The following is a 57671-nucleotide window of genomic DNA, read 5'->3' on the forward strand; positions in this document are numbered from 1 at the left end:
ACATTAGAAGCCCCAAGAACAATTACAGGTATGTGCCTTACCCTCAAGAAAAGAATTGAAGGCTTAGAGGACTTCCATTTTCATCAACTCAGACACACATACACCAGTAAGCTGTTGTCAAATGGAGCTGCACCGAAAGATGTGCAAGAGCTGTTAGGGCATTCGGATATTAACACAACTATGAACATTTATGCCCATGCTACAAGAGAGTCAAAACGAAACTCTGTGATGCTACTGGAAACGGCTACGATTTAATTTGAAAGCATACTTTCCCTTGTAGATTTCTGATAAGGGAAAAAACAAGGGAAATAAGGGATAAAACCCCTAAGAAAACCCCCATAAACGCAGTGTTTTCAAGGGTTAAGGCGAAAGGGGTAAAGAAAATTTATATAAGAATACTTCTTAAAATGAGTACATCATGATATTTCTTTAGGATTCTTGAAACAATGATAACAGACAGGTACGTACTTCTCAAGTCCTCCAATATCAATAGGTTTACCCTCATATACCGGCTTACCATCAACAAGTTTTAAGTTATGGGTAGCCTTATTATTGCAAAACCAACAAACAGTCTTTATCTCTTCTAGTTTATCGGCAAGTTCAAATAGTCTTTTACTTGCATCAAATAACTCTAACGTATAACTAACTCTAAGACCATAGCAAATGACTGGTGTATTATACTCATCAACAATTTCTCTAAGTTGATCGATATGTTTAGGTTTTAACATTTGGCATTCATCCACAAGTATACAATCAATATTATCTTTTTGTTTACGATGGGAAACATACAAATTATAGATATTTGTACCATCATCTATTAGCTCTGCTGGCATTTTGAATCCTGCTCTCGTTGAAACATAGCCGTCACTTCTAGTATCTATTTTAGGGATTAATAGTAATACTTCTTTGCCTTGAGTTTGATAATTATGAGCTGTAGCTATAAGGTTCAAAGATTTTGCAGAAAAAACAGTGCCGTATTTGAAAAACAACTTAGCCATATGTATTCTCCTAACATTAATTATTGAAACTAATTTTTTCATCCATTATATATTATGACATATATTAATTTTTATCTCAAGAATGTTTTTCCTTAGGTCTTTTAGCCTATTTTTAATCATTATATTATAGGACTATATAATCATTTTAAACTTTTTTCAATTTTTTTGTAACCTTTTGGGGTGTTTAACATCTTATATAATAGAGGGAGTATTTTAATACATACTCATTAAATTTGTAAAAACAACTAGAGCAATGCCCTTTGTTCTAAGAAAAGTACCTTTAGGAAGGTACCAGTACACTTATTAAAAAGCAGTATACATATATTGCTGTTCCGGTCAAAACCATGAAGTTGCCCTGCTTCATGGTTTTGGTATATATGTAAAATTTTAATTATTTTTGGAAGTTATCCACATTTTTCCTGTTGATAACACCATTTTCTTGGGGATAACTTTAATAACTATACACAATTTTGTCATGCCTCAAATTAAAATATCGTTATATATCCATAAAAATAATTTTTTAAAAATATATGAAAAGGTTAATTTCTTAACAAAGTTAAGATGCTCCTTTACTTCTATAAATAATTAATCCAAATTATTATGTCGTTTTTTGTCCTTGTGGATAAAAATTTGTGGATAAAATTTGTCTTTTCATTTTTTACCAGTATAATTATTATCATAATTTCCCAAAATATATATGAAAGTATAAAAGAATTTTAACATACATTGTTATTATCCTTTATTTGTATTAAAAATTAATTTTTAGTGTATTTAGGAAGGAGATTTAATCAATGAAATTTGCAACAGGTTTAATAGTAGGAAGTGTAATTGGTGCATCATCATTGGCACTTATGAATATGGACAAACGTGATATGCGTAAAGTGCAAAGAAAAGGCAAAAAAATGATGAATAAAGCCGAAAGATTAATGGATGATTTAAAAGAAATGATGTAATATATGTCTCTATTTTAAAAGGCTCCCACCACATACATAATATATGGTGACAGCCTTTTATTTTTAGTAATTTCAGCTTTTAAAAACTTTTAATAAGAGATTATAGATTGTGTTAATGTTTTCTTCATCATCACCTATAGTGATATCATTTTGTTCTAGGAATACGTCTTCTCCAGAAAACTCATATGATAATATCACCAAAAGGTTTTGCCAGATGACAAAGGTCATTTTATCTTTTGGTTTATCTATAATACCTTCATTGACTCCTAGCTGAATTATTTCTTCTAAGAGATTATATAACTTCATTCTAATTCCAAGCATAATATTTTTGATTTGTTCATGAATATCTACCTTGGATTTGAAGGTCTTATCGCATTCGCTTATCATGAATATGAAATTAGTATTTCCTTGTCTTATAGTTGCTATAATTATTCTTATAAGGCCTTTTATGGTTATTTCGAAACCCTTATTATCAGTAAATAACCTTTGTTGAATTTCTTCTACATATTTTTCTCCCATATAATTGATAGTCTTATATATGAGTTCATCTTTGCTGTTAAAATATTCATATACGGTACTTTTACCAATATTAGCCTCATTAGCAACCTTAGATATAGTAAGTCCGTTAACGCCTTCTCTTATCATAATTGTCATAGCAGCTTCATATAACAGGTTTTTCTTGCTCATCATCTATCTATCCCTCTTTTATAAATATAATACTACGCTTTTTTTGAAATCTTCTTTTTGAATCCATAAAATATTGAGTAGATGACTGGTACAATTATTAGTGTTAAGAATGTAGACATTATCAATCCACCAATAACTGTTACACCTAGTGGAGCAATCATTTCTGCTCCCTCACCAATACCTAGAGATATTGGAATTACAGCCAATATAGTTGTTAGAGCTGTCATTAGAATAGGTCTTATTCTAACACTTCCAGCTTCTATTATAGCATCTTTTGTAGGTTTTCCAACTTTTATTAATTTATTTATATAATCCACTAATACGATACCATTATTAACAACAATACCAGCTAACACAATCATACCTAAGAATGCTACTATACTAAGTGGTGTTCTAGTTATGAATAATGCTATAAATGCTCCTGTAAATGCTAGTGGCACACTGAATAAGATAATGAATGGATATAGGAATGATTCAAATTGTGATGCCATAATCATATATATTAGTACTACACCTAAAAGCAATGCTAATAGCAGACTTACAAAAGCATCCTGGATCTCTTTATTTTCCCCGGCATTTTCAATACTATAACCATCAGGTATATCTATCTCTTTTAATTTCTCGTCTAAAATCTTACCAACATTACCGGCACTTACTCCTTTTTCTAGTTTACTGGTAACACTGATGACTCTCTTTTGATTAGTTCTATTAATTGAAGTATAACCTACTCCTTCTTCAATCTCTGCTATATCTCCTAATTTAACAGTTTTACCTGTCATAGAAGTAAATGGCAGTTCTTCAATATCCTTTGTCTGAAGCTCAGTATCAGATGTCTTATTAACATAAACATCTACTTTTTTACCACCTAAATCAAGTGTTGTAGCTTTAACATCTGTCAATCTTTGTCTTATTGTACCTGCCACAGCAGCTGTAGTAATACCAAGAGGTCCTGCTACTTCTCTGTTTAATGTAATATTAAGCTCTGGTGCCCCTTTTGAAATACCATTATCAACCTCAACTGTTCCATCAATATCTTCAACAATAGCTGCAACTTCCTTAGCCAGTTCTTCTAATTTATCAAAATCAGTACCAGCTATATCAACTTGAACAGGTACAGTGGAGAAAGCCATCATATTAGATACTGCGTTTACTTCTAAATCACACTCTACCTTACCTGATATACTGTTTCTTATATCATCGGAAATTTCCTGAGTACTTTTATCTCTTTCTGACTTAGGAACAAGGATTAAGTTGAGTGTACCACTATCTGCTGATCCGCCTCCCATGAGCTGACCCATTCCTCCGCCACTACCTACAGAAGTACTGATAGTCTCTATTTCATGGAAATCAATAAGTATATCTTCTATTTCTTTTATCTTTGCTACTGTATTATTATACGTAGTACCTTTTGGCATTGAAGCGGTAATTGTTATCTGACCTTCATCAGTAGTAGGCATTAGTTCTGTTCCTATTGTCATAGCTCCAAAGATACTAGCTACAAATAAGATGATTGTTAGTATAACAACTAAAGCTCTATGTTTCAAAGATCCTTTTAATAATCTTACATATAAATTTCTAAATCCGTCCATCGCTTTATGATGAGTGCTTGTATCTGGTTTTTTGATAAGTTTTGATGATAACATTGGTACTAATGTCAAAGCAACTAATAAACTGGCAAGTAATGTAAGTGTAACAGTTATAGCCATTTCTTTGAATATTTGTGCTGTCATACCCTGAACGAATATAACAGGTAAGAATACTGCTATGGTTGTTAGTGTTGAAGCTATGATAGCTCCTGATACCTGTTTACTTCCTTCTATAGCTGCTGAAACTCTGGATTTTCCTTCTTTTCTCATTCTATAGATATTCTCTAGAACAACTACCGCATTATCCACCAGCATACCGGTTCCAAGTGCCAATCCACCTAATGATACAACATTTAGGGAAATACCACTTAACCATATGAATGTAAATGATACAATTATACTAATAGGTATTGCTACACCAATAACAATGGTTGGTCTTAGATCCTTCAAGAATATGAATAAGATCAATATTGCAAGTATAGCTCCTACTATAGCATTAACAGTAACAGAAGAAACCATATCGTTAATATACTTGGCTTGGTCTAATGTAACCAATATATTCATGTCTGGGTATTCTTCTTTTATCTCATCTATAGTATCATTAACTTTTTTAGAAACATCTGTAGTATTGAATTCTGTTTGTCTCTGAATCATAAGTGAAATACTGTCTTCACCATTAACTTTGGAATACATTTTACTGTTCTGGGCTACTTCTTTTATTGTTGCAAGATCACTCAATCTTATAGTAGTAGTTTCCATTTTTATTTCAGGCATAGGCATATTGTCAGAAATAGTATTTGGCATTTCATTTGGATTAGGCATCATGCCAGTATTTGGAGCCCCATTAGAGTCCTGTGGCTTGTTGCCATTTTCTTTTTGTTGTTTTAACATTTCCCATACATCTGCTTTTTCACCTTGTATAACAGGAACAGGTATTTCCAATAAGATAAAATCTTCAATATCTTCTATACTGTCAAACTTACCTATAGTACGGATTGTTACATCCTTGTCTCCTTCGGTAATCTGTCCAGCAGGCATATCAAAATTGGAACCTTGCAATAGTTTAGATATCATATCACTATCAATACCTAACAGTTCGATTTTATCTGAATCCAGTGTAACTTCAACTTGCTTCTTAATATCTCCATTGATAGTTACAGAAGCTACACCTTCTATTCTCTCTAATCTTGGTTTAACGATATTTTCTACAAAATCTCCTACTTCTGACATATCACTGCCTTCTTTGGTAACAGCAAATCCCATGATAGGCATCATACTTGGATTGAATTTTATAATCATAGGAGAACCTACTTCGTCTGGAAAATAACCAGTGACCATATCGAGCTTTTCCCTCATATCCAACATTGCTACATCCATGTTAGTTGATTCATTAAATTCTACTATAACTATAGAATTATGCTCTGATGAAATAGATTGTATTTTCTTCACATTCTGCACAGTTGCCAGCGCACTTTCAATATTTTTTGATACCGTATTTTCAACTTCCCCAGGGCTTGCTCCTATATAAGTAGTTGATACTGCCGCATAAGGAATATTCATACTTGGTAATAAATCCGTATTCAACTGAGTAAATGATACTGCTCCGAATATTATAAAAATAAGTACTATCATTACTATTGTTACGGGTTTTTTTACACTGAATTTTGATAACATATTAGTCTCCTCTCACAATTTCGTTTATTGTCAAATACCGACCGACTGTTCGGTCGGTAACACTATAATACCTATCTTTTATACTTTTGTCAACACTAATTATATTTATTTCATTCTATCCTATAATAATCAATATCCAATCCAGCCAATAATTTTGAATGTTTTAACTCTAAAAATATAGTAAATCCTAAAGAATTATACCTGACCATATATATAATGTTTACCCTAAAAAACAAGTAATTATGCACATGAAACCTACATCTAATAAACTGTAACATTTGTATATGTTGTAATTAATTGGAAATAACTATTATGAATAGAAAAACTAGAATTGATTTGATTTCAGACCTAACATTTCTTGATTTTAGATAAATTAATGAGCATTATTTAGAATTATTAATTTTATATTAATTTTTATTAATATTACTATACATGCTAGTAATATTTGTTATTATGTAGTTATATACGATACTGACTTTAATTTTTATCTGCTCATATGAATAAGTCATTTCATAAATACTTTTCAAGAAATTATAAATAGTATAATTAAACATTTTATTATATATAAGATATATTTAATTTTAATATATATAACGATAAAATATGAAACATACCATTTTCATATTTATACGTTGGATTTATCTGTTGAGGAGGGCAAAATATGAAAATTCAATGGAATAAACGATATACCACTATAAGTATCTATGCAATCTTAGTTGTTTTTGTTAGCTTAATTTTTTATAAATTCATTGGTAACTGGGAAGAAACAAAAGTTTTTTTCAAAAGTACTTTATCAACTTTATCACCTTTTATAATCGGTTTTTTGATAGCGTATTTCATTAATCCGTTAGTAGTCTGGTTTGAAAAATTGATAGGTAAGATAAGAATACGGAAAAAAAGTATTAAAAGTCTAAAAGCCAAAAGATCTCTTGCGATATTATTTTCATATATCACTGTATTAGGTTTCATCGTAATCATTTTAGCTTTTATAATTCCGGAACTTCTAAACAGCTTAGCTGATATAATAAATAAATTACCAGATTTGATAACCGAGTTGATTGATAAGATAAATAATTTCGTTAATAATAGTTCAATAGAATTTATTGATCCCAAGGCTATCAACCAATTCATTGATGATAACCTTAATAATATCCCTGCGGCATTAAACAATGTTTATGATGTATTCAGTAATATTGCACCTTCCCTTTTGAATTTCACAAAAAGCTTTACTTTCGGTCTTCTAAATGTTTTAGTAGGATTCATTATAGCTATATACTTATTAGCCAGTAAAGAGAAATCAATAGCCAGTTTTAACAAAGGTATTATCGCTTTGTTTAGAGAAAGTACAGCCAATAGTTTACTAGCAATATTAAAAGATAGTCATCAGATTTTTTCCAAATTTTTTGTTGGAAAACTGATTGATTCATTAATTATAGGTGTCCTATGCTTTATAATTACCATGTTATTCCATATACCTAATGCTCTATTGATTAGTGTTTTCGTAGGTGTAACTAACATGATTCCTTATTTTGGCCCATTCATAGGTGGTTTTGCAGGAATTATACTAGTATTCATAATCAGCCCTATACAAGCTTTATGGTTTGCCTTGATAATATTAGGTCTTCAACAATTTGATGGTAATATATTAGGACCTAAAATCCTTGGAGATTCAACAGGGCTCAGTCCATTTTGGGTTATCTTTGCAATATTGGTTGGTGGAAAATTATTTGGTTTGATAGGAATGTTTTTAGGTGTACCTTTCTTTGCAGTGATCAAGAATATTATAGATAAACAAATTAATAAGAAATATGAAATGAAGATGCATAAGAAACAAGAAGAAGCCGTGCTTGATAATATGCAAACGGAAATAGACGAAGAGGTTGAATAACCTCTTCGTTTTGTTATATTAATTAAGTGGAATGGGATTATTGAAATATCTTTGAATCATGGTAATCCACCAATAATCATCAGTTGGAGGTGAACCAACTCCATCAGTACTACTATTGACTCCCGCACCAAATAGTATTGAAATGACTCCAGATTCTTTTGCTTTATCCATATGATGTGTCCAAGTTATAGTATCGGTTCCATTATCAGTTATTTTATTATCATTATGTGCATTAAGCTTAAAATAATTAAATCGTTCTGTAGAACCTGGTTTGAATGTATCTCCAAGGAAATACACTGGTGCAGAGTCTTCATATTTAGTAGACGTCCCATTTAAGTCAGGGAAAAGCCCATTATTATATGGGTTAGGTGCTTGACTTGTATTGATATGACCTACTGGTATCTGCCATAATATAACAGGAAGATTAGAACTGGTATTCATAACTTTTACAAACTCAAGATAATTATTCCATATATCACTATTCCAAAACCAAGTAGAACCTGCTGGATCATCAGCGGCTTGAGGTGTCACTCCACCACCATCCAGTCCATATTTATCTATTGAAACAAAATCTGCTCCATATGATTTTACACCTGCACTAACATAATAATCTGTAATAAGCTGAGCTTTACTTCTAATGAAATTCAATCCATCGGTTACTCCCATTGTCTCTGTTTTATGTAAGATACCATTGTTAGGAACATCATGTCCATCATAAGCCCATAGATTGAATTGCCATCCATAATAAGCTTGTGGATAGTATTTGCTTACAATATAGTTCACTGATTTAACTAACCCTTCAACAGTATTAGGAAAATCTGGGTCTACACCACTGGTCAATACACCACTACTATATGCCGCACTTACTAACGCTGTTATCTCATTTGGCTGTTTACCTGATTGCTGCATCATATAACCAAGAAAATCTGGCTCAAATACTATACCTACCGTATCATCTTCTGCATACTCCTTACATATGTCCAAGAAGAACTTTAGATCTTTATAATATGCATCCATATATGTTGAATCTTGAATATGAGCTAAATCCAGACTGTAACTTTCACCACTGTCAGGAATATTATAATATACAAAGAATGGGATTATACCTAATTTTCTACTTTCAATAATAAAGTTCTTGGCACGTCCACCATCAACATTAGTCCAAGTACGCCATCCATTTATTGGACCACCATTAATATAGATATATCTTATGTCCATCCTCTTATTCTTGTCATCAGTGTGGAAATCCCTCCAGAAATCAAGATCTCCCTGCTTATCCTCACTTACAGAGCCTATAGAAAGATAATTAGGCATACCTGGAATACTTCCATCTACATTTTTGATTCTTATTCCAACATATCTTTCTTCTCCTGTATTACTTTCTTTTAGTTTAATAGAAGCTCGTCCAGCTTTTTTACCATTAATCTTAAGAGTATTATTATTTACTATTGAACAATCAACTACTGAACTATTATTAGTAATAACAGTAAAAACAGGATTAGAGGCCCCATTAAAACTTAGAGTATAATCATTCATTCCTTTAGCTTGAGTAAACTGATAGACCACTTTTTGGGTATCTATACCGTTTATTATTATGTTACCAGTTGCATTACCCACTACAACAGAAATCTCGTCACTGGCTGTAGTTCCAAAAGAATTAGTAATCTCAATGTAATATTTATATGTCCCTTCTATTGTTCTTCCTCTTACTTGAAAGGTCTCACTTTGAGGATTAGGTGTATCATCAATTAAAGTACCACTATGTATTTCTTGATAATTGCCTGCCCCAATCTTCTCGAATAGCTTCCAACTTGTCCCATTGTTTCCATACCATATGTTCCAAGTCAAATCATAATCACCGTCAATATCTCCTGACCATTGATTATGGCTTAATGACGGTTTTACAGGAACCCCTGTCCCTGCTGCACTTGAAGGTATAATTGAAACTGCCAAGATTAAAGTAATGCATAATAATATTGAAAAATAAGTCTTGAAATATCTTTTTAAAAACATTTTCCTCCTCCTAATACATAATTATAGATTTATGCTTCACTTCTGAATGTGGTAACCACCTCCATTAATTTTAGTTATTCATTGGGTAATATATAAATGATTAGATATAGATATAAGTAGAAAAATATTAAGTAAGACTTAAGTAGATAAAAAAATATATAAACACTCTTGTCTAATTATACATTTTTTTATTGTATTTTAAATTAGTCTATCTTGCTATTACTTGTACTATTTTGGCTCGTATATTTTACACCATAAAAAATTCACATTTACTATTTTTTATAAAAAAATAAAGCCTATTTATCGTTATATGATAAATAGACTTTCTTATGTTACTCTACATAGCTGATTCAATTTTTGATTCCAATTGTTGTTTTGGAACTGCTCCCACTACGGTATCTACAACTTGCCCATTTTTGATTAACAACATTGTAGGGATACTCATTACTCTGTATTTTTGAGCTGTTTCACCATTTTGATCAACATTTAATTTTCCTATTTTAGCTTTTCCTTCATATTTTTTTGCCAATTCATCTATAACAGGTGCCATCATCTTACATGGTCCACACCAATCTGCGTAAAAGTCAACTAATACTGGTATATCTGAGTTAAGAACCTCTGTTTCAAAATTAAGATCTGTAAATGCTAGTGCCATAAATAAAACCTCCTTATTAAATTATATTTGTATTTATTATAATATCATTATATTCTAATATAGTGATATATGTCAATACATTTTTTAATTTTTTGATATTATTTTATTATTTATTATCCCTGAATAAATCAATCCTATTAAATTACTTTATCATTACTGCTATTTTATATCTTAATGTTCCAAGATACCCTTAGCTAGTCAGTAGTTGATAAATAACAGTATCTCTTGTTCTATCATATGCAAAGACTCCAATATTATTTAATATAATATTATATCTAAGTTAAATCTAGAATACTTTTATAATATTTATTCAGCTATAATATATAATGTGTATATATCAATTTAAATATACCACTTTATACCATTAATTTCAATAATTTGGTTATTATAAAAAAGATGACTCCTGCACAATACAGAAATCATCTAATTTATATATGTTTTATTTAATTAATTATTCTATTATAAATTCTAGTGAATCAGTTGCACCATCTGCGATTTCATATTTCTTGAATACAACAACTACTTGTTTATCACTGTTGATATAGAAACCTTGGTCTTCACTAATACTTGTAAATCCTGCTTCTCCATCAAAGAATCCATAATGACGATCTTCACTAGGATTAGCTTTCAATTCTTCAATCTGTTTCCTAATGCTTTCATTGGCTCTATTAATGTAATCCTCACCAAGAATATCTTCTAATGTAAGTTCTTCATTGGTATTCAAATCAATGTTATAGTAATATATTTCAGCATAAGCTGCCGCTAAAGTTTCATGATGATAAATTATAAATGATAAAATGGAATCATCAGAGTATTTTTTCTCATAATCAAGTTTGAATTCAATTGGATGGTAATTCTCTTTTGTACCGCCTGTTGCAAAATATGCCTCTTTATATTCTTCTGCTCTTATTTCAGCTTCCTTGATTTGTTCATCCATCTTAGCTTGTATTTCTTTATTAATCTTATCTTGTATTTCTTTGTCGTTAAGACCATCTACTTCTGGTATTGTCACATCTTCTGTTATGGTATCAGTTTCACGTTCATAATCTACAAAAGTCAATACCTCTGCAACTTTACCTAAAACAGGTACATTGGCTATTGACTTAGCCAAAGATTCATTTGTATTAATTGCAAGTACAAACATACTACATACTGCAAGAGCGGCAACTGCCACTTTTAATCCTCTGCCGAATCTAATTTTTCTCTTTCTTACCTCTTTATCAGCTTTTTGGATTGTTTTATCAACCATATGATCTAACTCCTCTGGAATAATTATATTCTTATACTCTCGTTTGATATTATTTAATTTATCCTCCATTAGTTGGCACCTCACTTATCTAATATTACCTTGAGTTTATCTATTCCATTATATAATCTTGATTTAACAGTATTAATATTTAAACCTGTTATATCAGCAACCTCCTCAATCTTCATATCCTCAAAAAACCGTAATACAATTATGGTCCTATATTTGATATCAAGTTTTTCAATGGCATGATAGAGATCTATTTTATCGGCAATATCAATATTCTCTCTCTCAATTGATTCGGGGAAATCATTTGTTATAATAAGTCTCTTGTTCTTTCTTAAGTAACTTATGGATGTGTTGACTATTATAGAAAACATCCATGTTTTTAATTTATTAATATTTTTTAATTTATGTACGGATGTAAGGCCCTTGTAAATAGAATCTTGGACAATGTCAAGTGCCGATTCTCTATTATGTACATGGCTGTAAGCTAATCTATAGAAATCTTCTTGATGAATCTTAATAAACTCAACAAGCTTGTTGTAATTATAATTGTTAAATGTCGACATTAGTTTTTTTTACCTCCTTACATTGATAAGACGTTTGAAATATATAAAAAGTTGGTATTATTTGAAAAAAGTTGAATATATTTTTTTCATATGCTATATTAGGTTAAGGTCTATTTTTAACTGAAGTTCAACTCAGCAATTAGTATACTTTATATTTCTAATAATTGAAATGGTAAAAATAAGATATTAAAACAATATTTATATAGAAAGGGTCGATAGCTATGAACTCTGCAAAACGTGGTAATAAATTCATATTGATACTTATACTAATAATGACACTGGTTCCTGAAATCATTGGATATCTAGCATTGCATTTAAATTTTAAGCTGACTTCTGTTAGTGCTATATTAATACCTCAGCTTGGTTTCATTGTAATTCCAGTTATTCTATACTTCATGATTACAAGACAACCTGTTAAAAAAACATTATTGTTCAATAAACTTGATATCATAAATGTTCTATTAGCGATAGGAATTGGATTATTGATACAACCTCTATTAAGTCTTATTAATCTAGTATCACAAATATTTTTTGAAAATAAGATATCAGGCACTATTTTTACATTAGCAGAATTTCCATTATGGCTGCTACTTATATTAGTTGCAGTACTACCTGCAATCAATGAAGAAATAGTTACTAGAGGAATACTTCTAACCAATTATAAAAACGTGAATATTTTTAAAGCAGCTCTAGTAAGTGGTCTATCCTTTGGTATGCTTCATATGAATGCAAATCAATTTTCTTATGCATTTGTCATGGGTACAATATTATTCATACTAGTCAAGATAACAGGCTCTATATTTTCTAGTATGCTCATACACTTTTTGATTAATGGTTTACAAATGGTTATTGCCAAATTAGCATTATTCCTGCAAGAGATATTTGGAAACTCAATTGATTATGACTTGATTGCACAAGAAGCAGTAAGTAAGGATGCAATTATTTCTTTATTGCCTATACCACTTGTACTTACTTTTATTACATTACCACTAGTATTTCTATTGTTTTATGCAGCTGTTAAACATAATAAAAAGGAATACCTGTTTGTTAAAGCCCCTGCTGAAGAAATAGAACCTATAAAAAATAAAGATAAAATATTTGATGTTTATCTAATTTCATCAATAATTATTTTTATTGCTCATGTAATTATAAAAGAGATTCTCGTACTTTAGAAGTTAATGGAATGTATTAATTCACAATGAATTACATACTTATTACAATAAGACGGGGATGTAGGGTAATACATTTTATAATGTTCAAAAATGTATTACCCTACATCCCCAATTGATTTATTTCTTCTTAGTATATTTTCCTAATAATTTTTCCAGATAATTTTCCATATCATCTAGACTTTTCGTAATATTGAACTGCTGCTTTTTCTTGTTCTTCTTCCCATAACTTTGTTGCAGATACCTATATTTGACTTTATCAGAAAACTTCATACATTCTCCTGTATTATTAAAGTACTGATCCTTTAATAATATAAAATATTATTCTATAATATTATATGAGAATTTGGTAGTTAAGGGACTTTTTCCTATTAATTATTCTGTTTACTACTTAATGTTAATTATAAAATTAATCTTTTCATCATCGGTTTTTTCACTATCCAATACATTAAAGGCGATTTCACTTACACCCTTGTCTACTGCTGCAAATGCCCAGTAGTGCTCTATATATTGTTCTTGTTGTTGTTTTGATTCACTGATTAATATTACCGATTCGGTTTCCTTTTCATATTCATAGCTTGCATCTGTTTCTTGCAATATAATAGCAACAATATTTTTTTCCTTAACCGTTGTTTCCCTATTATCTATATCTAGAACTACATCTGGGAATACCCCCAGATATCCACTTAATGTTTCTCTGCTATCTACAGATATAATTTCATCTTTATCATTAGCGATGATCTTTATTACATTATGCTGCAGGGGATAATCAGTAACCCTAAAAGACTTGATTGTTTCAAACATAACTATATTACCTATTAAAAAATCTTTAGACACTCCATCTTCAAACATAACTTCTTCTGTTATATCTACAATAATATAATTTTTCTTATCTAAAGTTTCAACAACAAATTCGTCATCATTTTTTATTTCTATTATTTTACCTATGAACGTTGACCTGCTATTGCCATCCTCTAACATGAGTTCACCCTCTTTTTTAAGGTATTCTTATATTAGTTTTCTCATATTAAAGGTATGTGAAATACTGCAAAATATACATATTTTTTATATTTTCACTAAATTATTAATCTCATCTTCATCTACTTCCAAGTCAGTTATTATCTTATCAAACATAATACCTACAAATATATTGTTCTCTAAATATTCATTATTGAAAAGTGTATCAAAGTAACCTTTTCTAAAATCTTCTAAAGTTTCCTCTTCATCTTTCACTAATCCTACACCAATTTCCATATCATAGATGTTGAATAACTTATCAAACAATTCTCTATCAAAGTTATTTTGGGGCAGTATGAAACCTAGTTTATAAGATGAATTCTTATTCTTGGCACCTAGCATTACTCCAAAAACAGATTTTTTGTTAGTATTTTCTATAGGTACTACAACGTTACTGAACCCCTTATCCTTAATATATTTTTCAATTATTTTTATGTTGTCCATTGGTACACTATTATCTACTGCACAACATAGATTCGTATTAATCGTAACAAATAGCTGTTGATCTTTTATCAACGTATTTAATACATCAAACCTGAAATCTTTCTTATACTTATCTTTTAATTTGAAGAAATCAATAAATGTTCTACCTAATTTTTCATCTTTTTTAATCTTGATTTTACTTTTCATCCTGAATAACATTCCTTTCAAATTTTTAACAAATCTACTTGCTAGCTATATTATACTCTAATATAGCTGTTTACTAAAGCTTTTTGATTTTATATTTAAAATTATTCTTAATTATATATTTTTAATCATCTAGTTATATTATGCTTTTTTATCTTATATCATGCTATATTTTTTATACAACAAATTCAACATTAATGTTAATATTTGATTAACATTGACTAACATACTTTTATGTGCTACTATTTTATTTGTAATATGCATATTATTAATATTTTATTATTATTTACTATTTTCTGTAATTTTAATTTTAGATACAAAAGTACCTATTGTATTAAATTTTACACCAATTTAGTAACACCTGTATAATATAGAAAGGAATGAATTAACAATGAAAAAATTCTTATCAATAATTTTAGTATTAACTCTACTATCTGTACCAACCTATGTTTTTGCTCAACCTTCATCGGGAACAAATTACAATGCAGTAGCAACAATTTGTGATACTAATTCGATACAAAACAACGAAACTACAAATGGTCATGACCGAGTAAAAATATCAATCAATCAGCTCAACTTGTCAAACAAAAAGTTATATTTAATAGGTTCACTACAATCAGGTGAAATTTTTAATATTATTGCTACGCCCAAAAAAGCTTCTAATAAAAATAATATTGTATATTTTACGCCTGACAAAAACCAAGGAGATTTTAATATAATAAATATCTCGTATCAAGATAATCCATCAAATGGAATAATATATCATGATGAGTATAAAAATAAATCTAAAAATATATTAAAGGTTTATTTACAAAATAAACATAATAAAAAAATACTAATATTAGAAATATTTAATTTGCAAATACAAGAATTAAATAAACTTCTATATACTGATTTAAAGCAAGATGATAATTTACAATATTGGTATACTAGAGTTATTAAACCTGAAGTTTCCCAAAAAGAAATTGCTGACAATACATTTACTTTAAAATCATCAGCATACACCAAAGAAAGAAATAATCCAGCAATCCATACGCTAAAATATAATATTGGTGGTGCTACTGTTTACCATAATATGGAAGTACATAGACAAATACGATATCCTTCAAGTTTTAATGGTGATAATGAAAAAGCATTTTATACTAAAATTCTTGTTGCGAGAGAGTGGACAAGATGTTATGATATACCTTCTCTTAACGATGAAAATGGATCTGCAATTGAATTAAGAAGATGTGGAATAGACATAGCGACATCACCTTATCAAGTAATTGAAGCAGTTTGTGTTGATGGTTTAATTTATAGAAATGCTAAAATAAATGCTAAAATTTCATTTAATACATCAATGAATCTAAAAAATATGATTACAATTACTTTTTCATATGAATCAAGTAAAGCTGCTCTAGATATTAACAAACATGATAACTTATTTGACGATACTAGACAAGCTGGCGTAGTCACAGATTGGGATGATATAATTAGAGGCGGTAATCATTTTATTGGTCAACGTTGGATTATATCTAACACAAAACCTTTAAGCGGACAAAATTATTTAAAAGCCAGATTTAAGTATTTAGTTGGTTTTCCTTTAGATGAAACTGAAACTGAAACTATAACAACTAATGAATACACTGTTACATTTGATATGGAATAGTGTATACTTCATACGAGAAATATTTTCTCGTATGAAGCTTAATTATAAGCGAAAGAAGGTATAATATGAAAAAAAATTTCGTTAAATTTTTTACTATATTTTTAATGATTCTCTTATTATTTGTGACCTTTAATCTTAATAAATCATATAGAAAAAATACTGAACTATATAAATTAAACATTGATAGTCTTATATTAAGTTTAGACTACATAAGTTATCAATTTGAAATCCCTATTCGTAATAAAAGAGATATGAATATTGAAGAAAAAGCTAAAATTCAAGCCGCACTTGGTATGTTGGAAAACAGTACAATAAAGCAAATTAAAGCATTGAATGTAAATCCTCAGATATACATCATTGGAAAAATATTTACTGAAGAATATGATTTTGTTGGATATATAGACATTGATTCTGTGGAAGGTAAAAAATTAATGAACCAAGTTGGGGTAGAATTAAATTATGTATTAAATCAACTAACCGAAGTTAAAAAAAATGGTTATAAAGCAAAACAAATGAATGAAACTATAGATAATATCCTTAATTACCCAGAATGGAATGAGCAAGTCGCTAAACAGATAGAATCATATCTAAAATAATTCATATAAAAATTTTTATTTGGATTATTTGTTTTCTACTTGCTCATAAGTTTTGATACATTAAGTACTAATTATCCTTTATGGGAATATAATATAAATTAAATATGCTTTTCCTTAAATGCCTCCAACCTACAAATAGGCAGACCAAGACTAACAAATTTTTCTTCATATTCAGTCATGGTATTACCTTCAACATAATCACTGTTATGCAAATGCCTAGTGACTTTTTCTGTTTTCCAACCATATTTTTCAATCTCTTCTAGAGAGAATTCGAATAGGTTTTTGTTATCTGTCTTGAAACATATTCTGCCATTAGGTGATAAGACTTTTTCATATCTTTCCAAAAAATCATGGTGTGTAAGTCTCCTTTTGGCATGTCTATCTTTCGGCCATGGATCAGAAAAATTAAGATAAATCCTTTCTATTTCTCCCTCTTCAAACACATCAAGTATTTGTTCAACATCCATTCTTATTGCATATACATTATCAAGCTCTTCGTCTTCTAGATTATCAAGAGCTCTTACTAATACTTTCGTAAATTTCTCAAACCCAATATAATTGATATTAGGGTTATTCTTAGCTAAGGTTGTGATAAATTTTCCTTTACCCATACCAATTTCTATATGTATAGGATTGTCATTCCCAAATTTTTCATTCCATTTTCCTTTATAATCCTTTTCATTCTCTATTATTCTTGAATGCTCTGATACTTTTTTATCTGAACCTTTAACATTTCTTAATCTCATAAATATGCTCCTTAAATATTGTTAAAATCTATATTGAATATAATATAAAAAGTAAGAATGACCTGTTAATCATTTTATAATTATTATGGTTTATGTTTTAAGATTTGTCAATTAATCAAATACAAAAAAAACCTATCCCAGCGGATAGGTTAAAAGTTTTTATATATAAATAAAAGGGGGGGTAGTTTCTACATAATTATCCTATCATATAAATATGTCCAAATTGTGAATTTAATATTACTATTATATGTAAAGTTAATATCCTATTATAAACAATTTATTTCATTAAAAAGTTAGTTATATACCTATAAATCAAGCTTTAACAAAATAATTGCAATTTATTATTAAGGTAGTAATATTACAAATTAATGTCATAATAATACATATGTTCCAAATATTACTATAAGAATTTAGTCCTATAAGTTACTTATTTTTCACAAAAAGTAAGAATGGTTAAATTATATACAAGCATAATATCATTTCAAAACAAGAATAGAATTCCATTTATTTGTATAGCCTAACATTAAGATAAATAATAATTTTGTGAAATAATTCAAAATATATCAAGGAGGCAGATTAATGGAAATAACAATTGATAAAAATGAAATAGAAAATTATCAAAAACTTGATGAGATTATTTTAAAATATAAAGCTAAAAATGGTATGTTGATTTATATTTTAAAAAAAGCTCAAGACATCTTTGGATACCTTCCTATCAAGGTCCAATCATATATATCAGAAAAAATGGATATTCCCATATCTACTATTAATGGAGTTGTCAGCTTCTATTCCCTTTTCTCACAAGAACCAACTGGAAAATATACTATAGGTGTCTGCCTAGGTACAGCATGCTATGTAAAAGGTGCCTCTGATATCTTAGAAGCAATCAAAGAAGAATTAGGCTTGGATGTTGGTGAAACAACACACAATAAAATGTTCACATTAAAAGCGACTAGATGTATCGGTGCATGTGGACTAGCTCCAGTAATAACCATCAATGATGATGTATATGGGCGTCTATCTCCCTCAGATATACCTTCAATAATCCATAAATACACAAAAAACTCATAAAGGAGATGAGCTTATGGACTTCAAACCTATTGGTTCAATTTCAGAACTTGAAGAACTTCAAAAAGAACAATATGAAAAACTTTCTATTAGACTAAAAGATACCTCAGTTGAAAAAGAAATTAATAAACATCATATATTAGTATGCTCTGGTACTGGTTGTACATCCTCAGACAGTCAGGTGATATTAAAAAAATTGGAAAGAGAAGTTAAGAAACGTCACTTAGGAGATAAAGTAAAAGTATTTAAAACAGGATGTTTCGGTTTCTGTAAACTTGGTCCAATCATAGTAGTACACCCTGACCGTACTTTCTATTGCCGTGTAAGACCAGAAGACGTAGATAATATTTTAGAAGAACATATAGAAAATAATAAGGTAGTTGAAAGGCTATTATATAAGAATCCTTCTACAGATAAAGTACAAGAAAGAATTGATGACCTGGATTTCTTCAATCATCAACAGAGAATAGCTCTGCGTAACTGCGGTATCATCGACCCCGAAAACATCTATGAATATATTGCAATGAATGGTTATAAAGCCATAGGGGACATTCTGAATAATAAATCTGACCCTGATAAAATTATTGAAACTGTTAAGAAATCTGGGCTTAGAGGCAGAGGCGGCGGCGGCTTCCCAACAGGTAAAAAGTGGGAATTTTCTCGTGCCTACAAAAATGATAAAAAGTATGTTGTTTGCAATGCTGACGAAGGTGACCCTGGTGCATTCATGGATCGTTCAATCCTTGAAGGTGACCCCCATAGTATTATAGAAGCTATGTTAGTAGCTGGTTACTGCATCGGAGCTAACCAAGGTTTTATTTATGTCAGAGCTGAATATCCCATTGCTGTAGAACGACTATCAATAGCCCTTGAACAAGCAAAAGAAGTTGGTCTATTAGGTGATAATATATTAGGCACCAGCTTTCAATTTGACCTTGATATTAGATTAGGTGCAGGAGCTTTTGTATGTGGTGAAGAAACTGCTCTTATATCTTCTATTATGGGATTTAGAGGCGAACCTAGACCAAGACCTCCATTTCCAGCAGAAGTCGGATTGTGGGAATATCCCACCCTTAACAATAACGTAGAAACTTATGCCAATATACCAATAATCCTGTTAAAAGGCGCTGATTGGTACAGCAGTATTGGAACAGAAGATAGTAAAGGAACTAAGGTATTTGCACTTGCAGGTCAGATCAATAATACAGGTCTTATTGAAGTACCCATGGGAACCACATTAAGAACTATTGTTTATGATATTGGTGGTGGTATCCCTGGTGGCAAGAAATTCAAAGCAGTACAGACAGGAGGTCCATCTGGAGGATGTATCCCCAAATCCCATCTTGATACTAAAATAGATTTTAAATCTTTAACGGATATAGGCTCAATGATGGGTTCTGGTGGAATGATTGTTATGGATGAATCAGATTGTATGGTAGATATAGCTAGATTCTATCTGGAATTTGCTACTGATGAATCCTGTGGAAAATGTGTACCCTGTAGAATAGGAACTAAAAGACTTCTTGAGATATTAGAACGGATAACAGAAGGTAAAGGGAGTATGGAAGATATTGATATATTAAAAGACTTAAGCGTCAATATACAGAATAGCTCCTTGTGCGGACTTGGACAAACTGCCCCTAACCCAATACTGAGTTCACTCAAATATTTTGAACACGAATATATTGCTCATATAAAAGAAAAAAGCTGTCCTTCAGGCGTTTGTAATTCCCTTCTTAGAGTAGTGATTTCTGATGACAAATGTATTGCTTGTGGAATATGTGCAAAAGTCTGTCCTGTAGATGCCATAACAGGTGAACGTAAGAAGCCTCCTTACCATATACATCAAGATATTTGTATCAAATGTGGAGCTTGTATACCAAAATGTCCTGTTGATGCCATTTATAAACGATAACCCAGAAAGGAGCTAAAAAAGTGGAAAATATACGAGAAAAAGATGAACAAGAATTGAAAGAAAAACTTGTTACTATATATTTTGATGGAAACCCTTATAAAGTCCCAATGGGAATGTCTGTCCTAGAAGCTGCAAGACTAGTCAATATTGAAATTCCTAGTTTGTGCTATTTAAAAGATATAAATGAAATAGGAGCCTGTCGTGTATGCGTTGTAGAAATAGAAGGTATCAGGGCACTACAGCCTTCTTGTGTATATCCTGTAAGAGATGGCCTAAAGGTTAAAACCAATACAAAAAAAGTTAGAGATGCAAGAAAGACTGCCATAACTTTGCTATTATCCAATCACCATAGAGAATGTTTGACATGTATAAGAAACCTAAATTGTGAATTACAGAATGTTGCAGACAGCTTAGGTATCAGAAACATCCCTTATACTGGTGAGATGCCTGATTACGGTTTCCATAACGATAACGTTTTTATTCAAAGAGATTATAATAAATGCATTAATTGTAGAAGATGTATGGCTATATGTAATAAAATACAAGAATGTAATGTTTACTCTCCATTAAATCGTGGGCTTAATACTGTTATTGCACCTAGTTTCAAAAAAGATCTCAGTGAAGTTACTTGCATCACCTGTGGTCAATGTATTATTGCTTGTCCTACAGGTTCTCTAACAGCCAGAGAAGATATTGACGATGTATGGAAAGTTCTAAATGACCCAACTAAACATGTTATAGCTCAAACAGCTCCTTCTATTCAAGTTACAATAGGAGAAGATTTCAATATGCCTGTAGGTACTATGGTTAGAGGAAAACTGGTCACAGCACTCAGAAGATTAGGTTTTGATAAAGTCTTTGCTACTGATGTTACAGCAGACCTTACTATCATGGAAGAAGCAAGTGAATTAAAGGAAAGAGTCACCGAACATCCTGAAAAACTACCTCTCCTATCCTCTTGTTGTCCTGCTTGGGTTAAATTTGCAGAACATTTCTATCCTGATATGCTTCATAACCTGTCAACCTGTAAATCTCCTCATGAAATGTGTGGAGCCCTTACCAAGACTTGGTATGCTAAAAAATATAACATTGACCCTGATAGCATAGTCAATGTAGCTATAATGCCTTGCACTGCCAAAAAATTTGAAGCTGCACGCCCAGAGATGACATCAGATGGATACAGAAATGTTGATTATGTATTGACAACTAGAGAATTATCCAGAATGATAAGATCAGTAGGGATACATTTTGGCAGCCTACCTGATAGCGGATATGATGAACCTTTTAACCAATTCAGTAGTGCAGGTACTATTTTCGGTGCTACCGGCGGAGTATTAGAAGCCGCAGTAAGAACTGCTCATTATTTCATTACAGGAGAAGAAATAGGTGTTCCTGAATATGAAGAAGCAAGAGGTCAAAAAGGGTTAAAATATGGTAAAGTAACCTTTGGAGATACTACTCTTAGAATTGCAATAGCACATGGTACAGGCAACGCTAAAAAAGCATTGACAAGACATCTGAGCGGTGAAAAACCTTTTGATTATATGGAAGTAATGGCTTGTCCCGGAGGCTGCGTCGGCGGCGGCGGTCAACCTATCTTAGGTGGTAAAGACCATAAGAAGATATCTCTGGATTACAGACATAATCGTGCCGACACTCTTTATAACATTGATAAAGACAGTAAGATCAGAAAATCCTATGAAAACCCTGTTATGAAGCAAATATATGATGAATTCTTGGGTGAACCTCTATCTAATACTTCAAAAAAATATCTTCATACAACATATATCAAAAGAGGTAAATACCCTTATCTTGATAAAGAAGTTAAAGTTGAATAGATTTACAATGAAGAGCTAAAAAGTTTGTCCTTTGTACTAAATATAATACTGGACAAACTTTTTATTGAGTTAAGATAATCCTTCCTCTATTTTAACCTTCTTACTTCCTGTACAATATAATATTTAGCTCCTTTTACCTCTCTATACAACAATAATAAATGATTAATCAAAATACCAATGAGTGCAAGTAATATAGAAAAGCTCAGTAAAAACAACGGCACAAAAGATTCTTTTTGCATATCTCCAAATATTATTACCCCAAGAAAAATTAATAAATATATGCACCCCAAAACAAATGATGCCTTACATCCTAGATTCTTGAATCTAACTAAATAAGATAATTCCTTATTGAAATTACTATCAACCTGCTTGCTTGTTTCACAGTAGATATTAGTATATTTCAACCCACATTGCTGAAACATTAAGTTTCTCGTATTATCTCTCTCATATTGAATATCTACCGCATTCAAACTTCTTCTAGTAACCAGTCTTACAAGATTCTTGCCTAGAACAATATTCCCCTTACCTTTTCTATTTAATATTTTCATTATCACTCTATTAATTAATCCAATATTCTTTGGTCTTAAAAAAGCGATATCACATTTTTGTTTAGTCAGCTCAATATACATATTTTCTATACTTTCATAAGTTGATGGATTACTCCCTCTATCAATCTCATATATATAATCTCCAATACTGATGTCAACTCCAGCCATTATGGCACTCTCAGTATTATGACTATAACTCAAGCTCACCAATATGACATTACCCTTAATACGTTCATTTAACTCACTTAGATTACTGTACATATTGTCATCAAAATCAGCTTTTAATACAACTATAATTTCATAATTCATAACAAATCTATCTAGACATTCATCTACATAATATATCTGCTTAATCAATTCATTCATACATTTATCTTCATAAATTACAACAGAAAAATATCCTTGTGCTTTCATCCAATCACCTTCTCCAAATCATACACTGTATTAATTTTACCTGATAGAACCGTAATCAATCTTGGTTCTTTCCCCCATACTTTTATTACAGTAGGTCTGGAATCATCCATCTCTGAAACATCCAATAATGGTTTTATAGCAAATAATGATTTTATATAAGTAATGTTCATATCCATAGCAAGATATTTATTAGCCAACTGTTTCATGCTATAAAAAAAAGTCTTTGGTCTCTCATCACATAAATTACAATTCTCTAGATTGTATAACGTACATTTTTTGTTTCTTTCCTGACAGGGAAAGTTGGGCAATATTTCATTGCATGTTTTATGATGTGTGAAAGTCACAGATGTAAGAGAATGATGATTACCATTGCCAAAAGGCATTATAGAGAAAAATGGTCCATCCATCAATGTTAACCCTAGTTCACTATAATTCTCTTTTATCTTGCATATGATGATTTCACTTATCTCGTATCTGATTTTAAAAAGTGGTGCTTGAAATTGTCTAAGTATCTGATTTACACCTGCATAAGTAGTATTAATGACCGTAGATGCCATAAACATATTTCCATCTTCTGTCTTAATAACATATTTGTTACCTTTAATTAATACCTCTCTTATTCTTATGTCATAACGAATCTCCCACTTCTTGTTCTCTTTCAATTTTTCCATGAACCATTTATTGATTATTCCTGCATCTAAAGCATATTCTTCTGTTAAAAAAGCTTGTTCAACCAAGTTTTTCTTAAAATATTGGTTAGTATAAACTTCTGTACATGGTATATCTGCCTTTTTGCAAAAACTTTTGAATTGCTTAGCCGACGTTAACGAATAATTTTCCGCAATTCCATATATGCTCTTATATCTATTGTTGATTGCAAATTCAAAGTCCATATAAAACCTTTTAAAATAATCAGCTGATTTTATAGCTGTAGCATAACTTCTTGGATAATGATATCCTCTATGTACTCTAGCTTGATTAATATAGGATGCTCTTTGAAAACTATTACAATCATGTTCTAATATGACTACTTTATTTCCTTTATCAACTAAATCTTTGCTGGCATATAACCCATACATACCAGCACCTAATATAATGTAATCAGCCTCAATAATCATACTAATCACCTCAATATCTCTCTTGAATATCTCTCTTAATCATTTTTATCAATTCATTTCTTGATAATTATTTTACTTTTACACTAATACTACTAAAATTAATGATATCTCTAAGTACTTTCTGTCTTGAATACATATAATAATTGTCTTTACTAAATAGATAGGAGTATTTTGATTTTACATCATAGATATCTGGTAATCTTTTGGTCACATTAGTAAAATCTCTATTAAAACACTCACTGGCAATTTCCCATGCTTTTATAGGCTCTGAATTAAAATTAATAAGTGGGATATGATTATCCATGACAATCTTAATATCATCCCATAAATAATCTAGATTATAATATTGATACACACTATCTCTATGAGTCCATTCCAAACAATGATTATTCATTAAATCATATATATAATTTTTTTTCAGGTTCTTTCCAAACAAGGCAGGCAGACGTATAATGGAATGCTGACTAAACCTAGCCTTTATTATCTGTTCTACCTCATATCTGTTTTTACCATAGTCATGCAAATCATGGGTAGAAATAATTGTGTCCTCATCTACCCCATTAGGATTTTTATACACATCCACAGTGGAAATGAGAACAAAATATCCACAGGACACTGTTTCCAGATTGTCTAGAAGTCTGTAGATAGCTAGTTTATCCTCTTGTGGATACTTATTAGCATACCACTTAGTTCCATACATACCCGCACATACAAGCAAATCGAATTTTTTACCTCTTATGCTATCTATATTCTTACTATTATATTTTTCATGAAAAAATGCCTGCCTATCTAAATTACTACCCACCAAACCTGTATGACCTATTAATCCTTTTAACATTCTAACCTTCCTCCATTATCCACCTTTTGTATTAGCTAAGTCCAATCCTTCACTTCTAAGAAATTCATTGATACAATCTAATAGATTCTTTAACTTCTTATATTCCAAAAAACTAGGACAGTCTTTTGTAACCATTTCAATATATGTTTTATACCAATAGAGAAAATCCTTCTTTTTCCCTAAACGGTAAATCTTCTTTTTATCCTTAAAATTCCATGGTTTGAATCCTGCATAATGAAGTCCATACAATATATCAATTGATGGATATCCTCCGAATCCGTTGAAAATAAGGTCAATATTTTTCCATCTACCTGCCCAATGTATAGTTGCATATTGCATTTCAGGCCAATTGAAAACATCTCCTATGAGCTTTTTTATCTCTGGTCTTTTTACATCTTCCATTATCTCATGATAATCATCCATAGAAGGCGTTAATACCCATAAGGAACTATTTATTCCCATGTTACTCGGGTCATCTATGACACGATGGCAAATATCCACAGGTACATTTTCTCCATGAGAACATATGGAATCATAGGTTCTATGCCATATCCATTTTTTTGTTGTTTCAACATTTGGTGGAATTATATACTTTCCGTCACTGCTATACTCCATAGTATAGCCTTTCCTCTCATTCACAGTTCCTGCTGGTGTATCCAATGCAAAGAGCTGATTATAATTCTTTCTGGGCAATACATCAGCATCTAGAACAACCACCTTTTCATAATCAAACCCCAAGTCTCCATCTTTACCTAATCGTAATGCTTGGAATCTTGTGAATAAAAAAGGTCTATCTTGACGTTTCTGACGTCTTCTATGATGTATGAATACTTCTTCTACATCAACAACATAATCATATATCTCTCCTATGATATCTTTTGCCTCTTGTGATATATTCTCTGTAACTAGGCATACCAAATCAGCACCATAATTACCTTTTCGCAATTGATTACCCTGCATCAATATACCAGGCAGAAAATGGTCATTCATCATTAGAAATGTGACAAAAGCATATTTTCTACTACCATCTTGCCTTGTCATTTTCATTACTTGTTCATTTTTCAATTGACTCACCTCTGTATCTAGAATATAAATTAAACATTAAGGGAAAGTTTGGATAGAAGGTAAAAATCCATTAGATAAATGGTATAAAAGTACACGAAAAAAGGCTGTAAATGAACACTTCCATTTATAGCCTTTATAGTATATTAATCAAAATATATTATTAAAAAAGGGTATAAAAAAACATGCCTCAAGCATGCCTAATTCTATTATACTATTTAGTGCTAACTTGTGTTCTTAACTAAAATTTAGTAAAGAGTACCATTAATAAAACCATTGTACTGGTCTTCTCTCTTCACCTTCTATTCAATTCATCTTATTTAGTTAAGAATTTAGACATTGCACTTGCTCCTTTTCATTTAATCATCTTTAATTATAGTATATTAAAAAAATATTGTCAATTATTACTATTATATTTAAAATACTGTTATAAATAAATGTATATAAATTTCATCTATGGATATTATAATCGAAGAAATATATACCTTAAGTGTAATTCTAAGTCATACAATTATCTCCATTCACCAGCTATAATAAAATCATGAAATGAAAAATAAGGAGGATGTTTATATGAAAAAGATAGGTACATTATTATTGCTAGTAACAGTTCTAACTATGTTATTTGCTGGATGTAAGAATAATGATGCAAAAAAAGAAAGTGCAAGTGTTCCTGAAAAATCAACACCTGAAGTTACCGAACCAAATGCAAAAAATAACGAAGATCCTATTCAATTAACTGTATGGACTAATGTTGTTGGTAAACATGCAGAAGTTCTTGAAAATATGGCAAAAGAATTTGAAACACTTAATCCTAATATTCAAATTGATTTTAGTGCTCCTGGTGGAGAATACGAAAACATGTTAAAAGTAAAAATGGCTGCCAAAGATATGCCAGATATATTCTCAACTCATGGATGGGCAAAATTAAGATATGGTGAATTCTTAGCTGACTTAAGTGACAGAGAATGGGCTGATAAAGTTACAGAGTCCTTCAAACCAATTGTCAGCGATGAAGAAGGCAAACTTTATGTATTACCTTTTGATCAAGATCAATCAGGTCCAATCTATAATACAGCTATTTTTGAGGAATATGGTATAGAAATACCCGCTACTCTTGATGAATTTATGGCTGCATGTGAAACTATAAAAACTAAGAGTAATGAAGAAATCACTCCAATAGTATGTGCCGCTGAAGGATGGGAAGAAGCTCAATTCTTTGATTTCTTTGCAACACCACTATTGATTAGTCCAGAGAAAAATGAAGCAGAGGCTTTATTAGACAGAACTTTTGATTGGAACAAATGGGACGTTCTACCAGAAAAATGGCTTGAAATGTTTGAAAAAGGTTATATCAACAAAGATATCTTTACAGTAAAATTCAGTGACAATATAGCAAAATTTGCTGAAGGTAAAGCTGCTATTGGATTCTATGGTCCATATTTCATCGAAGAAGCTCGTGCTCTTAATCCTGAAATAAAAGCAGATATGATGCCTATTCCTGCTATATATGATGGTGATGAACCAACTTTTGCTGGTGGAGAAAAAACAACTTTCGGTGTTTGGAAAGATTCTCCTAACAAAGAGGCTGCTATGGCATTTATTGATTTCTGTGCCCAAAAAGAAAATGTTGCAAAAGTATGCGCTTATACAAAATTACCTCCTGCTATTGAAGGTGTAGAAATCAATGCTGGAGAGTTAACAAAAACTTATGAGAAATACGCTAACCTAAGAACTTTCCCATATTTTGATAGAGTGTATCTTCCAAATGGAATGTGGGATGTTATGTGTAAGAATTCTCAATCCCTACTAGGCAAAGTTATCACTCCTAGAGAATTCTCAGAAAATATGGAATCTGAGTTTAACCGTCTACATCAATTACAAGATAATTAATTATAAATACATAATCTAAAGAAAGGGCTGTCTCATAATGTTAGCCAGTGAACAAAATATTATGAAACAGCCCTTTGTGTAACTTATTAATTATTGAATCTAGAAAGGAATAGATATGAAAACGATACAAACCAAACTTAAAAAGCAGTTACACTCACCTAAAATAGTCAATATCATGTATGTTCCTGCTCTTATCTTTTTTGTTCTGCTAATATTTTATCCATTTTTTCAAGGAATTATTATATCTTTCAAAGAATGGAATGGTTATTCTCCCAAGTTTATATGGGTAGGATTACAGAAGTATCAGAAATTATTTCACGATAAAGATTTTTATTTTACTGTAAAAAATACTCTTATCTATGGAGTAGGCAGTACATTAATACAGAATATTCTAGGTCTTGGTTGTGCAGTTCTATTGGATCAAAAGATGCGATGTGAGAAATTAGTAAGAACCGTTGTATACTTACCAGTTGTTATAAGCGCATTGATTATGGGATATGTATGGTATTTCTTCTTTAAATTTGAAGGTGGAGCAATTAATGATATTATGATGCTGTTGGGCTTAGATCCTCTTGACTGGCTAGCTGTAGGAAAACGTTCTGTATGGATTGTTACTCTTGTAAACTCATTTCAATATATGGGTATTTCAATGGTTATATATCTAGCTGGTCTTCAAGGTATTCCTAAAACCTATTACGAGGCAGCTAGTATAGATGGTGCTACAAGTTGGACAAAGTTTAAGAACGTTACCATTCCATTGTTAATGCCAGCAATAACAACCAGTGTCGTTATAAACATTATTGGTGGTTTGAAACTATTTGATGTAATTATGGCTATGACAAAAGGTGGACCTGGCTATACCTCAGCTTCTATATCAACAATGATGTACCAAATATATTTTGTAAGAATGGATGCGGGATATGCTTCTGCAATGGGAATAGTCATGTTCTTATTAATTAGCATAATCAGTATTATTAACTTGAAATTTTTAAGAAATAAGGAGGTAGAAATGTGAAAAGACTCAGTAGATGTATTATGTATATTGTAGGCATCCTGTATTTGATACCTTTTTATATCTTAATCAATTTAGCTTTTAGACCTGCCTCCAACAGCTCATCTTATTGGATACCTTCTTTTAACCTTTATTTAGATAATTTTAAGAATGCATGGTTAGAGGCAAACATGATATCAGCATTCAAGAATAATATATTCATAACTCTTGTAGTAGTTGTAAGCGTTATTGTTCTTGGTGCATTTGCATCATACCCATTGGCAAGGTATAAAACAAAATTCAATAATTTCATTTATACTTTGTGTGTATCATGTATGATTGTACCTCCATTAACTATTTTGGTTCCATTGTATAAATTGATTGTCAATACTACAGGAACCAGTACATACTTAAGTGTTATATTGCCTCATATAGCTTATCAACTGCCAATAACAATCTTTTTATTTACTGGTTTCATAGGCTCCATATCCAAGGAACTTGATGAAGCTGCTTTGATTGATGGATGTGGACGCTTTCGAATATTTTTCAGGATTATATTCCCATTGTTGAAACCAGTAACAGCAACAGTTACAATCTTAGTTGGTGTAGCTATATGGAATGATTATACATTTTCAATATTTTTCTTACAGAAACCCAAAATGTATACTATAACAGTAGCCTTAAGTCAATTTTTCTCTCAGTTCTCTAATCAAATTAACTGGGTAGCTGCTGGATGTATAATAGGCACAATACCATTAGTTGTTCTCTATTTGTTTCTCCAAAAATACTTTGTTAAAGGATTATCTGCTGGAGCTGTCAAAGGATAATATAACGGAATTCTATCTAATATATTGTTATAGAATATACAGGATAGAATTCCATTTGCCTTATAATTAATTGGAATTCTTATGCTTCAATTCAGATGGGTATATATTATAATAGTTTTTGAAAAGCTTGCTGAAATATCTTGCACTGTTGAAACCAACTTGATTGGCTACTTGGCTTACTGTAACATTGTTGTTTGTTAATAATTCTTTTGCAATTAACATTCTAGTCTTGGTGAGATATTTCATGAAAGTAATACCTTCTTTTTTCTTGAATAATGTACTTAAATAATTCGGTGTCAGATCTAATTTATCTGCAATCTGGTAGATACCTATATCTTTCATATAGTTTTTTTGAACATAGAGTTTAATTTGATTTATAGTATCCATTTGGCTATCATCAGGTGACTTGGTTTTAACAAGGTATTCATGAGCTATCTGTTTCAATTTCTCAATAGTCGTATTTCCTTCATCATAAGATTCAAGTAAAGAATTTAAGTACTTTTTCAGGTTATCCATTAATAATTGTTCATGAGTATTAATCAATTTGTCAAGAGTATCAACATGACTCATGAAAGCTAAATAATTGTTACTATAAAATGCATCAAATAACCCCGAGCAATTATCAACTAATTGCAACTGACTATCTTCTGCTCGTTCCCACATATCCTTCAAATCATTAAGGGTAAAGATGTGCTCACTAGGTTTCAATATCCTTAACTGACACATGTTATATATGCAATGCAGGTATTTGAAATTATTATCCAGTGAGTCCACAGCTTCTGAATGAATCAGCGTCAATTCCATACCTTTACAACGATATTTTAAGAGCATAACTTTTAAAGACTTATAGAAATTATTTACTATTTCCTCAGCCTCTTCATGATTCCCTAAGAATCCCCATGCCAATACTAAGGTTAAATCAACTCCTTGTCTGTTTAAAAAAACTATTCTAATATTAGGAGTAATGATATTCTTAATCTTTTCTCTTAGTTCTCCATATAATTTCTGCATTACATTATTTCTGAGAGCTATATCAAAAGAATTGGTATTAATACAAAATGTCATATATTTTATATGCTCAGTATAGTTAATTTCAAGCTTTTCTAGATATTGTAATTCCTGATATATACTATTCATGTCTGATTCAAACTGTTGATTCAGCAATAAAGCATATTTTTGATTCTCCTGGAGCAGTTCTGAGATAACTTCACCTAGTTCGTTGATGCTTATGGGTTTCAATAAGTAATTGGATACCCCCAGCTGTATAGCTTCTTTTGCATATGAGAATTCTGAATAACCAGTAACTATAACCCATTTCGTGTAAGGTGCTATACTTTTAGCTTTTTCTATAGCTTCAAGTCCATTCATTTTTGGCATTCTGATATCTATAAAAGCAATATCATAAGTTGCTGTTTGAATTTGACATAGCAAAGCTTCCCCATTGTCTACTTCATCAATCCAATCTTTTGATATACCTAATTCTCCTAACATACTAACTAATGTAGATCTGACTAAATATTCATCATCAGCTATTAAAATTCTCATAGATCAACACTCCCTGTCTTTGAGTTATTTTCAAGATTAAGAGGTATCTTTATAGTTATTTTAGTACCTTCTCCTTCTCTGCTGTCAATTGTGATTTCACTAGATGAATTAATAAGCATTAATCTGTTTTTTGTATTGGCTATACCAACGTTGGATGATACTTTAGTTATGTCAAAACCGACTCCATTATCTTCAACTAATATGTATATATATTCTTTATCATCTATTTTTTCTCTGAATGCTTTTACTTGTAATTGACCAGATTCATGTATAGGTTCCAACCCATGAATTATAGCATTTTCCACCAAAGGTTGTAATAGTAATTTTGGAACTTCAACATCTTCTAATTCTGAGTCTAGTTGAAAATCATAGTTAATACGTTCACCAAAACGCAATTTTTGTAACGCGCAATATCGCTTTAGAAGCTTGAATTCTTCTTCTAGACTAGATGTATCTTGTTGATTAAGAATATATCTCATCATTCCTGTTAAATTAATTATTGTCTCTTCTACTTTTTTTCGTTCACCTAATCTATTAAGCCCTATCAATCCATTAAGGGTATTAAATAAAAAGTGAGGCTGTATCTGAGATTGCAAAGCATAATATTCAGCTTTTTGTTTTTCAATGATTGCCTTATACTCTCTGCTTACCAAATCATCAATCTCATACATCATATTATTAAGATTATGACACAAATAAGCAATTTCATCTTTTCCTGATTCGTCGAACAATAGAGAACGGTTGCCTTTTTGAATCTTCTCAATTGTCATAAGCATATTGTTGAAAGGTTTGGTAATATGATTCCACATAAGATAATAGATTAAAATAGTAATTAAAAGCTCTAGGATTATAAATAAACCACCTACTATATACATACCTTTAACTTTATCATTTAGCTCAGATTGAGATATTAAAATATTAATATGCCATGTTAATTTGCTTAATGGTCTTTTAATAAGCCTATAATCATCTTTTTCTGAGGATATCTTCTTACCTGTATAATTAATGATTTGCTCTTCTAATGACTCTGATATTGGTTTTGTTGCATATATAAGATTATTGTTTCCGTCATACACTGTGATAATTGATGAAACCCCTAGATTAATATTATTAAAAGTTTTTGCAATAATATTGGTATCCATATCAGCCATAAGGACTCCCAAGGTCTTCATTGTTATTGGGTCTTTTATAAGACGAGCCACTGAAAACACTTGACCGGCTACAGGTGTTTGTAGATAATCTTGTTTATGAGCATTAATATATGTTACATTACTGTTGTTTATAATAGCTTGTTGATACCACTGTGCTTCTTTGAAATTATATCCATTAATAACAGAAGTTTGTCCGTACTTTTTAGTTGTTATAAATGATTGCAGGTTTTCTGTTACAAAAAGAGCACTTAATACATCAACACGAGTTGATTGAAGATAGTTAGCCAATGTGTATTGTATAGATTGAGTTAATAGAAATTTATTATATATATCCAATTCATCGTAGTAACTGTTATTTATTACTAACAGAGAATCCATAAATGATTGATTGAAATAAGGCATGATAGTTATTCTTTCAAGTTCATCAAAGTAACTATTTAGATTATGTTCAATAGCTGTTAAAGTACTGTCCGTCAATACATCAATCTCTTTATTCATTGTCTTTGTAAAATACGTGGGTAACGTTACCATTACCAAGATTGATAATAAAAATATGGATATAAGAAATACTGTAATCAATTTGAATCGAAAAGAGTAGCGATAGTGTATCAAAGTTCTTCACTTCCTTTAGATATATAATGTATTATACAGTAATTTGTTACAGTCTCAAAAGGACTGTCTCTATTTATTTTGTCAAGAAACAGTCCCTTATTTATTTTATTTATATAGATTACTTACTTCATTATACTACATTAATATATTTTAATACATGTTATATTTCTATAATTTCTGTACTTCTTTCTACACTATTCTATTAATAAGAGATTTTTGCAAAAAAAATAGATCAGAAAACTTCTATCAGCCTAGAAATTTCAAATCTATTTTTTTAACGTATTTCATAAGTATTAAATTGAATTAATAATATTAATTTCAGTTTAATTACATGTTGTCACCATTCATGTCAACATTTTCATTGTTTTGGATTTCATTATTATTTTCTTGGTTTGGTTTATTAGGGTCTGTGTTATAAGTCTTACATCCTACGAAAGAAAATAAACTTAATCCTAGAACCAATGCTATAGCTCTTATTGTATTCTTCTTCAATATACTCACCTCATCATTGTTTTGTTTCATAGTCTTAAAGTTCAGCGTTGGTGGTTCTTAAAATTTGCCCTTTTAAATATAGTAATTATTTTACTCCTCATTAATTAGACTCCTGAACACCTTATTTAGTTTCAAATATTCGTAAATTTTTTATGAATTCTTTATTAGTATTAACAATATATGAAATTAAATACATTTACGCCCATTAGTAATTTTTTCTTATGCTGGAATTTTATAAGTATATAACGAAAAAAAATTATCCTGGTTTTAAATTAATATAGGATAATTTTTTCATCTCTATGAAACATTTTTCAAAGCATTTTGTAATTCAAGTTTAACATCTTCTTTATCATATTTGTATTTACATGGAATATGTACTACTTCATAACCTATACTGTTTAAAACTTCATCAATGAATTTATCTCTTTCCATTCTATCTTTTCTATAATGAGATCTATCATCTAATTCTAAACATACCAAGGGCTTTAGAGTTGCATTGTCACATAGTACAAAATCAATATGTTTACAACTGATTTTGTTAAAATAGGTCAAATAATTATCTTTGTTCTTGACTTTAACTATATCCGCTACTCTTACTTTGGTAAATAGAGTGATATCCAAATCATTGCAAACGTCATATAAAGTATCATAAAATTTTAATTCTGCTTTTGTCAATATACTATCAACATCTTTGTAGGCTGTTGCATAATTATATTTATTCTTATTGGATAATTTAGTTTCAATTATTTTAAATAGTATTCCTATGAAAATTATTGCTATTAGTGTTATTATTATTGTTTCCATTTTTGCCTTTCCTTGTTTTACATATATAAGTCTTCATTGTTAGTTAGCTGGTTAGCTGGTACGTCAATAAAATAATTTGTTGATTATTGATTTTTTAGATTCTACATTCACTGCAAATACATCCACATACACCAATTAATTCTATTGTTAATATATCTCTTATCATTAAATAATAATAAAATTTTTTATTTTTATTAGAAGTATATGTATGCACCGATTATTATAGTTACTAATAGTGAAGCAGTAATTATTTGATAACCTGATTTTAACTTATCCCATTTTTTAAGGGGGACTGATATAATATCTGATAAGATATCTATAATAACTTCCATTTTTAAACACCTTCTTATATTAATATCTCAAATTACTCATATTAATATTATCAAATAATCTAATAGTAAGCAATTTAATTTCTTTTTACCTTTTTGAGTACAAGCTAACTGTTCCATGCCTAGTGCCCTACCTTCCTAATATATATTATGCCATTCTTACTGAATTAATTTACATATGCATACCCTAAACTAACCTTTAATGTTGTTACTAACAAAGCCCACCAAGTATGGCAGGCTTATCGTATGTACTAATCAGTGCTTTAGGTTAACATATTAAAATTCTAATTTTTTACACAATTTTAAAGTATAATCTATAATCTCCATCATAACTTCCTTTACAATGATCCACGCATACATAAATGTAATCATCTTCTTCTAATTCATGTTTGTAGTTAAAGTAATGAGCAACTTCCTTTTCATCGTATATTACTTCTTTATCCGAATTAAAAATTTTTATACGAATTTCAGGGTCGCCATCATATCTGAACTTAATTTTCATTATTCCAGTTTCATCTGCGTATAGCTTAAAGTAATCTCTATCACCTTTTTTATAAAAATCTCCTTCTACAACTGCATTTTCAGCCCTAGCATAAAACCTATCTGCTCTTGACATTGAATTATTATTTTCGCTCTCCTTGTAATCATCTTGAGCCAGTGTTGGTAACCCTAAACTCAAAATACCCAATATTACCATTAAGCTTAATATTCTTTTCTTCATAAAATTCCTCCTCATCTTTTGATTAGTACGTCATCTATACTACCATAACAAGTTTAAATATTTTGTCATTTTATGTTTGTTTTATGTTTTTTAATTATATCTTAATATTTTAATTTAAAAAATGTTTTTTTATATTCACTGCTAAGTTGACATTTAGTAATGTGTATATTTCTATATATTTTCATTTATACTTAATTTTTGATTTTTGAATATTACAAATAGTAATATTTAGGTTGTATATCTTATTACTTTTTTCATGTTTTTTATTTTTTAAATATAAATATAATGAATTTGTAGAAATTCTTTTGCAAGCGGTCCAATTATTATTTTTCTGTAATTTCATGAAAATCACCTTTTACATCAATAAAAGGAATTACAAATTTATATTTGTTTTTGCCCACTTGGTAAAGGTCGGTTCTCAAAACCGAGCTTTCCTAATTCTGCAAAATCACTTTCGTAATCTCTCATTTTCCTTTGTATAATAGGATGGTTATAATCAGTCCCATTTGCAACAATCAAACTATATGTAAATATCTCATTTCTTTTAATTTTAACTAATTCCATCTATATCAATCCTTCCAGTTATTTTTTGTATTAAAATAGGCGTAGCTAAAAGCTACACCCAATGTCTAATGGTCGGTAATTATCCGACAAATTAGAGAAGGACTAAAAGGCTTACACTCCTTTAATAATCCAATAAAAAAACACCCTTATAGGTGTTACTGTGGTTTATCTAATGCTGTAGATTTGCCAAAATAAAAGGCTATAACCATTAAGACAACTTCAAATGCCTTATCTAAAGTTATAGCCCCCATCATAGATAGGATAAAAAATAAAATAGCCACAATTAGAGCTATTATCTTTCTAACCTCTAATAATGCTGTTAATTTTTCTTTCATATGTATCTCTCCCATTCTTATGTATTTTTTTACATCCTAACTAAACAAGTCCATTGTCTTACAATATGTCTAACAAGTTCCAAAAAGAGAAATTCCATTAACAAAAAATATGATTACGTTTTTCAAGAAGGAAATTAAACGTTCTAAAGAAAACCAGTTATACATGGGAGAAAAATATAACAAGAAATACATTAACCATTTTAGCATATTTGATAATGGAGATATTATGAATGACTCGTATGTAACCAAGAGGTTTAAATAAGACATTGAAAAGCTAGATTTACCACTGATACGATTTCATGATTTAAGCATAGTTGTGCATCTTGGCTTATCAGTAATGATATGTCGTTAAAAACTGTCCAAGAAATCTTAGGCCATGCTGAATATAGTACAACAGCTAACATATACGCACATGTCACTATAGAAAAGAAAAAACAAGCACTTGAAATGCTAGAGTTTTAATTTTTTTATTTGCTCCGTGCATAATCTGTGCACATTTCGTATAATCAATACTCTGTTAGCCTTTCAAACCCTTGTATAATCAGTATTCCCGGCGGGATTCGAACCCACGGCCTACCGCTTAGGAGGCGGTCGCTCTATCCTACTGAGCTACGGAAACATATTAAATTTAGTATATAAGTATATGCTACAATATAAATTAACCAATTGTTCAATAAAAAATTCATAAAAACAATCTGCAACATATATTTTATCATGTTTTAATGTTAAGTCAAGAACTATTCTCTCTATTCTTAAATAAAAATATTATTGATTTATAATAATGCCATAAGAGAACATATAAATACGATGATTTATGTAGGATACTTCTTCAATCACGCCTACCTCATAAACTAAGATGGTAGGCGTATCATTCTACAGATTATATTTTTCAGAAAGGACTATGATATCCCAATATCATTAAATAAGATTGAGTATTTTTATTCATTATAAAAGTGAACATTAAAATTACATTTATCGCCCCTTGTATATGTATTTGTAAATTCAATTACTCTATCTTTGTCATCATAACTGGTACATTTAAAAAGCATAACTGCCAAATTAGGTTTAATTCCTAACATTCGTGCATCTTTTGCCTCTAACTTAGTTAAATCCAATGTTTGAAATGCCTTGGTCATATTAATTCCATAAAACTCATATACCTCGTAAATTGAAAATACTGATAAATCAATATCCTCAAATTCAGGCATTATATACTTAGGAATATGAATTTCTTCCAACGAAAATGGCTCGGAATCTGCATAGCATATACGTTTTATATAATAAATCTCATCCTCAGGCTTAATCCCAAAAATCATTGAATATTTATCTCCTGCTTTTCTTATGGCTTTAGTGAGTACTTTAGTAGAAGGTACTGTACGTTTTTCTCGCATAGTTTGTGTAAAGCCACCTAATGTTTCAAGGTCTCTTTCCACTTTTGTTCCTACGACATAAACTCCTTTTCCGTGAACTCTCTTTAATAGTCCTTCATTTACCAATACTCCAATTGCATTACGGACAGTCAATCGGTTTATACCATACATTTTAGCTAATTCATTTTCTGATGGAATACTCGTTCCGGGTAGATATTCACCTTCATCAATTTTATCACGAATAACTTTTCTCAATTGTAGATATATAGGAGATTGATAATTAATCTCATCTAATTTCCCACTCAAAATCAAACACCTCCAAAATATCTGTCTTTAATTTTATTTACCATGCACCTGTATATTTCAACGTTTCCGAAGAATTTGCTGCACCCATGTGCATACACTCTCGAATTCCTTTTTTCTCAAGTATTCCTTTCATAAATCCAGCTATAAAGGAATCCCCTGCCCCCATTGTATCAACCACATCAACAGGAACAATTCCATACTTAGTAAACTTGTGTCCATCATAAACTAAGCTTCCATATTCCCCTAATGTTACTATAATAAGCTTAGGACCCTTTGCATACATATTTTTCATAAATTCTCTAATAAAATCATCATCTTGTTCATATGCAAAAAATGCATAATCTACAGAAGAAATAGCTTTTTCTATAATAGGATCATTAAGCTTTGTTGCAAAATCAAATGAAATTGGGGTTCCTTTCTCTTTGATTTTCCACAAGTCATTTTCAATCATTCCCCATAGGCCTGTATGAACCAAATCATGCTGGCATAAGAAATCAATATCCTCTTCAGTTAGTTTGAATTTTGAAAGAACACCCTCAAAATAATCACCAAATACTCTTTCTCCATCAATTAACTCAACTTTTGTAATTGCAGTATTACCCTGAAGTGTTTGTATATGAGAAACATCTACACCTTTGTCTGCTAAGGCATTAATCATTAGTTTTCCATACTCATCATCACCTATACAACCTGTATATGATGCCTTTTCACCTAATCTTACTAAATAAACAGCTACATTTACAGGATTACCTCCTGGAAATGCTTGATTTAAGTTTTCATATACATCTATACAGTTATCACCCACAGTTGCAATTTTCATATTATCAACCAACCTCTCTTATTTTTTTAAAGTGCTGGAGAATTTTACCTTATCTGCTCTTACTAGAGATTTAAAATATTCTAACGGTATATTATTTTCATCCCAAGTAACACCATTTAAAAAGAAAACCGCTGTATCTTCTTCAATATTCAAAAGCTCAGCTTCAAAAGAATTTACATAGGTAATTCCTATTTTTTCTTCTCCGCCTATGATATTTACTTTATATTCACTTTTCAAAATATTATAAAGAGATTCTTTTACAATATCGTAATGGTCTAAGTTTTGAAATCTGTTATAATCCAAATAAGATGTTTCCATAAATGTAGGCTCATTATTTATGCTTCGTAATCTTACTAATTCATACACTTTACTTCCAAGGGAAATGTGAAGTTTTTTAGATATTTGTTTATTGCATTCCATTACTTTTAATGAAATAACTTTTGAGGATAATTTATTTCCTCTAACATTTATTAGTTCCGTTAAAGATTTCAAATCCTGTAGATTACGTTCTATTTTAGGATCAGCTACAAATGTACCCGAACCTTTTTTATTATACAGCTTTCCGTCAATAATAAGACGTTTAATTGCTGATCTTAGAGTTGTTCTGTTAAATCCCCACATTTCACACATATCCCTTTCAGAAGGAATTTTAGTATGTGGTTGCAGATTATTCTTAATTATAAAACATTCTATCTTTTCTGTCGCCTCATCTCGTGGAGTACTACGATATTCTTCTATCACATTACTTCCTCCTTTGGTAACGTTTAACTACCTTTATACCAATGGAGTCAGTATAACACATTCGAAAATGGTGGTCAATATTCCTGATTTTACATAAATTAGATTATATATAATACTTATATCTATCCATATAAAATCAATTGAACATTAGCACACCATTCTCTAGAACCTTATGTAATAAAAACTTTCCAATAATATTTTATAAAAAAACCTCTTATCTTTATTTTTTATAATTCCCTATTAATTGTTTTGTACCTTCTTATTCTCCCAGTAATGATAAACAGGTAGTCCTGTTCCTACAACAATAATTGCAGCTATAATACCTTTAATAGGAGCCCAAAGGAATGTTGAAGCAATAAGTATACAGCTTGATAACATAGCAAAAATTGTTATCATTTTCCAAGCAGGCATTTTCCATAATGGATTATATTCAGGTTTACGTCTATGCCAAAATACAGTACCAAAAGTTAAGAAGTTCTTTAAGAGTGCAACAAGTGTAAAATATCCAAGTAAATCTGTAATATTTGATGCAAAAATTAGCAAAATACCAACTGCACATTGTATTAGAATAGAGAATGCAGGTGTTTCCCATTTTGGATGTACTTCACCAAATTTTTTAAAGAACAATCCATCTTTAGCCATAGCATATTCTATACGAGGTTGGAACATAATACAGCTTGAAAGAGAACCCATTATAACAATGATAGCTATTAATGCTGTTAATTTTCCAGCAGCTGATCCAATTAGAGGTATTGTTCCAAATGCATCAGCAACAGGAGCGCTAGATGTTGTTAATACATCTATTGGAAGTAAACCTGTTATACACAAAGTTAAAAAACTATATAATAGAATGATGATTAAAACTGTAATAATTAACGCTCTAGGCATTGTTTTTTTAGGATTTTTAATTTCTCCAGTCATATAACAAACAGCACCCATACCATCATAGGACCATGTAGTTGCTGCAATACCACCTAATAAAGCTAAAAAACCTACAGGTGCACCTGCAACGGGAGGAGTTGAAATTAAATTACCTTGTAAATGGAATACACCAATACCAATTAAAATAATAAACGGCATAATCTTTATTGCTGTAATAAATGTCTGAAATTTACCCCCGCCTTCTACAGAACGAAGATGAACCATCATAAATACAAGTACAAAAGCTGTAGCAACTAATTTAACAGTAATACCATCAATGCTAGGAATTAAAAAAGATATATAATTTGCAATTGCGAGAGCCATAATTGAAATTGATGGTGGATCTGTTGCCCAAAAACTAATCCAACCTGTAAGAAAAGCTAGTGATCTACTGCCTGCTTCTTTGAAATATACATATGGACCACCATCTTCAGGATATGCAGTAGCAAGTTCTGCATAAACTAAATTCTGAGGTATCATTATAATACCTCCTATTACAAAAGCAATAATAGTAAATAAGGCAGAACCAGATGCACCAGCCACTTCACCAACAGAAGAGAATATACCAGAACCAACTGTAGTACCTACACCCAATGCTATTGCAGTACTTAAACCTAATTTTCGTTTTAAATCTCCTTGACCGATAGGGTTTATTACTTCCTGTTTTTTGCTTGATCCCATATTAGAATCTCCTTTCGATGTTTTTACGACATTAGGGAAAATATTATGGAGAATTTAGAATGTTATACGTTATATCCCCTTAGCACTTTTTTTATGTCGTAAATACTATTAATAGCCACTATTATATACAACCCTCACTCTTATTTATACCACTTTATATGAATAATAGCATATTACATAAATGATGTCAACAAAAATCTGTTTCTTTAGACATATTATATAAACAATATTATATTTAATTATCAATAATTCTATTAAAATTTAAAATAATGGATATTTTATACAAGTTTTTTTATACCAATTTAGCAAAATATGGGATATAGGTAATTATTTTTGGTTTTAACCTATATCCCATATTTTTTGACTATTGTTCAGCTATAATAGATCTAAGATTATTGATTGCTCTTCTGGCATATAGACGTGGTTCATTCATATAATCATTACTTCCATCACTATCAGCAATATGCATATGGTACATTTTTTCACCAAGTTTATTGAAATCATGATTGACTAATGCTGTACATATGGAGGAATGATATCACACATACCAACTAAATTACCGGAGGCACAACGTTAGATTCATAAGGAATTAGTGGTTCCAACACCAACTTATAATCTAATTGGTCTGCATATCCAGTAAATACACATAAAAACTCTATCTACTTAATATGGCATTAAACCTCCATAATAACGTCTATCATCAGGATTATGATCTTTACTGATTGATAAATAATAGTAGAAATATTCTAATGGTACGAATAGTACAAATGGTGCAAGCATTGGATGAAGACCATTTGAAATTTCAGCATAATCAAATATAATATAATCATCTGTTAGTTTCTTAACAAAATTAATTGTTCTTTCTGTTGTATGTCTTGATTCATCAGTACCAAGCATAAATACATAAGGAACACCTTTTTCAACAACCTCAAGAGGTCCGTGTCTAAACTCTGCCGAATTTAACTGGCAGCCATGAGTCCATGTAAATTCAAGCATTGTTATAATACCTTCTTTATAAGAAAGCGGACGTAATGGGCCAGCCGCAACAGTATAGATAAACGGCCATTTAGAAGCTTTTTCACCTAATTCACGAGATTTATCTTCTGATGTTTTAACTAACCTAGCTAGAACATTAGGTAATTTTTTCAAGTCTGCAAGAATTTGTTTTACATTTTCATTGTTATCAATTCGGTTAATATAGTCTAATGCAATATAAAAAGTAATTAAAAGATGTATTTCCCAAATACACTCAGCAGCATAAGCAATTACATGCTCAGCAGCATCTGATACAGGATTTCCTACTGCATCTCTTGTAACACCTACTGTAATAGCTCCTGCTTCGCTAGCTTTTATTAGAGAATCTGCTACTTCATTTGTTTTTCCATAATGGGAAACACCTACAACTATACATTTTTCATCTAATTTCTTAGGTGTATGATCTAAAAAATCCCAGCCACTATATGCTTCGCATGGAACATCTGAGTACTTCTCAAATACCATTTTTGCAGTTTGGCAAGCACATAAAGGCGAACCACAGGCAACATAATATACTCTTTCAATTTTTCTTTCTATCATTTGATCAACAATTTTTTTAAGCTTTGGAAAATCCCTTTCCATAACTGTTTTTACTTCTGTAACCATATTATCAGTTACAAGAAAATCAACTGTATTCTTATCAATGTCTAACATAACAAATCACGCCTTTCATATAGATAAATTCTTCTTATTTTTTAACACCTTTTGAAAATATGTAGTTCACCCTGTATATTTTGAACTCATTATCTACTGATGTACCATAGTCAAAAATTACTTTCATTTTCCCCTCCCTTTAACAAAAAATAATTTATGGTTTGTATAGATATGTACAAATGTTTTTTGAACCACTTTATTCAATTTCAGTATAGCACCTATGCCTTTAATAGTCAATATGTCACTTTAAAATATCTTAAAATAACCTTTTTTATAAGTTTTTACTAGGGAATTACTGTTTTTTCTACTAATTTGCATACCTCATTATTGGTTTAACATACCAATATTGACAATGGTTTCTGCTTTTTATATACTTATATTACTTAGAAATCTAGATTTTATTTAATTTAACTATAAAAATATATAAAAAGGAGATTTAAATTATGAAAACTATTGTTTGCTTCGGAGACTCTAATACATATGGTTATAATCCTAGCCAGAACGGTAACCGCTATCCTCGTAATATTAGATGGACAGGTTTAATTTCTGAAAAACTTGGATCTGATTTTTACATCATAGAAGAAGGTTTAAATGGACACCACAGGTTTTGATGATAATATAGAACCCTATCGCAATGCTTGTGATTATATTATTCCTTGCATTATGTCTCACATGCCCATTGATTTACTCATAATAATGTTAGGTACTAATGATACAAAAGAACGTTACCATCTATCTCCCAATGAAATAGTTTATTCTTTAGAGGAACTTGTAAAGAAAACTCTTAACTATTTTTATTGGTGCGACAAAAAAGTTGAAATATTATTGATTTCCCCTGTACCATTAAAAGATGAACTTGTAGATGATGAATTCTCTTTATTATCTATAAAAAAATCCAAAGCTCTTCCAAAACTTTATGAAACTCTTGCTTCCAAATATGGTATTCACTATTTAAATGCTTCATTATTTGTAAATTCTCTAGGTTGTGATAATATTCATTTATCTGAAGAAAATCATACTCAATTGTCCAATGCACTAGTAACTAAAATTCAGAATATTCTGTGTTAGCAGTACCTTCCTCTACTATCAATAACTTAAAGATTAGTCTACATTAAAATTGAAACTATATAATATTAATCATTATTTTAGTAAGATAATATTTTATTGTTGATAGTCTCCCTAAATTGTGGTATATTAAATTTATTAATTGGTATATAATTATTGCAAACTTGTATATCTATAAATCAATAAATTTTTGGATGGAGGTTATTATGAATAAAAAAAACTGTACAGCTGAGATTCTTTTGAAATCAACAAATATATTTACTGCTACATCAAATAGTCCATTTAGTGGCTATATAGCTATTAAAGGAAATAAAATTATTTCTATTGATTCTATTGATAAAAGTAATCAATGGATTGGAACTAATACAAAAGTTCTAGATTTGGATAGCAAAGTTGTTTGTCCCGGCTTTGTAGATGTACATACATTTTTTACTGGTTATGCTCTAAAAACCATTGGTGTAGATTTAAAAAATGCTTTAACTCCTGATGAAGCAATTCAAATTGTGAAAATCTATTCAGAAAATAAACCTTCAGGAACTACTATACTAGGTCACAATTGGAATAATAACTTATTTGCTAATCCTGGGAGTGCTATCCTTGATACCCTATTTTCTGATACACCAATTATTCTCTTTTCAAAAGATAATGAAACATGTTGGATGAACTCTATAGCAATAGAAAAATATAACTTTACTCCAAATACATGTTATCCCGAAGCATTTTGGCGATTAATACCAGAAATTCTTAAGGATAAGCCCTATATTATTCAAAAATTTAGGGAATATATGAAAATGTTAAACCAACGAGGAATTACATCTATAAAAGAAATGGGATTTGATGATTTCTATGGTTTTACAAATATTTTAGATGAAATGGAAAAATCCAATGAACTAACTTTACGAGTTTCATTTATGTCCCAACCTGTAGGTTCTGGAGTAAATATTCAAAATGGTATTTTAATGAGAGAACAGTTTAAAGGCGAATTTGTAAAATTCTCAGGTTACAACCGTATGACAGATGGCTCTATAGCTGTATGTTGTGGAGATTTAATTGAACCTTACAATTGTCTTCCCGGCGTAACCTGTGCACAAAAAATTGATTATGATATGATTGAAAAAGAAGTTTTAGAAGCTGATGAAAAAGGATTTCGTTTCTCACTTCATGCACAGGGAGACGGTGCCATTCGCAAAGTTATTGATATATATGATAAATGTCATAAAAAGAATGGAAAACTTACTAATCGCCATTCTATTACAGATTTGGAATTTTCAAATCCTATAGATTTAGAGCGTATGGGTCAATTAGGGATAACAGCAGAAATATATCCCCAAATTATGTCCCTAGGGTCAAAAAACAAAACCATACCTATGATTGAAAACAAAATCGGCAAGGAACGTGGTAGATACTATTGGAATAGACGTAAAATGATAGATAGTGGTATCAATGTTTCCTGCGGTACTGATTTACCTTTATTGATTCCTGATATTCCTGAATCAATTTATCATGCCTGTGGTGGTTTATTCCCAGAAGGTGATATATTTAATAAAGAAAATACTCTTACAATTAGTGAACTTTTAAAAGCTTGGACCATTGGAGGACAAATAAATCTAGGCAATGAAAATATTCTTGGTACTCTAGAAGAAAATAAACTTGCTGACATAACCGTTTTGGATACAGATATATTTAATACACCAATAGAAGATATGAGAAAAGCTAAAGTTTGTTTGACCATATCAAATGGTAATATAGTTTATAATAACTTAGATTAATAGAACAAAAGAGGCTATGCCTGGTCCACATAGGGGATTTGTCCGTTAGCAAAGTTTCCTTAGTACATATGAAAACGCTTCTATTACATATACCTAAAAAGTAGGACTTTGCTATAAGATAAAAAATAGAGGCAGACATATTAGTTAGTCTGCCTTCTATAATCACTTATTTTGTATTTAACAATACGTTAAACTCCAATTAATTAATATCAACTAGTATATTTCCTACATAATATCTTCAAGCTCTATATCTTTTGTATGTCCATAAACAATATCTGCTTTGTTAAGAATCTTGCTATCTCCTATACCAACTGCGAACATACCTGCTGATTTAATGGCTTCTATTCCTGCTTCAGCATCTTCAACACCTATACATTCTGATATATCTACTCCCAAATGTTCTGCTGCTTTTAGGAAAATATCTGGTGCTGGCTTACCTCTTTTAACTTCAGCTGGGTTGACAATATAATCAATATCTTCTTCAATTCCTAATAATCTTACTAAAGTAGGTGCATTCTTAGAAGCACTTCCTATGGCAATCTTGATGTTTCTCTTTTTAAGCTCAGCAAATAAGTCTTTTACTCCTTCAAAAAGGTTTTCCTTTGTGAACTTAAGTATCATTTCTTTATAATTTTCATTTTTTCTTGTTGCTAATTCTAGTTTTTCGTCCTCTGTAAAATCACTAGCTTTATTAGCATATTCAAGTATTCTTTCAAGAGATTCTATTCTTGAAACACCTTTTAATTTTTCGTTGAATTTTCTATCAATTTCTATTCCTATCTCGTTAGCAAGCTGTTTCCACGCTTGATAGTGTTGTTCACTTGTCTCAGTAATAACACCATCCATATCAAATATAAATAACTTGTATTTATTGTCCATTTAGTCAACCACCTTTACGTAAATTATATTTTTAATACTAGTACGCTTAACATTTAAAATTAGAACTCTGCTATAGTAGTGTAAAGTATACACTATATGTTCAAAACATTCAATATTGTATATTTAATACTTTTCCCCATCCATTCTTATACTCTACATAAAATACTTAATAACCACAATATAGATTACAATAATTGGTAGTAATTAATAATTATCTATAGACAATAGTTGATAAAATTATAGTATTACAAAAGTTAACCATATTTTTTATATAAAAATATACTATTATGTAGATTTATATGTTATAATGATATTTACAACAATTAACTATATATTTACTATCAATAACTTGCAACAATTTATCGAAATATAGGGCTTATACCCTATATTTTTCTACATAATTGTTTATCTTAAACAAATAGGACTTATTATAACTCTAGATTACTCTTATTATGTCTTATCATTATACTCATTATATCTACATGGCACATTCACTCCAATATACGTACTTATACTCATACTTAACTTTTAATAATCAGGACTTTATATCTTACTAACTATTAATAATAATTAAAATCAATTTTATGCAATGATAGGAGGATAAACATGAGAAAAAACATAACTGTTCCAGCAAAAATTATGACACTTGTTCTATTGACTTATCTAATAATACCTGCATTACAACCATCATTAGCTCATTCAAATTATCATGGTAAAAGCACGATTCGAGAAACTATAGAAACTCTTGCTTCTGAAGAATTCATGGGCAGACTTCCTGGAACCGAAGGTAATGAAAAAACTGTTGAATACATTACTGACTTCTATGAAGAAATAGGATTAGATACATATGATGAAGATTATTATCATGATACTATCCAAACAGTATTCAACCCTGATGAACAAACCGCTAATTTAGAGATTTCCTTTGCAGATGGTACTAGTAAAACCTACAAATATGGCGAAGACTATATAGATTATCCATCTCTCATAGCTACTAATATAAATACCACCATTACATTTGATAAGGAAGATAGCGATATCGAAAATAAGATTCTTGTAATAGATAAAAATGATACTACTTCAAGATGGGAAAGCAAAGCAAAAGCTATTTTTCAACAAGTTGACAGCATGTTTAGAATAACCAAATTATTTGCTGAGCCAACCAACTATATACAAGTATCTAACAAACTATATAATGATTTAAAAACTAAAGAGATTACTAATGTTAACTTACAGCTATCATATAATCCTAGAAAAGCCAATATTAAAAGTGTTATCGGTAAGATAAAAGGTGCTGATTCAACTAAAGCCGTAGTATTATCTGCACACTTGGATCATGTTGGTTGGGCAGGCGATACTATATTCTGCGGAGCAGTAGACAATGGTTCAGGAATAACAACTATTCTGGAATTAGCCAAAAGATTACAAGAACGTTCCGAGGAACAACCTTTTGAAACAGATATAATCATAGCTGCATTCAACGGTGAAGACTCTTTATTATCTTGTACCGAAGATTTTGTATTGGATATGATGAATAAATATGATGAATTCTATGATATCAATATTGACACTATAGGCAAAAGTGACGGTGGTCTAATCTGTATGAACGGTATGTTTGAGGAATCCAGCATAAATACCACACTAAAAAAATCACTATCCAATTTCTTTATGGATAACCGTTTTTATTTATTAGATAAAACTTATGGTGGAAGTGACCACATGTTGTTCAATAAATATAATATTGCAGGAATTACTCTAGGGCAAAAAGATGTATTTGGTGAAAATAATACCACTAAAATACATACCAAAGAAGATACCATAGATATAATTAATTACTTACAAATAGAACAAGTTACTGATATCTTATATGATTTCATAATAACCAATGATGGTACAATATATAAACCATTAGAAACCTTAAAAAAATCAGCATAACAACCTAAAATAATAAATTCTAATATAGAACAAGGAGATAGCTTACTAAATAATCTATTTCCTTGTTTTTCTATAAATATAAATAAAATTCATTTTAATTTCTTCTAATATTTATAAAATTAAGAAATACAGACTAAAATCCTTTTAACTGCAACACATTTTTGTTATAATAATAGATAACGCAAAATTACTCAATATGGACTAATATAACAATTGGAATTAGTTTTAAGTAGGTGAAATATATGATTCAATTTTCTCTTGATGATATACGCAGATTATGTAATGATAAGACTTTCATGAAGGGTGTAAAATATTACAATAAAGGTCATGTAGAGGATATAAACTTTTATACTGATTTCTTTGACATAAAAGTCAAGGGAACTGACTTATATAATGTTCTGCTGGAATTTGACCATAATAACGGTAAGCTCAATTATATGGAATGTAATTGTAAAGCATTCCAAAAATATTATGGTGCCTGTAAACATATAATAGCTGCTTTATTGACTATTTTATACAGGCAGGATGAATTCAATAAGAATTATATAAATAATTCCTATGACAATGTAATTGAAAATTTCTCGAAAGCTATGATAGGCAGGACAAGCAAGGCTATCAAAAAAACTCCTGTCAATATTGAAATCACCTTTTTTCCAATAAGCATCTATAATAACTATTATTCATCATCTTATAATCTAAGAATTGGAGATAAAAGACTATATACCCTCAAGAATTTTAATGAACTGTACAAAAAATATAAGACCGGTGGAAGTATAACATATGGAAAAGAATTTGTTTTTGACACTAATAATCATTACTTCAAAGATTGTGATGACAAGTTCATAAACACTATAGGTGACTATTATGAAACTGAAAAATTCATTAATAAAGATACAGGTTATAGAAGTAGTTTTACTGGTTATAAAAATAATATAGCCCTGCCTGAAACCTACATCAAAAAAACTCTATCCATATTGGAAAATAGAAATTTTAACATTAATTATAATGATATCATATATAGAAATTGCAAGATACTAAGTGATATAAATATGAAATTTGACGTAAAAAAATCCTCTAATATTATTGTCATCACTATAAAAAATAATCAAAACTTCTTTAGATTAACCAAAGAATGTAAATATGTTTTCTATGACAATAATGTTTATAAGTTATCATCAGAAAAACAGCAGCTATTTCATGTTATTGATAAAACCTTTAATAATAAAACCAAATCAATAGAACTGAGTATCAATTATAAACACAAATTCGTATCAACCATATTACCGGTCCTAAAAGAACTTGGAACAGTTCATATGGACTCAGAAATATCAGATAAACTATACTCAGGAGACTTTTCCTGTGAAATCTATCTGGACAAATATTTTGATACTGTAAAAGGTACTATCAACTTTAATTATGGTGGTTACAAGATAGGTATTATACCTGAACAAAAACCAGACATACCAAAAGATATAATATTAGTTCAAGATATCAAGAAGGAAGCAATCATATTATCACTTTTGAAAGAAGCTTCCTGTGTGAAATCAGAAGAAGACGATTTTTTTACTATAGAAGATGAAAGCAACTTATACGATTTCATCTATTACTATTTGCCCAAATTACAGCAATTGGCTACAATATACTACTCTGAGAATTTTAAAAACATTCATATCAGAGAAGAATACGACATGCAAGGTGGAATTAGATTAAGTGAAGAATCTAACATGTTGGAAATATCTTTCGGCATTGAGGGCATAGAACAAGATGAACTTGTTTCTATAATGAAATCCCTAAAAGAAAAGAAACGATATTACAAATTAAAAAATGGAGGTTTCCTGCCCCTAGAAAATCAAGAAGCAATAAATCTATCTACAGTTATTAATGGACTTAATCTATCTTCTAAAGATTTTAAAAATGAAATAATCAAGGTACCTAAATATAGAGCTTTCTATCTTGATACTCTGTTGAAAGAAAAAAACATTAGCATTTTTAATCGTAATGAAGGTTTTAATAAGCTGGTAAAAGATATAACAGAACCAATAGATATGGAATTCACTCCACCTAGTACCCTGGAAAAAATACTTAGGGATTATCAAAAATTTGGTTTCATGTGGCTGAAAACCTTAGCCTATTATGGTTTTGGGGGAATCCTTGCTGATGATATGGGACTTGGTAAAACTATACAATCAATTGCACTAATCAAATCAACTGAGAGCCAGAATCCTTCATTAGTTGTAGCCCCTACATCTCTGGTATACAACTGGGCAGATGAAATAAAGAAATTCGCACCAGATTTAAATGTTTTGATACTAACTGGAAATAGAAAAGATAGACATGAATATTTTAAAAAAATCAATGATAATGACGTTATTATAACCTCCTACGGATTATTAAAAAGAGATATAGAAGATTACACTGATTATTTATTCGAGTACTGTTTTATTGATGAAGCGCAACATATAAAGAATCCTAACTCATTGAATGCGAAAGCTGTAAAATTAATACCTTCAAAAGTTAGGTTTGCTCTGACAGGTACACCTATAGAAAACTCTTTAATGGAATTATGGTCAATATTTGATTTTATTTTACCTGGTTATCTATTGAGCAACAGGAAATTCACATCCAATTATGAACGACCAATCATTAAGAACAGTGATGAAGAAGCTCTCAACCAATTAAACAATCAGATAAAACCCTTTATCCTTAGACGACTAAAAACAGATGTATTGACTGAACTACCCCCTAAAATAGAAACGAAAATGTCTACAGATTTAACTGAAAACCAGAAAAAAATATATCTAGCATATTTAAAGAAAACTAAAAAAGAAATAGCCCAAGAAATTACTGACAAAGGTTTTAATAAAAGCAAAATGAAAATATTAGCAGCTCTCACAAGGCTAAGACAAATATGCTGCCACCCTTCTACATTCATAGAAGATTATAAGGGTGATAGCGGTAAATTGCAATTATTACTAGAGTTAGTGACCGATGCCGTAGAAAGCGGCCATAGAATACTTTTATTCTCTAGTTTTACAAGTATGCTTGGTATAATAAAAGATTCATTAGATAATCATGAAATCTCTAATTACTACTTAGATGGCTCAACTAAATCAGAAGAACGTAGAGATATGGTGAATGATTTTAATGATGGGGATACCAGCGTTTTCCTTATATCATTAAAAGCTGGTGGAACAGGACTTAACCTAACCGGAGCTGATATGGTTATCCATTATGATCCTTGGTGGAATCCAGCTGTAGAGGATCAAGCAACTGATAGGGCATATAGGATAGGGCAAGATAAATCTGTTCAAGTCTTCAAGTTGATAACCGCTGGAACAATAGAGGAACGTATATATCAATTACAGCAAAAGAAAAAATCAATGATTGATTCTATTATAAAACCAGGTGAAACAATGTTGACTAAGTTAAGTGAAGACGAGATAAAATCATTATTTGACTTATGATATGAATTACATCTGTTATCTTTAACCCAAAGGGCTTCCTCATTATACATGGCACTTATCCTCTATAAGCTAAACTTTTTAGAAGATAGGAATTAATGTAATATGAGAAAGCTCTTCATAAATAATTATCAAATTATATATTTAATCTCACTATCCGAGAAATATGTTCCTAACTGTTCCTTGAAGAAATCTTTCATCTCTGATAACTGTTCCTTATTATAAACATATTTACCGTAACCGAATTGACCGTATTTAAAAGCTCTTTCCTCATCGGTCATTGGTAATGAAGTCTCTGGAAATATCTCGTTAATCCTATTTTTGGCTTTAGTTGTATATCTATGGGATATTATCTCAAAGCTGATATTTTTATGTTTATCCACAGCTAACTTATTATTTAAATCTCTTATCAACATTTTATACTCTTCTTTCCACCCATCATATACAAATACAGGTGCAATTATGAAACCAATAGGATAGTCTGCATTCAATACCTTGTAAGCCGCTTCAATCCTGTTTCTCATACTAGGGGTTCTATGTTCATAACTATTGATGACTTTATCGGTATTGATACTGAACCTGACAGTTGTATGTCCATTATGCTTGGCACCTACTATATCTTCTACATTAGTGAATTTTGTAACGAAACGAAATCTTCCTAGTTCTTCTTGTGCAAAGAATTCTATGGTTTTATTAAGGGCATGTGTATAAGGCTCTACTGGTAGAGGGTCGGATGTTGCTGCGCCTTCAAATATTGTAATTTCTCCATTTCTTTCATTCATATATTTCTTAGCCCTGGCTAATATTTCATCTAGATTTACATATATTCTTGTATATGGTTTATCACCTAACTGAGTATTAAGATAACAATACTCACACTGTCCCATACAACCTGTTACAAGGGGTAATTGATAATGGGCAGAAGGTTTACAAGTCTGAAAGGATAGACTCTTCTTCACTCCAACTACAAGAGTATTTTTCCCATGACTATATTTTTCTACCTTGGTTGTACCTGGTATCCCTTTGGTTCTAGTAGTTTCCAACATAATAAGTTCAATATCCTTATCCAGAAATTCCTTATATAACTTCTCTCCCAAAGGATAATTCAAAGCATCCTTCTCTATTAAAACTCTCTTGGGTATGAACATACCTATCACCTCTACAATTCAAATGATGTTTTATCTATATAACTCCAGTCCTTTTTTAATTCTTTTATGTCTTCCATTAACTTAAACAAAGCAATTTCTTTTTTCTTGGATTCCAGCATTATATCAAAATCTCTATTTTGTACATTTCTTACTTGATCCACAAAATCTATGAATTCCTTTGCAAAAATATAATCCGAATGTTTTCTATCTAGTTCATTATCCCTGCCGCTAGAATAATGAATCTTAGGGAGCCATACATCATTATTCCAAGTATCAAAGATATCTCCTATATATTCATAAAGATTTTCTCCTTCATTATTACAGCGATAATGATGAGCATCCAAAACCATGGGTACTTTCAATTCATTACATAATTTGAGGACATCAATGATATTAAAAATCTTATCATCGTTTTCAATGATTATCTTATCAGTAACTATCTTTGGAAAATGTTTAAAATTAGTGATGAACCTATTGATAGACTCTTTTTTACCTCCCATAGAACTACCTACATGTATAATTATTTTTCCATTGGATAAACCTATATCCTCCAGTATCATTGCAAGAAAATATAGATTTGTTATTGTCTTTTCCACTATATCTTTATTGGTACTGTTAATTACATTGAATTGATCTGCATGTAGATCAACTCTCATATCATATTTCTTTATTAACTTACCTATATATTCAAAATCTATACTGAAAAATTTTCTATAATTCCAATCAACTACATCAGGATGTGTAGCCAAGGGTACTAAATTAGATGTTAAACGATAAAAATGAATGTCATTTTCTGCGTTATAATTTAATATTTTCTCAAGATCCTGTAAATTAGATAAAGTAACCTTTTTCAATTTATTGATTTTCTGCTCTGAGGTAAGGCTCTTGTAATGTCTATAAGTAACAACACTTGATGATGTAACTTTTTCTAAATCCAGCGCTAGAGAAACGTATCCTAATCTACACTTCATTTCATTATCCTCCTCATCTATACAATATTATTATCCTTATTAAATATTTTTTTTATACAAAATAGGCTTATTAATTATACAAAAAAATATCAATTGCTTAATATCTTTATTTTAAATTGCATACAAGTATTATGTTTGTTATTATTATATATGTTATATATTCTTTTATTATATACTGTTTGGAGGATATTCTATGAAAAAATTCTTATTGAATTTTGGTTTATTACGCATTATTTGCGCATTATCTGTACTAGGAATCCACAATTAGAATTAGAAAGTAAATCTGAACAAATACATCTATTAAGTAACCTATCATTCGACTTCTATCTCAGTCACATATTAATTATATCGTTAGTTACATCTTATACAAAGATCATCGGTTTTACATCATTATACAACGGGTTTTTAGGTATGGTTTTACTTTTCATTGTTACAGCCATAGCAACTTACTACTTTTGTCAATTAATGGTTATGATTCGAGCATTCCTTAACAGAAATAAAACTAAGAAAATTAGGCTATCTAATACTATTGAAGAAGACCATTTGTAAGTTTCGTAAAAAAAATTTTTATTGAAATAATAGATTATTACATAAAAAATAATGCCAACCGTTAATAAACGATTGGCACATTTATTTTTTATACTGTCTAATTGATAGATATTTTTATGTGTCTTAACTAAATTCTACATGTCCTTGTACATAACATATTCCTTTATATCTCATACCTATTGAAGGAATCCCAATCAAATCTTTTTTGTTGATACACACTTGTAATTTGAAGTTCAAACACATTACATCCATAATATATACTTCTTCCTTTGTAAGAGAATTAGTCTCAACACAAAAATCTTCTATTGTTCCTAATATTGAATACTCTGCATCATTAAGTCCATAGGGTATGAAATATCCTTCTAGTATAGTGAGCAGGTCTTCATGTTTTGTACGGACTTTAAAAAGTTCAGCTGACTGCTCTGCATCAATCTCCAATAATTGAATTGCTTCTTCGTCACCTTCTCTAGCCAATTCCAACAAATTGGCTCTCCATTGTTCTTCTTCCTGTTCAAGGTTCTTGTCCACTTCATCTTTATTGATAGGGAATATTACTGTGCCCTCAGTCGATAATGCAATTAATCTTATGTTTTCCACATATGCATCTTCGTCTTCATCAATATCTAAATAATCAACTACATTTTGAAGATAAAAAGTTATAGGATTTCCTGTTTTAATATCTTCAAAATATACATAATAATCATCTTTGCTATTATTTGTATATATTACATCAACTTCATCAATATCCATAGTTAAGTTACCTTTTTTATATGGAATAATAGAAAAAACCTTTAATTCTTCTTTTTCATCCAATTCGCCTCTAACTATTATACCTAATTCATCACTATATTCTTTTAAGAGCTCAACTTTTATCTTATCCTCACCATAGTTAGAAATATATTTCTCTGTAGGGTTATTTATTATCTGCTGTATTACATCTTTCATCTGTTTGGTTTCTTCGAGTTTCTTAAACCCAACTGCACTCAAATATTGCTCCATATTATTCACCACTCTTCTACATACTAAACTCATAATTTATAATTATATGTAGAATTATAGTAACATTACATATAGTAATTGTCTAGCTATAAATTTTATATAATGAAAATTATATTTGTTCTAGTGCATTAGCAAGGTCATTAATAATATCATCAATATTTTCTAGACCTACTGAAAATCTTACCAAATCAGGTTTAACACCTGAAGCAATCTGTTCTTCTTCCGATAATTGTCTATGAGTAGTGCTTGCTGGATGTAATACACAAGATCTGGCATCTGCTACATGGACAACCAATGCTATCAGATTCAAATTATCAATAAGTTTCTCTCCTGCTTCTGTTCCACCTTTTACACCAAAAGTTAAAACTCCACTGCAACCATCTGGTAAATACTTCTTGGCAAGATTGTGAGTTGGGTGACTTTCAAGCCCTGGATAAACAACCCATGCAATCTTATCATTTTCTTCTAACCATTTTGCTACTGCTAATGCATTCTGGCTGTGACGTTCCATTCTAAGAGGTAATGTCTCTAATCCTAAATTCATCAAGAAAGCATTAAATGGACTCATTGCTGCTCCAACATCTCTTAATAATTGAACTCTAGCTTTTGTAATATAAGCTGCCTCTTTGAAATCTCTTACATACACAACACCATGATAGCTTTCGTCTGGAGTTGTCATTTCTGGGAATTTACCATTAGCCCAATTGAATTTACCGCTATCAACAATCATACCACCTACACTTGTAGCATGTCCATCTGTGTATTTAGTACATGAATGAGTTACTATATCTGCTCCATGCTCAATAGGTCTGCATAAATATGGTGTTGGAAAAGTATTATCAACTATTAATGGAACATCATTGTCATGTGCCAATGCTGAAAATTTCTCAAAATCTAGAATGTTAAGACCTGGGTTACCAATAGTTTCAGCAAAAACACCTTTTGTATTAGGTTTTATGTAAGTCTTCAATTCATCTACACTAAGCTCTGGATTAACAAATGTAACTTCTATGCCGAATTTCTTAAGTGTTGTTTTTAGTAATGAAAAAGACCCACCATATAAAGTACTGGCTGCTAATAAGTGATCTCCTGCTGTACATATAGTCATAACAGCTATCATTGTAGCTGCTTGTCCTGATGAAGTTGCCATAGCACCAATGCCACCTTCAAGCATAGCCATCTTTTTCTCCAACGCCTCAACTGTTGGGTTACTGATTCTTGTATACA

51 protein-coding genes and 1 tRNA gene (2 of these 52 running past the window's edge) are annotated in these 57671 nt (G+C 30.3%); 18 read left to right on the forward strand and 34 right to left on the reverse strand.

What is annotated here, in order from left to right:
• A protein-coding gene (locus AACQ14_RS03560) for a tyrosine-type recombinase/integrase (RefSeq protein WP_339362189.1) crosses the window boundary here: on the forward strand, window positions 1-255 show its 3' end. The gene continues 1041 nt to the left of window position 1, outside the view; the window shows 255 of its 1296 coding nt (coding positions 1042-1296); its start codon lies off the left edge, out of view; its stop codon occupies window positions 253-255.
• Window positions 256-416: 161 nt separating this feature from the next.
• Here the strand turns inward: AACQ14_RS03560 and AACQ14_RS03565 are convergent, their stop codons facing one another.
• Window positions 417-998: a thymidine kinase gene (locus AACQ14_RS03565; protein ID WP_339362190.1), complete on the reverse strand. Its 582-nt coding sequence runs from the start codon at window positions 996-998 to the stop codon at window positions 417-419.
• A 791-nt stretch (window positions 999-1789) separates the two neighbouring features.
• Between AACQ14_RS03565 and AACQ14_RS03570 the strand changes: the two genes are divergently transcribed.
• Window positions 1790-1951, forward strand: coding sequence for a hypothetical protein (locus AACQ14_RS03570; RefSeq protein ID WP_339362191.1), 162 nt, complete (start codon window positions 1790-1792; stop codon window positions 1949-1951).
• A 72-nt stretch (window positions 1952-2023) separates the two neighbouring features.
• On the opposite strand, the gene AACQ14_RS03575 is transcribed toward AACQ14_RS03570, so the two are convergent.
• A complete protein-coding gene (locus AACQ14_RS03575) occupies window positions 2024-2641 on the reverse strand; it encodes a TetR/AcrR family transcriptional regulator (protein ID WP_339362192.1) in 618 nt (205 codons plus the stop codon).
• A 29-nt stretch (window positions 2642-2670) separates the two neighbouring features.
• Complete coding sequence (locus AACQ14_RS03580; protein WP_339362193.1) at window positions 2671-5898, reverse strand: efflux RND transporter permease subunit; 3228 nt, start codon at window positions 5896-5898, stop codon at window positions 2671-2673.
• 661 nt (window positions 5899-6559) lie between these two features.
• Between AACQ14_RS03580 and AACQ14_RS03585 the strand changes: the two genes are divergently transcribed.
• Window positions 6560-7786 (forward strand): AI-2E family transporter, encoded by a 1227-nt coding sequence (locus AACQ14_RS03585; RefSeq protein ID WP_339362194.1) that lies wholly within the window; start codon window positions 6560-6562, stop codon window positions 7784-7786.
• 18 nt (window positions 7787-7804) lie between these two features.
• On the opposite strand, the gene AACQ14_RS03590 is transcribed toward AACQ14_RS03585, so the two are convergent.
• The 4 genes from AACQ14_RS03590 to AACQ14_RS03605 form a co-directional block, all read right to left on the reverse strand.
• The gene (locus AACQ14_RS03590) at window positions 7805-9799 is read right to left on the reverse strand and encodes an early set domain-containing protein (protein WP_339362195.1); all 1995 of its coding nucleotides are present in this window, start codon (window positions 9797-9799) and stop codon (window positions 7805-7807) included.
• A 337-nt stretch (window positions 9800-10136) separates the two neighbouring features.
• Window positions 10137-10454 carry a thioredoxin gene (gene trxA, locus AACQ14_RS03595; RefSeq protein WP_339362196.1) on the reverse strand — a complete coding sequence of 106 codons (318 nt, stop codon included), beginning with the start codon at window positions 10452-10454 and terminating at the stop codon, window positions 10137-10139.
• 451 nt (window positions 10455-10905) lie between these two features.
• Window positions 10906-11772: a DUF4163 domain-containing protein gene (locus AACQ14_RS03600; protein ID WP_339362197.1), complete on the reverse strand. Its 867-nt coding sequence runs from the start codon at window positions 11770-11772 to the stop codon at window positions 10906-10908.
• 11 nt (window positions 11773-11783) lie between these two features.
• Window positions 11784-12272, reverse strand: coding sequence for an RNA polymerase sigma factor (locus tag AACQ14_RS03605; protein ID WP_339362198.1), 489 nt, complete (start codon window positions 12270-12272; stop codon window positions 11784-11786).
• Between the two features lie 221 nt (window positions 12273-12493).
• Between AACQ14_RS03605 and AACQ14_RS03610 the strand changes: the two genes are divergently transcribed.
• Window positions 12494-13444 (forward strand): CPBP family intramembrane glutamic endopeptidase, encoded by a 951-nt coding sequence (locus AACQ14_RS03610; protein ID WP_339362199.1) that lies wholly within the window; start codon window positions 12494-12496, stop codon window positions 13442-13444.
• A gap of 117 nt (window positions 13445-13561) precedes the next feature.
• Here AACQ14_RS03610 and AACQ14_RS03615 read toward each other — a convergent pair whose 3' ends face one another.
• From AACQ14_RS03615 to AACQ14_RS03625, 3 genes are all read right to left on the reverse strand, one after another.
• A complete protein-coding gene (locus tag AACQ14_RS03615) occupies window positions 13562-13714 on the reverse strand; it encodes a hypothetical protein (protein ID WP_339362200.1) in 153 nt (50 codons plus the stop codon).
• Between the two features lie 114 nt (window positions 13715-13828).
• Window positions 13829-14422: a hypothetical protein gene (locus AACQ14_RS03620; protein WP_339362201.1), complete on the reverse strand. Its 594-nt coding sequence runs from the start codon at window positions 14420-14422 to the stop codon at window positions 13829-13831.
• A gap of 84 nt (window positions 14423-14506) precedes the next feature.
• A complete protein-coding gene (locus AACQ14_RS03625; protein WP_339362202.1) occupies window positions 14507-15088 on the reverse strand; it encodes a hypothetical protein in 582 nt (193 codons plus the stop codon).
• Between the two features lie 388 nt (window positions 15089-15476).
• Here AACQ14_RS03625 and AACQ14_RS03630 point away from each other — a divergent pair, with 388 nt between their 5' ends.
• Together AACQ14_RS03630 and AACQ14_RS03635 are read left to right on the forward strand one after the other, a co-directional pair.
• Window positions 15477-16736: a hypothetical protein gene (locus AACQ14_RS03630; RefSeq protein WP_339362203.1), complete on the forward strand. Its 1260-nt coding sequence runs from the start codon at window positions 15477-15479 to the stop codon at window positions 16734-16736.
• A 65-nt stretch (window positions 16737-16801) separates the two neighbouring features.
• Window positions 16802-17332: a hypothetical protein gene (locus tag AACQ14_RS03635; protein ID WP_339362204.1), complete on the forward strand. Its 531-nt coding sequence runs from the start codon at window positions 16802-16804 to the stop codon at window positions 17330-17332.
• Window positions 17333-17430: 98 nt separating this feature from the next.
• Here the strand turns inward: AACQ14_RS03635 and trmB are convergent, their stop codons facing one another.
• Window positions 17431-18078 (reverse strand): tRNA (guanosine(46)-N7)-methyltransferase TrmB, encoded by a 648-nt coding sequence (trmB, locus tag AACQ14_RS03640; protein ID WP_339362205.1) that lies wholly within the window; start codon window positions 18076-18078, stop codon window positions 17431-17433.
• Between the two features lie 579 nt (window positions 18079-18657).
• Here trmB and AACQ14_RS03645 point away from each other — a divergent pair.
• The 3 genes from AACQ14_RS03645 to AACQ14_RS03655 all read left to right on the forward strand — a co-directional run bounded on the left by AACQ14_RS03645 (window position 18658) and on the right by AACQ14_RS03655 (window position 22899).
• The gene (locus AACQ14_RS03645; protein WP_339362206.1) at window positions 18658-19149 is read left to right on the forward strand and encodes an NADH-quinone oxidoreductase subunit NuoE family protein; all 492 of its coding nucleotides are present in this window, start codon (window positions 18658-18660) and stop codon (window positions 19147-19149) included.
• A gap of 118 nt (window positions 19150-19267) precedes the next feature.
• Complete coding sequence (locus tag AACQ14_RS03650) at window positions 19268-21061, forward strand: NADH-quinone oxidoreductase subunit NuoF (RefSeq protein ID WP_339362244.1); 1794 nt, start codon at window positions 19268-19270, stop codon at window positions 21059-21061.
• Window positions 21062-21081: 20 nt separating this feature from the next.
• On the forward strand, window positions 21082-22899 hold the full coding sequence (locus AACQ14_RS03655; RefSeq protein ID WP_339362207.1) for an NADH-dependent [FeFe] hydrogenase, group A6: 1818 nt from the start codon (window positions 21082-21084) through the stop codon (window positions 22897-22899).
• Between the two features lie 86 nt (window positions 22900-22985).
• Here the strand turns inward: AACQ14_RS03655 and AACQ14_RS03660 are convergent, their stop codons facing one another.
• From AACQ14_RS03660 to AACQ14_RS03675, 4 genes are all read right to left on the reverse strand, one after another.
• A complete protein-coding gene (locus tag AACQ14_RS03660; protein WP_339362208.1) occupies window positions 22986-23861 on the reverse strand; it encodes a hypothetical protein in 876 nt (291 codons plus the stop codon).
• The gene (locus AACQ14_RS03665; protein WP_339362209.1) at window positions 23858-24979 is read right to left on the reverse strand and encodes an FAD-dependent oxidoreductase; all 1122 of its coding nucleotides are present in this window, start codon (window positions 24977-24979) and stop codon (window positions 23858-23860) included. Before AACQ14_RS03665 ends, AACQ14_RS03660 begins: the two co-directional genes overlap by 4 nt.
• A 67-nt stretch (window positions 24980-25046) precedes the next feature.
• Complete coding sequence (locus AACQ14_RS03670; RefSeq protein ID WP_339362210.1) at window positions 25047-25817, reverse strand: NAD-dependent epimerase/dehydratase family protein; 771 nt, start codon at window positions 25815-25817, stop codon at window positions 25047-25049.
• Window positions 25818-25832: 15 nt separating this feature from the next.
• Entirely contained in the window at window positions 25833-26882 is a 1050-nt protein-coding gene (locus tag AACQ14_RS03675) for a glycosyltransferase family protein (RefSeq protein ID WP_339362211.1), read from the reverse strand.
• Between the two features lie 567 nt (window positions 26883-27449).
• On the opposite strand from AACQ14_RS03675, the gene AACQ14_RS03680 reads away from it, so the two are divergent.
• From AACQ14_RS03680 to AACQ14_RS03690, 3 genes are all read left to right on the forward strand, one after another.
• Entirely contained in the window at window positions 27450-28769 is a 1320-nt protein-coding gene (locus AACQ14_RS03680) for an ABC transporter substrate-binding protein (RefSeq protein ID WP_339362212.1), read from the forward strand.
• A gap of 115 nt (window positions 28770-28884) precedes the next feature.
• A complete protein-coding gene (locus AACQ14_RS03685) occupies window positions 28885-29784 on the forward strand; it encodes a carbohydrate ABC transporter permease (RefSeq protein WP_339362213.1) in 900 nt (299 codons plus the stop codon).
• Window positions 29781-30587: a carbohydrate ABC transporter permease gene (locus AACQ14_RS03690; RefSeq protein WP_339362214.1), complete on the forward strand. Its 807-nt coding sequence runs from the start codon at window positions 29781-29783 to the stop codon at window positions 30585-30587. The genes AACQ14_RS03685 and AACQ14_RS03690 overlap by 4 nt, the downstream gene beginning before the upstream one ends.
• Window positions 30588-30653: 66 nt before the next feature.
• On the opposite strand, the gene AACQ14_RS03695 is transcribed toward AACQ14_RS03690, so the two are convergent.
• The 8 genes from AACQ14_RS03695 to AACQ14_RS03730 form a co-directional block, all read right to left on the reverse strand.
• Complete coding sequence (locus AACQ14_RS03695; protein ID WP_339362215.1) at window positions 30654-32132, reverse strand: response regulator transcription factor; 1479 nt, start codon at window positions 32130-32132, stop codon at window positions 30654-30656.
• On the reverse strand, window positions 32129-33781 hold the full coding sequence (locus tag AACQ14_RS03700) for a sensor histidine kinase (RefSeq protein ID WP_339362216.1): 1653 nt from the start codon (window positions 33779-33781) through the stop codon (window positions 32129-32131). Before AACQ14_RS03700 ends, AACQ14_RS03695 begins: the two co-directional genes overlap by 4 nt.
• Window positions 33782-34222: 441 nt before the next feature.
• Window positions 34223-34417 carry a hypothetical protein gene (locus AACQ14_RS03705; RefSeq protein ID WP_339362217.1) on the reverse strand — a complete coding sequence of 65 codons (195 nt, stop codon included), beginning with the start codon at window positions 34415-34417 and terminating at the stop codon, window positions 34223-34225.
• Between the two features lie 267 nt (window positions 34418-34684).
• A complete protein-coding gene (locus tag AACQ14_RS03710; protein WP_339362218.1) occupies window positions 34685-35191 on the reverse strand; it encodes a DUF2726 domain-containing protein in 507 nt (168 codons plus the stop codon).
• Window positions 35192-35385: 194 nt separating this feature from the next.
• Window positions 35386-35523: a hypothetical protein gene (locus tag AACQ14_RS03715; protein ID WP_339362219.1), complete on the reverse strand. Its 138-nt coding sequence runs from the start codon at window positions 35521-35523 to the stop codon at window positions 35386-35388.
• A gap of 289 nt (window positions 35524-35812) precedes the next feature.
• The gene (locus AACQ14_RS03720) at window positions 35813-36241 is read right to left on the reverse strand and encodes a hypothetical protein (RefSeq protein WP_339362220.1); all 429 of its coding nucleotides are present in this window, start codon (window positions 36239-36241) and stop codon (window positions 35813-35815) included.
• A gap of 381 nt (window positions 36242-36622) precedes the next feature.
• Window positions 36623-36805 carry a hypothetical protein gene (locus tag AACQ14_RS03725; protein ID WP_339362221.1) on the reverse strand — a complete coding sequence of 61 codons (183 nt, stop codon included), beginning with the start codon at window positions 36803-36805 and terminating at the stop codon, window positions 36623-36625.
• A gap of 155 nt (window positions 36806-36960) precedes the next feature.
• Entirely contained in the window at window positions 36961-37140 is a 180-nt protein-coding gene (locus AACQ14_RS03730; RefSeq protein WP_339362222.1) for a hypothetical protein, read from the reverse strand.
• Window positions 37141-37482: 342 nt separating this feature from the next.
• On the opposite strand from AACQ14_RS03730, the gene AACQ14_RS24715 reads away from it, so the two are divergent.
• A complete protein-coding gene (locus AACQ14_RS24715) occupies window positions 37483-37602 on the forward strand; it encodes a hypothetical protein (RefSeq protein ID WP_353514008.1) in 120 nt (39 codons plus the stop codon).
• An 83-nt stretch (window positions 37603-37685) separates the two neighbouring features.
• Here the strand turns inward: AACQ14_RS24715 and AACQ14_RS03740 are convergent.
• The 6 genes from AACQ14_RS03740 to frlB form a co-directional block, all read right to left on the reverse strand.
• Window positions 37686-37759, reverse strand: a tRNA-Arg gene (locus AACQ14_RS03740).
• A 319-nt stretch (window positions 37760-38078) separates the two neighbouring features.
• Entirely contained in the window at window positions 38079-38816 is a 738-nt protein-coding gene (locus AACQ14_RS03745) for a GntR family transcriptional regulator (protein ID WP_339362224.1), read from the reverse strand.
• Between the two features lie 37 nt (window positions 38817-38853).
• Window positions 38854-39636, reverse strand: a complete 783-nt coding sequence (gene frlD, locus AACQ14_RS03750; protein ID WP_339362225.1) for a fructoselysine 6-kinase — start codon at window positions 39634-39636, stop codon at window positions 38854-38856.
• An 18-nt stretch (window positions 39637-39654) separates the two neighbouring features.
• Window positions 39655-40377 (reverse strand): GntR family transcriptional regulator, encoded by a 723-nt coding sequence (locus tag AACQ14_RS03755; RefSeq protein WP_339362226.1) that lies wholly within the window; start codon window positions 40375-40377, stop codon window positions 39655-39657.
• A 240-nt stretch (window positions 40378-40617) separates the two neighbouring features.
• The gene (locus AACQ14_RS03760; RefSeq protein ID WP_339362227.1) at window positions 40618-41979 is read right to left on the reverse strand and encodes an amino acid permease; all 1362 of its coding nucleotides are present in this window, start codon (window positions 41977-41979) and stop codon (window positions 40618-40620) included.
• A 663-nt stretch (window positions 41980-42642) separates the two neighbouring features.
• Window positions 42643-43668, reverse strand: coding sequence for a fructoselysine 6-phosphate deglycase (frlB, locus tag AACQ14_RS03765; protein WP_339362228.1), 1026 nt, complete (start codon window positions 43666-43668; stop codon window positions 42643-42645).
• Window positions 43669-44111: 443 nt separating this feature from the next.
• Here frlB and AACQ14_RS03770 point away from each other — a divergent pair, with 443 nt between their 5' ends.
• The 3 genes from AACQ14_RS03770 (at window position 44112) to AACQ14_RS03780 (ending at window position 46502) form a co-directional block, all read left to right on the forward strand.
• Complete coding sequence (locus tag AACQ14_RS03770) at window positions 44112-44279, forward strand: SGNH/GDSL hydrolase family protein (protein ID WP_339362229.1); 168 nt, start codon at window positions 44112-44114, stop codon at window positions 44277-44279.
• On the forward strand, window positions 44260-44736 hold the full coding sequence (locus AACQ14_RS03775) for an SGNH/GDSL hydrolase family protein (protein ID WP_339362230.1): 477 nt from the start codon (window positions 44260-44262) through the stop codon (window positions 44734-44736). Before AACQ14_RS03770 ends, AACQ14_RS03775 begins: the two co-directional genes overlap by 20 nt.
• Before the next feature lie 203 nt (window positions 44737-44939).
• Window positions 44940-46502: an amidohydrolase gene (locus tag AACQ14_RS03780; protein WP_339362231.1), complete on the forward strand. Its 1563-nt coding sequence runs from the start codon at window positions 44940-44942 to the stop codon at window positions 46500-46502.
• 225 nt (window positions 46503-46727) lie between these two features.
• Here AACQ14_RS03780 and pgmB read toward each other — a convergent pair whose 3' ends face one another.
• Window positions 46728-47381 carry a beta-phosphoglucomutase gene (pgmB, locus tag AACQ14_RS03785; protein WP_339362232.1) on the reverse strand — a complete coding sequence of 218 codons (654 nt, stop codon included), beginning with the start codon at window positions 47379-47381 and terminating at the stop codon, window positions 46728-46730.
• Between the two features lie 606 nt (window positions 47382-47987).
• On the opposite strand from pgmB, the gene AACQ14_RS03790 reads away from it, so the two are divergent.
• Window positions 47988-49316, forward strand: coding sequence for a M28 family metallopeptidase (locus tag AACQ14_RS03790; RefSeq protein ID WP_339362233.1), 1329 nt, complete (start codon window positions 47988-47990; stop codon window positions 49314-49316).
• 242 nt (window positions 49317-49558) lie between these two features.
• Window positions 49559-52780: an SNF2 helicase associated domain-containing protein gene (locus AACQ14_RS03795; protein WP_339362234.1), complete on the forward strand. Its 3222-nt coding sequence runs from the start codon at window positions 49559-49561 to the stop codon at window positions 52778-52780.
• A 128-nt stretch (window positions 52781-52908) separates the two neighbouring features.
• Here AACQ14_RS03795 and splB read toward each other — a convergent pair whose 3' ends face one another.
• The 4 genes from splB to AACQ14_RS03815 all read right to left on the reverse strand — a co-directional run.
• The gene (splB, locus tag AACQ14_RS03800; RefSeq protein WP_339362235.1) at window positions 52909-53925 is read right to left on the reverse strand and encodes a spore photoproduct lyase; all 1017 of its coding nucleotides are present in this window, start codon (window positions 53923-53925) and stop codon (window positions 52909-52911) included.
• An 11-nt stretch (window positions 53926-53936) separates the two neighbouring features.
• Complete coding sequence (gene uvsE / locus AACQ14_RS03805) at window positions 53937-54896, reverse strand: UV DNA damage repair endonuclease UvsE (protein ID WP_339362236.1); 960 nt, start codon at window positions 54894-54896, stop codon at window positions 53937-53939.
• Window positions 54897-55568: 672 nt separating this feature from the next.
• The gene (locus AACQ14_RS03810) at window positions 55569-56444 is read right to left on the reverse strand and encodes a DUF3881 family protein (protein WP_339362237.1); all 876 of its coding nucleotides are present in this window, start codon (window positions 56442-56444) and stop codon (window positions 55569-55571) included.
• 109 nt (window positions 56445-56553) lie between these two features.
• Window positions 56554-57671 carry the 3' portion of an O-acetylhomoserine aminocarboxypropyltransferase/cysteine synthase family protein gene (locus tag AACQ14_RS03815; RefSeq protein ID WP_339362238.1) on the reverse strand. It continues 160 nt past the right edge of the window, so 1118 of the gene's 1278 nt are visible here — the last part of the coding sequence; the start codon falls outside the window, past its right edge; it ends in the stop codon at window positions 56554-56556.

Origin of the sequence: Vallitalea maricola, assembly GCF_036985595.1 — a bacterium.
Lineage (GTDB): Bacteria > Bacillota > Clostridia > Lachnospirales > Vallitaleaceae > Vallitalea > Vallitalea maricola.

Excerpts from the sequence above, each read along its gene's own strand:
- AACQ14_RS03770 (WP_339362229.1), top strand. The coding sequence starts at position 44,112 with ATGAAAACTATTGTTTGCTTCGGAGACTCTAATACATATGGTTATAAT.
- trxA (WP_339362196.1), bottom strand. The coding sequence starts at position 10,454 with ATGGCACTAGCATTTACAGATCTTAATTTTGAAACAGAGGTTCTTAAC.
- splB (WP_339362235.1), bottom strand. The coding sequence starts at position 53,925 with ATGTTCATACCCAAGAGAGTTTTAATAGAGAAGGATGCTTTGAATTAT.
- AACQ14_RS03720 (WP_339362220.1), bottom strand. The coding sequence starts at position 36,241 with ATGAAGAAAAGAATATTAAGCTTAATGGTAATATTGGGTATTTTGAGT.
- AACQ14_RS03685 (WP_339362213.1), top strand. The coding sequence starts at position 28,885 with ATGAAAACGATACAAACCAAACTTAAAAAGCAGTTACACTCACCTAAA.
- AACQ14_RS03715 (WP_339362219.1), bottom strand. The coding sequence starts at position 35,523 with ATGGAAGTTATTATAGATATCTTATCAGATATTATATCAGTCCCCCTT.
- AACQ14_RS03625 (WP_339362202.1), bottom strand. The coding sequence starts at position 15,088 with ATGAAAAGTAAAATCAAGATTAAAAAAGATGAAAAATTAGGTAGAACA.
- AACQ14_RS24715 (WP_353514008.1), top strand. The coding sequence starts at position 37,483 with ATGTCGTTAAAAACTGTCCAAGAAATCTTAGGCCATGCTGAATATAGT.
- AACQ14_RS03660 (WP_339362208.1), bottom strand. The coding sequence starts at position 23,861 with ATGAAAGCACAAGGATATTTTTCTGTTGTAATTTATGAAGATAAATGT.
- AACQ14_RS03585 (WP_339362194.1), top strand. The coding sequence starts at position 6,560 with ATGAAAATTCAATGGAATAAACGATATACCACTATAAGTATCTATGCA.
- AACQ14_RS03635 (WP_339362204.1), top strand. The coding sequence starts at position 16,802 with ATGAAAAAAAATTTCGTTAAATTTTTTACTATATTTTTAATGATTCTC.
- AACQ14_RS03775 (WP_339362230.1), top strand. The coding sequence starts at position 44,260 with ATGGACACCACAGGTTTTGATGATAATATAGAACCCTATCGCAATGCT.
- AACQ14_RS03725 (WP_339362221.1), bottom strand. The coding sequence starts at position 36,805 with ATGGAATTAGTTAAAATTAAAAGAAATGAGATATTTACATATAGTTTG.
- AACQ14_RS03670 (WP_339362210.1), bottom strand. The coding sequence starts at position 25,817 with ATGTTAAAAGGATTAATAGGTCATACAGGTTTGGTGGGTAGTAATTTA.
- AACQ14_RS03580 (WP_339362193.1), bottom strand. The coding sequence starts at position 5,898 with ATGTTATCAAAATTCAGTGTAAAAAAACCCGTAACAATAGTAATGATA.
- AACQ14_RS03700 (WP_339362216.1), bottom strand. The coding sequence starts at position 33,781 with ATGAATAAAGAGATTGATGTATTGACGGACAGTACTTTAACAGCTATT.
- pgmB (WP_339362232.1), bottom strand. The coding sequence starts at position 47,381 with ATGGACAATAAATACAAGTTATTTATATTTGATATGGATGGTGTTATT.
- AACQ14_RS03600 (WP_339362197.1), bottom strand. The coding sequence starts at position 11,772 with ATGGAGGATAAATTAAATAATATCAAACGAGAGTATAAGAATATAATT.
- AACQ14_RS03620 (WP_339362201.1), bottom strand. The coding sequence starts at position 14,422 with ATGTTAGAGGATGGCAATAGCAGGTCAACGTTCATAGGTAAAATAATA.
- AACQ14_RS03605 (WP_339362198.1), bottom strand. The coding sequence starts at position 12,272 with ATGTCGACATTTAACAATTATAATTACAACAAGCTTGTTGAGTTTATT.
- AACQ14_RS03705 (WP_339362217.1), bottom strand. The coding sequence starts at position 34,417 with ATGAAACAAAACAATGATGAGGTGAGTATATTGAAGAAGAATACAATA.
- AACQ14_RS03615 (WP_339362200.1), bottom strand. The coding sequence starts at position 13,714 with ATGAAGTTTTCTGATAAAGTCAAATATAGGTATCTGCAACAAAGTTAT.
- trmB (WP_339362205.1), bottom strand. The coding sequence starts at position 18,078 with ATGAGATTAAGAAATGTTAAAGGTTCAGATAAAAAAGTATCAGAGCAT.
- AACQ14_RS03730 (WP_339362222.1), bottom strand. The coding sequence starts at position 37,140 with ATGAAAGAAAAATTAACAGCATTATTAGAGGTTAGAAAGATAATAGCT.
- AACQ14_RS03790 (WP_339362233.1), top strand. The coding sequence starts at position 47,988 with ATGAGAAAAAACATAACTGTTCCAGCAAAAATTATGACACTTGTTCTA.
- AACQ14_RS03570 (WP_339362191.1), top strand. The coding sequence starts at position 1,790 with ATGAAATTTGCAACAGGTTTAATAGTAGGAAGTGTAATTGGTGCATCA.
- AACQ14_RS03590 (WP_339362195.1), bottom strand. The coding sequence starts at position 9,799 with ATGTTTTTAAAAAGATATTTCAAGACTTATTTTTCAATATTATTATGC.
- AACQ14_RS03780 (WP_339362231.1), top strand. The coding sequence starts at position 44,940 with ATGAATAAAAAAAACTGTACAGCTGAGATTCTTTTGAAATCAACAAAT.
- AACQ14_RS03695 (WP_339362215.1), bottom strand. The coding sequence starts at position 32,132 with ATGAGAATTTTAATAGCTGATGATGAATATTTAGTCAGATCTACATTA.
- frlD (WP_339362225.1), bottom strand. The coding sequence starts at position 39,636 with ATGAAAATTGCAACTGTGGGTGATAACTGTATAGATGTATATGAAAAC.
- frlB (WP_339362228.1), bottom strand. The coding sequence starts at position 43,668 with ATGTTAGACATTGATAAGAATACAGTTGATTTTCTTGTAACTGATAAT.
- uvsE (WP_339362236.1), bottom strand. The coding sequence starts at position 54,896 with ATGAAGTGTAGATTAGGATACGTTTCTCTAGCGCTGGATTTAGAAAAA.
- AACQ14_RS03645 (WP_339362206.1), top strand. The coding sequence starts at position 18,658 with ATGGAAATAACAATTGATAAAAATGAAATAGAAAATTATCAAAAACTT.
- AACQ14_RS03810 (WP_339362237.1), bottom strand. The coding sequence starts at position 56,444 with ATGGAGCAATATTTGAGTGCAGTTGGGTTTAAGAAACTCGAAGAAACC.
- AACQ14_RS03795 (WP_339362234.1), top strand. The coding sequence starts at position 49,559 with ATGATTCAATTTTCTCTTGATGATATACGCAGATTATGTAATGATAAG.
- AACQ14_RS03630 (WP_339362203.1), top strand. The coding sequence starts at position 15,477 with ATGAAAAAATTCTTATCAATAATTTTAGTATTAACTCTACTATCTGTA.
- AACQ14_RS03680 (WP_339362212.1), top strand. The coding sequence starts at position 27,450 with ATGAAAAAGATAGGTACATTATTATTGCTAGTAACAGTTCTAACTATG.
- AACQ14_RS03575 (WP_339362192.1), bottom strand. The coding sequence starts at position 2,641 with ATGATGAGCAAGAAAAACCTGTTATATGAAGCTGCTATGACAATTATG.
- AACQ14_RS03610 (WP_339362199.1), top strand. The coding sequence starts at position 12,494 with ATGAACTCTGCAAAACGTGGTAATAAATTCATATTGATACTTATACTA.
- AACQ14_RS03710 (WP_339362218.1), bottom strand. The coding sequence starts at position 35,191 with ATGGAAACAATAATAATAACACTAATAGCAATAATTTTCATAGGAATA.
- AACQ14_RS03665 (WP_339362209.1), bottom strand. The coding sequence starts at position 24,979 with ATGATTATTGAGGCTGATTACATTATATTAGGTGCTGGTATGTATGGG.
- AACQ14_RS03565 (WP_339362190.1), bottom strand. The coding sequence starts at position 998 with ATGGCTAAGTTGTTTTTCAAATACGGCACTGTTTTTTCTGCAAAATCT.
- AACQ14_RS03760 (WP_339362227.1), bottom strand. The coding sequence starts at position 41,979 with ATGGGATCAAGCAAAAAACAGGAAGTAATAAACCCTATCGGTCAAGGA.